The 56,027-nt window shown below is 73.3% G+C and carries 53 protein-coding genes, 1 other RNA gene and 1 pseudogene (2 of these 55 running past the window's edge); 25 read left to right on the top strand and 30 right to left on the bottom strand.

Annotation, left to right across the window (positions count from 1 at the left end; genetic code table 11):
- Positions 1-297, bottom strand: partial view of an O-methyltransferase gene (locus ABZ385_RS25320; RefSeq protein WP_358913292.1) — the start only. 396 nt of this gene lie to the left of the window's left edge; the window shows 297 of its 693 coding nt (coding positions 1-297); its start codon is at positions 295-297; the stop codon falls past the left edge of the window.
- A 115-nt stretch (positions 298-412) separates the two neighbouring features.
- Positions 413-1,843, bottom strand: coding sequence for a glycine betaine/L-proline transporter ProP (proP, locus tag ABZ385_RS25315; RefSeq protein WP_358913290.1), 1,431 nt, complete (start codon positions 1,841-1,843; stop codon positions 413-415).
- 448 nt (positions 1,844-2,291) lie between these two features.
- Between proP and ABZ385_RS25310 the strand changes: the two genes are divergently transcribed.
- Positions 2,292-4,313, top strand: a complete 2,022-nt coding sequence (locus tag ABZ385_RS25310; RefSeq protein ID WP_358913315.1) for a bifunctional glycosyltransferase 87/phosphatase PAP2 family protein — start codon at positions 2,292-2,294, stop codon at positions 4,311-4,313.
- Here the strand turns inward: ABZ385_RS25310 and ABZ385_RS25305 are convergent.
- Positions 4,267-5,889 (bottom strand): hypothetical protein, encoded by a 1,623-nt coding sequence (locus ABZ385_RS25305; RefSeq protein ID WP_358913288.1) that lies wholly within the window; start codon positions 5,887-5,889, stop codon positions 4,267-4,269. The two genes, ABZ385_RS25310 and ABZ385_RS25305, sit on opposite strands and share 47 nt — an antisense overlap.
- A 99-nt stretch (positions 5,890-5,988) precedes the next feature.
- Positions 5,989-7,233, bottom strand: a complete 1,245-nt coding sequence (locus tag ABZ385_RS25300) for a cytochrome P450 (protein ID WP_358698974.1) — start codon at positions 7,231-7,233, stop codon at positions 5,989-5,991.
- Positions 7,234-7,485: 252 nt separating this feature from the next.
- Between ABZ385_RS25300 and ABZ385_RS25295 the strand changes: the two genes are divergently transcribed.
- On the top strand, positions 7,486-8,655 hold the full coding sequence (locus tag ABZ385_RS25295) for a steroid 3-ketoacyl-CoA thiolase (protein ID WP_358579999.1): 1,170 nt from the start codon (positions 7,486-7,488) through the stop codon (positions 8,653-8,655).
- Between the two features lie 153 nt (positions 8,656-8,808).
- Here the strand turns inward: ABZ385_RS25295 and ABZ385_RS25290 are convergent, their stop codons facing one another.
- The 6 genes from ABZ385_RS25290 to ABZ385_RS25265 all read right to left on the bottom strand — a co-directional run bounded on the left by ABZ385_RS25290 (position 8,809) and on the right by ABZ385_RS25265 (position 15,352).
- Entirely contained in the window at positions 8,809-9,264 is a 456-nt protein-coding gene (locus ABZ385_RS25290; RefSeq protein WP_358698972.1) for a transglycosylase SLT domain-containing protein, read from the bottom strand.
- A 337-nt stretch (positions 9,265-9,601) separates the two neighbouring features.
- The gene (locus ABZ385_RS25285) at positions 9,602-10,408 is read right to left on the bottom strand and encodes an ECF transporter S component (protein WP_358913313.1); all 807 of its coding nucleotides are present in this window, start codon (positions 10,406-10,408) and stop codon (positions 9,602-9,604) included.
- A 74-nt stretch (positions 10,409-10,482) separates the two neighbouring features.
- Positions 10,483-12,162 (bottom strand): ATP-binding cassette domain-containing protein, encoded by a 1,680-nt coding sequence (locus ABZ385_RS25280; protein WP_358913286.1) that lies wholly within the window; start codon positions 12,160-12,162, stop codon positions 10,483-10,485.
- On the bottom strand, positions 12,159-13,382 hold the full coding sequence (locus ABZ385_RS25275; RefSeq protein WP_358913285.1) for an energy-coupling factor transporter transmembrane component T: 1,224 nt from the start codon (positions 13,380-13,382) through the stop codon (positions 12,159-12,161). The genes ABZ385_RS25280 and ABZ385_RS25275 overlap by 4 nt, the downstream gene beginning before the upstream one ends.
- Positions 13,383-13,424: 42 nt before the next feature.
- Positions 13,425-14,051 carry an SCO2322 family protein gene (locus ABZ385_RS25270; RefSeq protein ID WP_358580019.1) on the bottom strand — a complete coding sequence of 209 codons (627 nt, stop codon included), beginning with the start codon at positions 14,049-14,051 and terminating at the stop codon, positions 13,425-13,427.
- Between the two features lie 74 nt (positions 14,052-14,125).
- Positions 14,126-15,352 (bottom strand): prenyltransferase/squalene oxidase repeat-containing protein, encoded by a 1,227-nt coding sequence (locus ABZ385_RS25265; protein WP_358700441.1) that lies wholly within the window; start codon positions 15,350-15,352, stop codon positions 14,126-14,128.
- A gap of 365 nt (positions 15,353-15,717) precedes the next feature.
- Here ABZ385_RS25265 and ABZ385_RS25260 point away from each other — a divergent pair, with 365 nt between their 5' ends.
- From ABZ385_RS25260 to ABZ385_RS25250, 3 genes are all read left to right on the top strand, one after another.
- On the top strand, positions 15,718-15,999 hold the full coding sequence (locus ABZ385_RS25260; protein ID WP_358913283.1) for a hypothetical protein: 282 nt from the start codon (positions 15,718-15,720) through the stop codon (positions 15,997-15,999).
- On the top strand, positions 15,996-16,784 hold the full coding sequence (locus ABZ385_RS25255; RefSeq protein WP_358913281.1) for a sigma-70 family RNA polymerase sigma factor: 789 nt from the start codon (positions 15,996-15,998) through the stop codon (positions 16,782-16,784). Before ABZ385_RS25260 ends, ABZ385_RS25255 begins: the two co-directional genes overlap by 4 nt.
- Before the next feature lie 408 nt (positions 16,785-17,192).
- Complete coding sequence (locus tag ABZ385_RS25250; RefSeq protein ID WP_358913279.1) at positions 17,193-18,560, top strand: M48 family metalloprotease; 1,368 nt, start codon at positions 17,193-17,195, stop codon at positions 18,558-18,560.
- On the opposite strand, the gene ABZ385_RS25245 is transcribed toward ABZ385_RS25250, so the two are convergent.
- Positions 18,535-19,593 (bottom strand): MBL fold metallo-hydrolase, encoded by a 1,059-nt coding sequence (locus tag ABZ385_RS25245; RefSeq protein ID WP_358913277.1) that lies wholly within the window; start codon positions 19,591-19,593, stop codon positions 18,535-18,537. The two genes, ABZ385_RS25250 and ABZ385_RS25245, sit on opposite strands and share 26 nt — an antisense overlap.
- 190 nt (positions 19,594-19,783) lie before the next feature.
- On the opposite strand from ABZ385_RS25245, the gene ABZ385_RS25240 reads away from it, so the two are divergent.
- Together ABZ385_RS25240 and ABZ385_RS25235 are read left to right on the top strand one after the other, a co-directional pair.
- Positions 19,784-21,250: an aldehyde dehydrogenase gene (locus tag ABZ385_RS25240; RefSeq protein ID WP_358699672.1), complete on the top strand. Its 1,467-nt coding sequence runs from the start codon at positions 19,784-19,786 to the stop codon at positions 21,248-21,250.
- A complete protein-coding gene (locus ABZ385_RS25235) occupies positions 21,247-21,483 on the top strand; it encodes a ferredoxin (protein WP_358699671.1) in 237 nt (78 codons plus the stop codon). The genes ABZ385_RS25240 and ABZ385_RS25235 overlap by 4 nt, the downstream gene beginning before the upstream one ends.
- 37 nt (positions 21,484-21,520) lie before the next feature.
- Here the strand turns inward: ABZ385_RS25235 and ABZ385_RS25230 are convergent, their stop codons facing one another.
- Positions 21,521-22,141: a TetR family transcriptional regulator gene (locus ABZ385_RS25230; RefSeq protein WP_358579971.1), complete on the bottom strand. Its 621-nt coding sequence runs from the start codon at positions 22,139-22,141 to the stop codon at positions 21,521-21,523.
- A gap of 244 nt (positions 22,142-22,385) precedes the next feature.
- On the opposite strand from ABZ385_RS25230, the gene ABZ385_RS25225 reads away from it, so the two are divergent.
- From ABZ385_RS25225 to ABZ385_RS25215, 3 genes are read left to right on the top strand one after another with little or no spacing between them, the layout of a single operon-like run.
- On the top strand, positions 22,386-23,750 hold the full coding sequence (locus ABZ385_RS25225; RefSeq protein WP_358579969.1) for a glycosyltransferase family 4 protein: 1,365 nt from the start codon (positions 22,386-22,388) through the stop codon (positions 23,748-23,750).
- The gene (locus ABZ385_RS25220; protein WP_358579967.1) at positions 23,750-24,502 is read left to right on the top strand and encodes a class I SAM-dependent methyltransferase; all 753 of its coding nucleotides are present in this window, start codon (positions 23,750-23,752) and stop codon (positions 24,500-24,502) included. Before ABZ385_RS25225 ends, ABZ385_RS25220 begins: the two co-directional genes overlap by 1 nt.
- Entirely contained in the window at positions 24,499-25,572 is a 1,074-nt protein-coding gene (locus ABZ385_RS25215) for a prenyltransferase/squalene oxidase repeat-containing protein (protein WP_358913275.1), read from the top strand. Before ABZ385_RS25220 ends, ABZ385_RS25215 begins: the two co-directional genes overlap by 4 nt.
- A 19-nt stretch (positions 25,573-25,591) precedes the next feature.
- On the opposite strand, the gene ABZ385_RS25210 is transcribed toward ABZ385_RS25215, so the two are convergent.
- Positions 25,592-25,885, bottom strand: coding sequence for a hypothetical protein (locus ABZ385_RS25210; RefSeq protein WP_358579962.1), 294 nt, complete (start codon positions 25,883-25,885; stop codon positions 25,592-25,594).
- A gap of 117 nt (positions 25,886-26,002) precedes the next feature.
- Here ABZ385_RS25210 and ABZ385_RS25205 point away from each other — a divergent pair, with 117 nt between their 5' ends.
- On the top strand, positions 26,003-26,551 hold the full coding sequence (locus tag ABZ385_RS25205) for a hypothetical protein (protein WP_358700460.1): 549 nt from the start codon (positions 26,003-26,005) through the stop codon (positions 26,549-26,551).
- 7 nt (positions 26,552-26,558) lie between these two features.
- On the opposite strand, the gene ABZ385_RS25200 is transcribed toward ABZ385_RS25205, so the two are convergent.
- The 5 genes from ABZ385_RS25200 to ABZ385_RS25180 all read right to left on the bottom strand — a co-directional run bounded on the left by ABZ385_RS25200 (position 26,559) and on the right by ABZ385_RS25180 (position 32,239).
- Positions 26,559-27,569 carry an LLM class F420-dependent oxidoreductase gene (locus tag ABZ385_RS25200; protein WP_358913273.1) on the bottom strand — a complete coding sequence of 337 codons (1,011 nt, stop codon included), beginning with the start codon at positions 27,567-27,569 and terminating at the stop codon, positions 26,559-26,561.
- A gap of 115 nt (positions 27,570-27,684) precedes the next feature.
- Positions 27,685-28,539, bottom strand: coding sequence for a hypothetical protein (locus ABZ385_RS25195; RefSeq protein ID WP_358913272.1), 855 nt, complete (start codon positions 28,537-28,539; stop codon positions 27,685-27,687).
- 182 nt (positions 28,540-28,721) lie between these two features.
- Complete coding sequence (locus tag ABZ385_RS25190) at positions 28,722-29,723, bottom strand: N-acetylmuramoyl-L-alanine amidase (protein ID WP_358579953.1); 1,002 nt, start codon at positions 29,721-29,723, stop codon at positions 28,722-28,724.
- A 22-nt stretch (positions 29,724-29,745) separates the two neighbouring features.
- A complete protein-coding gene (locus ABZ385_RS25185) occupies positions 29,746-30,402 on the bottom strand; it encodes a class I SAM-dependent methyltransferase (RefSeq protein WP_358579950.1) in 657 nt (218 codons plus the stop codon).
- Positions 30,403-30,496: 94 nt separating this feature from the next.
- Positions 30,497-32,239 carry an MFS transporter gene (locus ABZ385_RS25180; protein ID WP_358579947.1) on the bottom strand — a complete coding sequence of 581 codons (1,743 nt, stop codon included), beginning with the start codon at positions 32,237-32,239 and terminating at the stop codon, positions 30,497-30,499.
- 267 nt (positions 32,240-32,506) lie between these two features.
- Between ABZ385_RS25180 and ABZ385_RS25175 the strand changes: the two genes are divergently transcribed.
- Both ABZ385_RS25175 and ABZ385_RS25170 read left to right on the top strand, forming a co-directional pair.
- Positions 32,507-33,691, top strand: a complete 1,185-nt coding sequence (locus ABZ385_RS25175; protein WP_358913270.1) for a lipid-transfer protein — start codon at positions 32,507-32,509, stop codon at positions 33,689-33,691.
- A 123-nt stretch (positions 33,692-33,814) separates the two neighbouring features.
- Positions 33,815-35,263 (top strand): MFS transporter, encoded by a 1,449-nt coding sequence (locus ABZ385_RS25170; protein WP_358913269.1) that lies wholly within the window; start codon positions 33,815-33,817, stop codon positions 35,261-35,263.
- 13 nt (positions 35,264-35,276) lie between these two features.
- Here the strand turns inward: ABZ385_RS25170 and ABZ385_RS25165 are convergent, their stop codons facing one another.
- Positions 35,277-35,909, bottom strand: a complete 633-nt coding sequence (locus ABZ385_RS25165; protein WP_358913311.1) for a response regulator transcription factor — start codon at positions 35,907-35,909, stop codon at positions 35,277-35,279.
- Positions 35,910-36,095: 186 nt separating this feature from the next.
- Between ABZ385_RS25165 and ABZ385_RS25160 the strand changes: the two genes are divergently transcribed.
- Positions 36,096-36,308, top strand: a complete 213-nt coding sequence (locus tag ABZ385_RS25160) for a hypothetical protein (protein ID WP_358698045.1) — start codon at positions 36,096-36,098, stop codon at positions 36,306-36,308.
- Here the strand turns inward: ABZ385_RS25160 and ABZ385_RS25155 are convergent.
- Positions 36,275-37,552, bottom strand: a complete 1,278-nt coding sequence (locus ABZ385_RS25155; protein WP_358913267.1) for a histidine kinase — start codon at positions 37,550-37,552, stop codon at positions 36,275-36,277. The two genes, ABZ385_RS25160 and ABZ385_RS25155, sit on opposite strands and share 34 nt — an antisense overlap.
- Before the next feature lie 282 nt (positions 37,553-37,834).
- Here ABZ385_RS25155 and ABZ385_RS25150 point away from each other — a divergent pair, with 282 nt between their 5' ends.
- The 3 genes from ABZ385_RS25150 to ABZ385_RS25140 all read left to right on the top strand — a co-directional run bounded on the left by ABZ385_RS25150 (position 37,835) and on the right by ABZ385_RS25140 (position 40,852).
- The gene (locus ABZ385_RS25150; protein ID WP_358913265.1) at positions 37,835-38,689 is read left to right on the top strand and encodes a MaoC/PaaZ C-terminal domain-containing protein; all 855 of its coding nucleotides are present in this window, start codon (positions 37,835-37,837) and stop codon (positions 38,687-38,689) included.
- A gap of 77 nt (positions 38,690-38,766) precedes the next feature.
- The gene (locus ABZ385_RS25145) at positions 38,767-39,843 is read left to right on the top strand and encodes a Zn-dependent alcohol dehydrogenase (protein ID WP_358913263.1); all 1,077 of its coding nucleotides are present in this window, start codon (positions 38,767-38,769) and stop codon (positions 39,841-39,843) included.
- A gap of 67 nt (positions 39,844-39,910) precedes the next feature.
- On the top strand, positions 39,911-40,852 hold the full coding sequence (locus tag ABZ385_RS25140) for a 3-oxoacyl-ACP reductase (protein ID WP_358699593.1): 942 nt from the start codon (positions 39,911-39,913) through the stop codon (positions 40,850-40,852).
- A gap of 114 nt (positions 40,853-40,966) precedes the next feature.
- Here the strand turns inward: ABZ385_RS25140 and ABZ385_RS25135 are convergent, their stop codons facing one another.
- Positions 40,967-41,155: a hypothetical protein gene (locus ABZ385_RS25135; RefSeq protein WP_358579930.1), complete on the bottom strand. Its 189-nt coding sequence runs from the start codon at positions 41,153-41,155 to the stop codon at positions 40,967-40,969.
- 34 nt (positions 41,156-41,189) lie between these two features.
- Complete coding sequence (locus ABZ385_RS25130; protein WP_358579927.1) at positions 41,190-42,248, bottom strand: hypothetical protein; 1,059 nt, start codon at positions 42,246-42,248, stop codon at positions 41,190-41,192.
- A 205-nt stretch (positions 42,249-42,453) separates the two neighbouring features.
- Between ABZ385_RS25130 and ABZ385_RS25125 the strand changes: the two genes are divergently transcribed.
- From ABZ385_RS25125 to ABZ385_RS25115, 3 genes are read left to right on the top strand one after another with little or no spacing between them, the layout of a single operon-like run.
- Positions 42,454-43,317 (top strand): Nif3-like dinuclear metal center hexameric protein, encoded by an 864-nt coding sequence (locus ABZ385_RS25125; protein ID WP_358579924.1) that lies wholly within the window; start codon positions 42,454-42,456, stop codon positions 43,315-43,317.
- Entirely contained in the window at positions 43,314-44,057 is a 744-nt protein-coding gene (locus tag ABZ385_RS25120; protein WP_358580013.1) for a C4-type zinc ribbon domain-containing protein, read from the top strand. Before ABZ385_RS25125 ends, ABZ385_RS25120 begins: the two co-directional genes overlap by 4 nt.
- 12 nt (positions 44,058-44,069) lie before the next feature.
- A complete protein-coding gene (locus tag ABZ385_RS25115; protein ID WP_358913262.1) occupies positions 44,070-45,674 on the top strand; it encodes a bifunctional RNase H/acid phosphatase in 1,605 nt (534 codons plus the stop codon).
- 15 nt (positions 45,675-45,689) lie between these two features.
- On the opposite strand, the gene eda is transcribed toward ABZ385_RS25115, so the two are convergent.
- Entirely contained in the window at positions 45,690-46,316 is a 627-nt protein-coding gene (gene eda / locus ABZ385_RS25110; RefSeq protein ID WP_358913260.1) for a bifunctional 4-hydroxy-2-oxoglutarate aldolase/2-dehydro-3-deoxy-phosphogluconate aldolase, read from the bottom strand.
- Positions 46,317-46,397: 81 nt separating this feature from the next.
- Positions 46,398-47,198, bottom strand: a complete 801-nt coding sequence (yaaA, locus tag ABZ385_RS25105) for a peroxide stress protein YaaA (RefSeq protein ID WP_358579917.1) — start codon at positions 47,196-47,198, stop codon at positions 46,398-46,400.
- A gap of 276 nt (positions 47,199-47,474) precedes the next feature.
- On the opposite strand from yaaA, the gene ABZ385_RS25100 reads away from it, so the two are divergent.
- The 5 genes and pseudogenes from ABZ385_RS25100 to ABZ385_RS25080 all read left to right on the top strand — a co-directional run bounded on the left by ABZ385_RS25100 (position 47,475) and on the right by ABZ385_RS25080 (position 51,706).
- A complete protein-coding gene (locus ABZ385_RS25100; RefSeq protein WP_358913258.1) occupies positions 47,475-48,917 on the top strand; it encodes an RNB domain-containing ribonuclease in 1,443 nt (480 codons plus the stop codon).
- 194 nt (positions 48,918-49,111) lie between these two features.
- Complete coding sequence (locus tag ABZ385_RS25095) at positions 49,112-50,005, top strand: AraC family transcriptional regulator (protein ID WP_358913256.1); 894 nt, start codon at positions 49,112-49,114, stop codon at positions 50,003-50,005.
- Positions 50,002-50,784, top strand: a pseudogene (locus ABZ385_RS25090) (DMT family transporter); the annotation flags it as partial. The gene ABZ385_RS25095 and the pseudogene ABZ385_RS25090, both read left to right, overlap by 4 nt.
- A gap of 118 nt (positions 50,785-50,902) precedes the next feature.
- An RNA gene (gene rnpB, locus ABZ385_RS25085) (RNase P RNA component class A) lies at positions 50,903-51,306 on the top strand.
- Positions 51,307-51,475: 169 nt separating this feature from the next.
- Positions 51,476-51,706, top strand: a complete 231-nt coding sequence (locus ABZ385_RS25080; protein WP_358913254.1) for a hypothetical protein — start codon at positions 51,476-51,478, stop codon at positions 51,704-51,706.
- Here ABZ385_RS25080 and ABZ385_RS25075 read toward each other — a convergent pair.
- The 6 genes from ABZ385_RS25075 to ABZ385_RS25050 form a co-directional block, all read right to left on the bottom strand.
- Positions 51,690-52,025: a DUF6087 family protein gene (locus ABZ385_RS25075; RefSeq protein WP_358913252.1), complete on the bottom strand. Its 336-nt coding sequence runs from the start codon at positions 52,023-52,025 to the stop codon at positions 51,690-51,692. The two genes, ABZ385_RS25080 and ABZ385_RS25075, sit on opposite strands and share 17 nt — an antisense overlap.
- A gap of 28 nt (positions 52,026-52,053) precedes the next feature.
- On the bottom strand, positions 52,054-53,226 hold the full coding sequence (tgmC, locus tag ABZ385_RS25070; RefSeq protein ID WP_358913250.1) for an ATP-grasp peptide maturase system methyltransferase: 1,173 nt from the start codon (positions 53,224-53,226) through the stop codon (positions 52,054-52,056).
- A complete protein-coding gene (gene tgmB / locus ABZ385_RS25065; RefSeq protein WP_358913248.1) occupies positions 53,223-54,188 on the bottom strand; it encodes an ATP-grasp ribosomal peptide maturase in 966 nt (321 codons plus the stop codon). Before tgmB ends, tgmC begins: the two co-directional genes overlap by 4 nt.
- On the bottom strand, positions 54,188-54,442 hold the full coding sequence (tgmA, locus tag ABZ385_RS25060) for a putative ATP-grasp-modified RiPP (protein ID WP_358913246.1): 255 nt from the start codon (positions 54,440-54,442) through the stop codon (positions 54,188-54,190). Before tgmA ends, tgmB begins: the two co-directional genes overlap by 1 nt.
- 130 nt (positions 54,443-54,572) lie before the next feature.
- The gene (locus ABZ385_RS25055) at positions 54,573-54,707 is read right to left on the bottom strand and encodes a hypothetical protein (protein WP_358913245.1); all 135 of its coding nucleotides are present in this window, start codon (positions 54,705-54,707) and stop codon (positions 54,573-54,575) included.
- Positions 54,708-55,586: 879 nt separating this feature from the next.
- Positions 55,587-56,027, bottom strand: partial view of a DUF6415 family natural product biosynthesis protein gene (locus tag ABZ385_RS25050; RefSeq protein ID WP_358913244.1) — the 3' portion only. Its footprint extends 117 nt past the window's final position; only the last 441 of its 558 coding nucleotides appear in the window; the start codon falls outside the window, past its right edge; its stop codon occupies positions 55,587-55,589.

The following is a 56,027-nucleotide window of genomic DNA, read 5'->3' as shown; positions in this document are numbered from 1 at the left end:
GTGCTCGGGCTTGTACTCCAGGGTGATCAGGCGGCCGTCGGCGGGCAGGGCGCGGGCCAGCCAGATGGTGCTGTAGCCGCCGAGGGTGCCGATCTCCAGGATGCGGCGGGCGCCCTGCGTCCGTGCCAGGAGGTGGAGCAGCTTGCCCTGGTTCGGGGTCACGTTGATCTGCGGCAGGCCCGCGGTGTCGCTGTCGCGGAGGGCGGCGGTGAGGGCCTCGTCTGGCGGGGCGAGGAGGTCGGAGAAGTAGTCGTCGACGGAGGTCCACGGCTGCGGGGGCGGGGGCTGGGGGCTCATGAGGGCGTACGTTCCCACCGGCCCCGCCGGTTAGTCCCGCGGCAGGGGGCGCCTTGCCCGATCGGTGTCGGCACCGTCCGTGCTCGGCCCGGCTGCCGGGGCTGCGCCCCGCTCCTCAAACGCCGGAGGGGCTGAAACCTGCCCGGTCACCGGGGCCTTCCACCGCCGGCGGGGAGCCCGGCAGGGGCTTGCCCGCTGATTCCGTCAGGTACCAGACGGCGATCCCGCCGATGACGGCCGCCGCCATCATGTAGTACGCGGGCATCATCGTGTCGCCCGTCGCTCCGATCAGTGCCGTCACCACCAGCGGCGTCGTGCCGCCGAAGACCGAGACGGAGATGTTGAAGCCGATGGAGAGCGAGCCGTAGCGGACCTTGGTGGGGAAGAGGGCCGGGAGCGTCGCGGGCATCGCGGCCGTGAAGCAGACGAGGAGCAGGCCGAGGGCGCCGAGGCCGAGGCCGATCGCCCACAGCGAGCCCTCGCGGATCAGCAGCAGCGCGGGGACGGAGAGCAGGAGGAAGCCCGCGCAGCCCGTGGCGATGATCGGGCGGCGGCCCACCCGGTCGCTCAGCGCGCCGACGAACGGCTGGGCGCACATCATCAGCGCCATGACGCCGAGGATGACCAGCAGCCCGTGCGTCTCGTCGTACTTCAGCTCGCTGGTCAGATAGCTCGGCATGTAGGAGAGCAGCATGTAGTCCGTGACGTTGAAGACCAGGACCAGGCCCATGCACAGCAGCAGGGCCTTCCACTGGCCCGTCACCATGTCGCGCAGCCGGACCTTCGCGCGGGCCTGCTCGTCCTTGTGGGCCTTCTCCAGCTCGGCGGCGAACGCCGGCGTCTCCTCCAGGCGCATCCGCAGGTAGAGGCCGATCAGGCCCATCGGGCCCGCGATCAGGAACGGGATGCGCCAGCCCCAGGCCAGCAGGTCCTGCGACGACATCAGCGCCGTCATCAGGGTGACCAGGCCGGCGCCGCCGATGTAGCCGGCGAGCGTGCCGAACTCCAGCCAGCTGCCGAGGAAGCCGCGCTTCTTGTCGGGGGAGTACTCCGCGATGAACGTGGAGGCACCCGCGTACTCGCCGCCCGTGGAGAAGCCCTGCACCAGCCGGGCGAGCAGGAGCAGCACCGGCGCCCAGACGCCGATGGTCGCGTAGGAGGGGATCAGGCCGATCGCGAACGTGCCCGCCGCCATCATGATCATGGTGAGGGCGAGGACCTTCTGGCGGCCCACCCGGTCGCCCAGCGGACCGAAGACCATGCCGCCGAGCGGCCGGATCAGGAAGGCCGCGGCGAACGCGCCGAAGGTGGAGAGCAGCTGGGCCGTGGGGTTGCCCGAGGGGAAGAAGACCTTGCCCAGCGTCACGGCGATGTAGCTGTAGACGCCGAAGTCGAACCACTCCATCGCGTTGCCGAGGGCGGCCGCCTTCACCGCGCGCCTGACCATCGCGGGGTCGGTGACGGTGACGCCGCCGGCGGCGGGCGGGGGGACGGTCCCCGGTGCGGACTCGGGCTTCCGGAGTGCGACGGGAGTGGCGCTCGGCAAGGGTTCGCTCGCCCGCTTTCGGTCGACGACAAGGACGGGGCCGCCCGCGCTTACCCGGGGCGACCCGAAAAGCGACCATAGGTGCATCAGCCATCATTACGGACGGCTGCCGGACGACCGCAGAGGGCGAGGAAAGGCCCCTTATGCAGGTCAAACACCGTTTCTACCGGGAGCGGGCGAGCGCCGATCTTGTGATCTATGTCGCTGCCCGGCCCGGAACCACGCCGCCGGAACCACAACGGAAGGTGGTTGGGAAAGACCGATAAATGCCGATAGAAAGCGGTGTGGCCGTCGGGTGAACGAGCGGTCGCACGCGTCCCGCGAGAGGGGACGCGGCTCTCCACGGACGGGGTCGCGGGCATGACGGATCGGACCGCAGGCAGGACGGACGGGGCGGAAGGGCCGACGGCGCGTGGCGAACGTTGAGCACGGCGGACCCGGAAACGCGGTGCGGACGGGGTCGGCCGGCGAGCCCGGCGCGCGGATCGGCGCGCTCCGCGCGGCCCTGTGGCTGATCGCCGCCGTCCTCGCGATCCGCCAGGTGGCCGATGTCCTGGGCACCCCGAGGGGTGAACGTCTCATCGACCTGGAGACCTGGCTGGGACCGGAGGGCGTCCTGCACGTCGCAGGCTCCCTCTACGACGCGGACCGGTTCACCGGCACCCCCTTCGCCGGGCTCGTCCTCAAACCGCTCGCCCGCCCGGGGGAGCAGGCGCTCGGCTGGGCCTGGACCTTCGGCACGCTCGGACTCGTCGTCGTCCTCGGTCTGGTCGCCGCCCGCGCACTGCCGCGGCCCGTCTCCCGGCGCACCTCGCTGCTCGCCGCCCCCGTGGCCATCAGCCTGCTGATCCTCTCCCTCCCCGTGCGCAACACCCTGCACCTGGGCCAGACGAGCATCCTGCCGGTCCTGCTGGTGCTGCTCGGCCTCTTCGCCGTGCGCGGCGAGCGGGCCGGCGGGGCCCTGATCGGCGCCGGCGCGGCGCTGCAGCCCACGGTGCTGCTCTTCGCCGTGCTGCTGTGGTGCACCGGCCGCGAGAAGGCCGCGGCCTCCACCGGCCTCACCTTCGCCGCCTGCACGGCCCTCGCGTGGGCGGCGATGCCGGCGGACTCATGGGCGTACTGGGTCCATCACCTCGCGGGAGCGGGCCTCGGCGCGAGCCCGGACGCGGGCACCAACCAGTCGCTGCACGGCATGCTGCTGCGCTTCGGCCTCCAAGGCCCCCTGGAGACAGGGCTCTTCCTGGCCCTGGGCGCGGCCGTCGCCCACCTCGGGCTGCGCCGCGCCGTGCGCTGTGCCGAGGACGGGCAGCTGCTCCTGGCCGTCGCCGTCACGGGCTGCGTGGTCGTCGCCGTGTCCCCGACGACCTGGCGCCACCAACTGCTGTGGGTGCTCCTCGCGGTGGTCGGCCGCGTCGGCAGCCGCCGCTGTGACCGGTACGTGTGGCCCGTGACCGTCGTGCTCGTCTCCACGCTGCCCGCCACGATGATGCTGCCGAACCTGCCGGTCACCCAGCCGATCCGCGACAACGTCGTGCTGCTCACGGCGCTCGCCGCCGCCACCGCCGTGCCGTTCCTGTCCCGCACGCACCCGCGCTACCGGGACCCGATCCCCACCGAGTACGCCGAACCGGTGCCCGCCCGCTGGAGCCGGGTGCCGCTGGTGCCGTTCTGGCGGCGCGTGGTGACCCGCCCGAACCTGCTCCTCGAACTGCTCCTGATCCGCGTCGGCTACTCCGCGTACCAGCAGGTCAGACTCGCCGCGACCGGGGGCACCATCTCCGGCGGCCGGGCCACCGCCGAACACCACGGCGAACAGGTCCACGCCATCGAGCGGTTCCTGTCCCTCGACGTCGAGCGCCGGTTCAACCACCTCACCGCCCGCACCGGGTGGCTGGAGGACTTCTTCGACTTCTACTACACGTCGCTCCACTTCGTGGTGCCGCTCGCCGTCCTCGCCGCGCTGTACGCGCGCCGCCCCGCCGCGTACCGCTGGGCGCGCTCGGCGCTCGGCTTCGCGACGGTCCTCGCGCTCATCGGCTTCTGGGCCTACCCGCTCGCCCCGCCGCGCCTGATGCCGGACCTCGGCTTCATCGACACCGTGCACGGCGTCCAGGACTTCACCAAGCCGAACTACGGCACGCTGACCGACCTCACCAACCAGTACGCGGCGATGCCCTCGATGCACTTCGGCTGGTCCCTGTGGTGCGGCCTGGTCGTCGTGGTCCTCGCGTCCAGGTGGTGGCTGAAGGCGCTCGGCCTGCTGCACCCCTTCCTCACGCTCTGCGCGATCGTGGGCACCGGCAACCACTGGGTGCTCGACGCGGTGGGCGGCGCGGCCGTGGTCGGCGCGGGCTTCGGCCTCACCCACCTCCTCTCGGGCCCCCGGGTGAGCCCGCCCCCGACGGCCCGCGCGGCGGCCCCGGTCAGCGGCACGCCGAGGGACGCGGCGAAGGACCGTAGCCCGAAGTGATCCGGTAGGTGCCCGGCGCGGGCACCGAGAGCCGGGTGAACTCACCCTGCCGCCGCAGGCAGGCGCCCCGCGCCCGCAGCCACGGCGAGTACACGAGCCGCACCGTCACCGAACCGCGCTCGGGGACCCGCACGACGACGTCCGAGCCCGTGGTGCGGACCACGGAGGCGGGCGCCGACACCAGGGGCACCGGCTCCCGCACCCGGAAGATCCGCCAGTGCCCGTCCCCCCACACCGGCTTCAGCCACGCGGGCCCGCTCGCCACCAGCTCCGCCTCCTGTTCGGCGAACCCGTCCGGCTTGCCCGCGGGCAGCACCACATAGCCGACGGCCCACCGGTCGAGCCACGCGCGGTAGGCGGCCGCCGAGAACGTCCCGTCGTAGAAGAGCCGGCCGCGCCGGATGTCCAGCTGGCGGTTCCAGCCGCGCGCCATGTTCACGTAGGGGGCGAGGGCGGTGGCCTCGCGGTGGTTGCGGGCGGGGACCACCTCCACGCGCGTCCGGTCGGCGCCCAGGCGCTCCAGCGCCCGCACGACACCCCGGGTGTCGGCCGCCCAGCCGGGCACCTTCGTGGACACCACCAGATCGTCGTACGTCTTCTGGACCAGCCAGCCCGAGCAGAGCACCAGCGCCACGGCCAGCGCGGCCCGCCGGAGCAGGTCGCGGCCCGGCACGAGCAGGGCCGCGAGCAGCACGGCGGGGCCGACCAGCTCCGCGAGGCGCTCCACGTTCGTGCCGATGGGCGAGGGGACGAGGTACGTGAGCACGGTCCCGGCCGCGTACACGCCCGCGCCCAGGCGCAGCACCCGCCACTCGCGGGGGGCCGCGAGGACCAGGGCCAGGCCGAACAGCACGGGCGGGAAGATCCGGTCGAAGGGCATCAGCTGTTCGCCGTCGAACGGGAAGAGCACAGTGGTGACCGTGACGACCGCCACCGGCGGCACGGCGAGCGCCGCGGCGCGCCCGACGTCGCGCACGAGCAGGTAGCCGGCGCCCGCGACCAGCAGGAACAGGCCCGCCACGGGTGAACCCATGGTGGCGAGCGCCGCGCAGACCGCGGCGAGAACCGCGCGCCGCTCCCGCACGAGCGCCAGGCAGGCCGCGAAGGCGAAGGCGGTGCCGAGGGCGAAGGTGGTGCGCCCCGAGGCGACGTTGCACCACACGCCGAGCGAGGCGAGGACCGCCGGCCACAGGGGGCTGCGGACGCCGGTGCGTTCGATGAGCGCGGCGACCAGCCACGCGCCGGCGATCCCGGAGAGCACCGTCACGGTCCGCACGCCGACGGCGGCCATGAGATAGGGCGAGATCAGGCTGTAGTTGGCGGTGTGCATGCCGCCGTACCAGAACAGGCTGTACGCGCTCGCGCCGTGCTCGGCGGCGAACCGCGCCCACGCCTGCTGGGCGGCGAGGTCGCCACCGCCCGTGGCCAGGAACGCCGCCCACACCGCGTACAGGGGAAGGGTGGGGGCGGTGGCGAGCAGCGGCACCCGGTACCGCCGCAGGAAGGTACGGAAGGCTGACTTCCGCTCGGTGGACGCGCTGCCGGGCGGGACGGTCGAGAAGTCGGCGAAGACCACGGCCACCGTTTCCGTTCGAAGTCCTGGAGAGGCAAGGTTCACCTCTCGGGACGCGGCCCGCAACGGAGACGTCGGCCCCGTCGGGCGAAACGGCGGCGGTCAGCCGGTGGTGACCCGAAGTTCCTTGACCCCGTTCAGCCAGGCCGAGCGCAGCCGGCGCGGGGCGGCGGCCAGCCGCAGGCCGGGCATGGCGTCGGCGATCGCGTCGAAGATGAGGTTGATCTCCAGGACCGCGAGCGACTTGCCGAGGCAGTAGTGCGGGCCGCCCCCGCCGAAGCCGAGGTGCGGGTTGGGGTCGCGGGTGATGTCGAACGCGCCGGGGTCCGCGAAGACGTCGGGGTCGTGGTTGGCGGAGGAGTAGAAGAGGCCGACGCGGTCGCCGCGCCTGATCGCGGCCCCGCCCAGCTCGGTGTCCTCGGTCGCGGTGCGCTGGAAGGCGACCACCGGCGTGGCCCAGCGCACGATCTCCTCGGCGGTGGTGGCGGGGCGTTCGCGGAGGAACAGCTCCCACTGGTCCGGGTGGGTGAGGAAGGCGTGCATGCCGTGGGTGATGGCGTTGCGGGTGGTCTCGTTGCCGGCCACCGCGAGCAGGATCACGAAGAAGCCGAACTCGTCGCCGGCGAGGTTCCCCTCGTCCTCCGCCGCCACCAACTGGGTGACGATGTCCTTGGCCGGGCATTCCTTGCGGGCCGCGGCGAGGTTCATCGCGTAGGAGACGATCTCCATCGCCGCCTCGGCGCCGATCTCCTCCGTGACGGCGTACTCCGGGTCGTCGTATCCCGCCATCTTGTTGGACCAGTCGAAGATCTTGGAGCGGTCCTCCTGGGGCACGCCGATCAGCTCGGCGATGGCCTGGAGCGGGAGTTCCACGGCGACGTTCGTCACGAAGTCGAAGGCGCCGTCGGGACCGGCGTTCTCCAGGGCCGCCGCCACGATGGAGGTGGCGCGCCGGCGCAGGGTGTCCTCCAGCGAGCGGATGGCGCGGGGCGTGAAGCCGCGCTGCACGATCTGCCGGACCCGGGTGTGCTCGGGCGGGTCCATGTTGAGCATGATCAACTTCTGGACGTCGATCTGGTCGCGGCTGATCGACTCGTTGAAGCGGATGACCGCGGTGTTCAGGGTCGAGGAGTACAACTCCGGATGGGTGGACACGTACTTGACGTCCTCGTGCCGCGTGACGGCCCAGTAGCCGGCGTCGTCGAACCCGGAGACGCGCGGGCGCTGGGCGATCCAGCGCACCGGTTCGCTCTGCCGCAGCCGGGCGAACTCCGGGAGGGGGACGCGCTCTTGCAGCAGATCGGGGTCGGTGAAGTCGAACCCGTCGGGCAGCGCTGGGCAGGGCATCGGCATCTCCCGGCATGGAATGGGTCTGACAGGCCATCAGGAGGCTTGCGCCGCAAGGTAATAACGGGTTCCACAAGTGGCAAGGCCCATGACGCGGCCGATTGTGCGCGCCCGCCGCGCAAGGTGGGTGCACGACCCTTGCGGGGCCGGGGTCCGGCTCAGCAGACTGCTGGAGAGAACTAGAACGCGTACTAGTTCCTCCCGCGAGGCGCCGGGACGGCTCGCGGGACATGGACGGAGAGGACCAGCCCCATGGCCGCGGAACCTGTCATCGTCGAAGCCGTACGCACCCCCATCGGCAAGCGCGCGGGCGCGCTCGCCAACCTCCACCCCGCCTATCTGCTCGGGGAGACCTATCGCGAACTCCTCGGGCGCACCGGCATCCACGCCGACTGCGTCGAGCAGATCGTCGGCGGCACGGTGACGCACGCCGGGGAGCAGTCCATGAACCCCGCGCGCACGGCCTGGCTCACCATGGGGCTTCCGTACGAGACGGCGGCGACGACGGTGGACTGCCAGTGCGGCTCCTCGCAGCAGGCGAGCCACCTGGTCGCCAACATGGTCGCCGCCGGGGTCATCGACGTCGGGATCAGCTGCGGGGTCGAGGCCATGTCGCGGGTGCCGCTCGGCTCCGGCTCCAAGCACGGTCCGGGCAAGCCGTTCCCCGACGAGTGGAACGTCGACCTGCCCAACCAGTTCGAGGCCGCCGAGCGCATCGCCCGCAAGCGCGGCCTCACCCGCGAGGACGTGGACCGTCTCGGCCTGCTCTCGCAGGAGCGGGCGGCCGCCGCCTGGGCCGAGGAGCGCTTCAAGCGCGAGACGTTCGCCGTCCAGGTGCCGACCACGGAGGAGGAGCAGGCCGCCGGGCAGGGCATGTGGCGGCTCGTCGACCGCGACGAGGGGCTGCGCGACACGACGACGGAGGCGCTCGCGGGCCTCAAGCCGATCATGCCGACCGCCGTGCACACGGCCGGCAACTCCTCGCAGATCTCCGACGGCGCGGCGGCCCTCATGTGGGCGTCCAAGCGGATGGCCCGCGCCCTGAAGCTCCGGCCGCGGGCCCGGATCGTCGCCCAGGCGCTGGTCGGCGCCGACCCGCACCTCCACCTGGACGGCCCCATCGACGCGACGCGCGCGGTGCTCGGCAAGGCGGGGATGTCCCTGAAGGACATCGACCTGGTGGAGATCAACGAGGCGTTCGCCTCCGTGGTGCTCAGCTGGGCGCGGGTCTTCGACCAGGACCTGGAGAAGGTCAACGTCAACGGCGGCGCGATCGCGCTGGGCCACCCCGTGGGAGCGACGGGAGCGCGGCTCATCACGACGGCCCTGCACGAACTGGAGCGCCGCGACAAGGAGTTCGCCCTGATCACCATGTGCGCGGGCGGCGCCCTGGCCACGGCGACCATCATTCAACGCCTGTAGAAGATCCGAGAAACGGCAGACGCCGGACGGGCTGGAGATATCCAACCCGCCCGGCGCGAACATCCAGCCCGTCCGGCGTTTGAGGACGAACCCGGCGAAAGCCGGTGACCGACGGCACGTCCAGGGACCGCAGCTGAAGGCGCCCCGCCAGACTCAGTACCAGCCGTTGGCCTGCCAGTGGCTCCACGCGCCGACGGGGCTGCCGTAGCGGTCGTTCATGTAGTTCAGACCCCACTTGATCTGGGTCTCGGGGTTGGTCTTCCAGTCCGCGCCCGCCGAGGCCATCTTCGAGGCGGGCAGCGCCTGGACCAGACCGTAGGCGCCGGAGGAGGAGTTCGTCGCGCTGACGTTCCAGCCGCTCTCGTGCGAGACGATCTTGTCGAACGCGGCGAACTGCGCGGGGTCCGAGATCAGCTTCTGGGCGATGGCCTTGGCGGACGTCGGGGCGGCGGCGGGAGCGGCGGCCGGGGCGGCGGCCTTCGCGGTGGTCGGGGTGGCTGCCTGGGCCGGTGCCGCGGCGAAGACCATGCCGGTGGCGGCGGCGGCGACGATGCCGCCGGTGAGGGCCTTCTTCGGGGAAGCGATGCGGCGGATGAGCGAGGCGGACACAGAGGACCTTCCGGTGGGGGACGGGAGCGTCGCGCCGCACGCCGTGAAACGTGGGGGACATGCGGAGGCGCCGCGTCCCCGGGGGGTCGTCGGCGCCGTGCGACTCCTCCAGAGAAACAGGCCCGGGACGCCGCCGCAATGACCCCTGTTACTAGTGGACGTCGCATCCCGGCCGAATGTCCCCTCTGTGACGTGGCTCTCAATCCGCAGGTCAGACCCCCTATTGATGCGTGTACATCAAGAGGCGGTGGCTACTGGGCGACCTAGTGGAGGACCAAAGTCCTGTGGGCCGCCTCACGGGTTCGCGCCCCCGATGTCACGGAGAGCAGAAGAACCCTCACGACTTCGGGGCCTCGAATGTGACCGGCGCCTCGAAAGCCGCCCGCCGCGTGGCCCGGCGCAGCGCCCGCAGGATCGCGGGCCCGAGCGCGAGGCCGAGCAGGACCGTGACGAAGGCCCGCGACAGGTCCCAGCCGAGCGAGGTCGCCAGGCAGTACGCGACGAAGTGGCCGAGGTTCTCCCCGAGGGGAGCCCTCGGGTCGTAGGAGACACCGGTGGCCATCCCGCCGAGCAGGGTCCAGCCCTGGAGGTTCATCGCCGTGCCGTAGAAGAGGGCGGAGACGGCACCGTAGACCGCGAGCATCCACAGCTCGCCGCGCCCCCGCAGCGTGTGCGCCCCGGGCAGCAGCCCCGCGCCCATGCACACCCAGCCCATCGACAGCATCTGGAACGGCATCCACGGCCCGACGCCCCCGGTGAGCAGCGCCGACGCGAACATCGACACCGCCCCGAGCACGAACCCGAAGCCGGGGCCGAGCACCCGCCCGCTCAACACCATCAGGAAGAACATCGGCTCGATGCCCGCCGTGCCCGCGCCCAGCGGCCGCAGCGCGGCACCCGCGGCGGCCAGCACCCCGAGCATGGCGATGGCCTTCGCGTCCAGGCCGACGTCCGCGATGGTCGCCACGACCACGGCGAGCAGCAGCGGCAGCAACGCCGCGAACAGCCACGGGGCGTCCTGCGCGTGCTCGGTGAACCCCGACTCGGCGCCCGCGAGCAGCGGCCACCCGACGGCGACCACGCCCACCGCGCTGACCAGCACGAGCGCGGCGACGGACTGGGGACCGAGCCGGATGGGCCGCACCTGAGGGGCGCCACCGCGCCGCCCCTCGCGCCCCGCGCCGTCCGCACTCCGCCGCCCCTCGCGCCCCGCGCCGCTCACGACGCGTCCTCCGTCGCCGCGAGGGCCCGGCGCACCTGCGTCACCGTCAGCCACTCGCACGGCGCGAGGATCTTCGTGACCTGCGGCGCGAAGGCGGGCGACGCCACCACCACCTGCGGGGTCGGGCCGTCCGCGACGACCTCGCCGTCCGCGAGGATCACCACGCGGTGGGCGATCTCGGCGGCCAGCTCCACGTCGTGCGTGGCCAGCACGATCGCGTGCCCCTCGGCCGCGAGGTCCCGCAGGATCGTGACCAGGCGGGCCTTGGCCGCGTAGTCCAGGCCCCGGGTCGGCTCGTCCAGCAGGAGCAGGGGAGGGCGCGAGGTCAGCACGACCGCCAGGGCGAGCGCCAGCCGCTGGCCCTCGGAGAGGTCCCGGGGGTGCGTGTCGTCCGCGATGCCGGGCAGCAGCTCGCTCACCAGGGCCCGGCAGGTGCCGGGGTCCGCGTCCGCGTCCCGGTCGGCGGCGGCGCACTCCCCGGCCACGGTGTCCGCGTACAGCAGGTCGCGCGGCTCCTGCGGGACCAGGCCCACGTGCCGGATCAGCTGCCGCGGTGCGGTGCGGTGGGGGACGCGCCCGCCGACGCGGACGGTGCCCGAAGTGGGTTCCAGGAGGCCGACCAGGGTGGCCAGCAGGGTGGACTTGCCGGCGCCGTTGCGGCCCATGAGCGCGACGGTCTCGCCCGGCAGGACGCTGAGGTCGACGCGGCGCAGCGCCTCGACGCGCCCGCGCCGCATGGCCAGCCGCTCGACGGCCGCCGCGGGCTCCTCGCCGGGCGTACGTTCCCTGCGCAGCCGGGGCCACCGGCTCGCCGGCCGCTCCTCGGGCCGCCCGGCCGCCGTCTCCTGGCGGGGCCCCGACCCGGCGAGCCGCTCCCGCAGCGCGCCCGCCGCGCGTCGCGCGTCCCGCACGGTCAGCGGCAGCGGCGACCAGCCCGCGAGGCGGCCGAGCGCGACCACCGGCGGATGGACGGGGGAGCGGGCCATCAGCGTGGCCGGGTCGCCGAGCACCGGCGGCTCGCCCGGCGCCGCGAGCAGCAGCACCTGGTCCGCGTACTGCACGACCCGCTCCAGGCGGTGCTCGGCCATCAGGACGGTCGTGCCGAGGTCGTGGACGAGCCGCTGGAGCACGGCCAGCACCTCCTCGGCGGCGGCCGGGTCGAGCGCGGAGGTCGGCTCGTCCAGGACGAGGACGCGGGGGTGCGGGGTGAGGACCGAGCCGATGGCGACGCGCTGGCGCTGCCCTCCGGAGAGCGTGGCGATGGGCCGGTCGCGCAGCCCGGCGAGGCCGAGCAGGTCCAGGGTCTCCTCGACGCGCCTGCGCATCACGTCGGGGGCGAGGCCGAGCGACTCCATGCCGTAGGCCAGCTCGTCCTCGACCGTGTCCGTCACGAAGTGCGCGAGCGGGTCCTGGCCCACCGTGCCGACGACGTCGGCGAGTTCGCGGGGCTTGTGCGTACGGGTGTCCCGGCCCGCCACGGTGACCCGGCCGCGCAGGGTGCCGCCGGTGAAGTGCGGCACCAGGCCGCTGACCGTGCCGAGCAGCGTCGACTTGCCGACGCCCGACGGGCCGACGAGCAGCACCAACTCGCCCTCCGGGACGGTGAGGTCGACGCCCCGGACGGTGGGCCCCGCGCTGCCCTCGTACGTCACGGAGACGTCCTCGAAGCGGATCACGGCGTCTCCTCCACGGATTTCACGGATTTCTCGGGCGGCACGGACCTCTCGGGCCGCACGGGGTTCTGGGGCGGCACGGGCTTCCCGGTGTTCGAGGACTCGGCGGGGACGGGCGCCACGACCGCCGGCAGCAGCCCGATCAGGGCCGCCGCCGCGGGCCACAGCGGCAGCGTCGGCGCGACCAGCGGTACGACACCGGGGTGCAGGGCGGCGGCATCGTAGGACGCGGCCCAGATCGTCAGGGCCGCGACGGCGAGGCCCGACCCGGCGACCAGCCAGGCCCGCACGCCCCACGAGTCGGGCCGGTAGCGGGTGCGCACCGCGCGGCGCCCGCCGAGCCGCAGCCCCGCGAGCGCGGCCAGCAGCCCCGCGCCGAGGGCGGGCAGACCGTAGGAGACGCCCCGCGCGGTCAGCAGCCCGTACACGCCGACGCACACGCCCATCAGCCCGCCCAGCGTCAGCACGGCGGTGAGCGCCCGCACCCGGGCCGGCACGGGTGCGCTGCGCCCGAAGCCGCGCGCGTCCATCGCGGCGGCCAGCGCGACGGACCGCTCCAGCGCCCCTTCCAGTACCGGCAGGCCCACCTGGAGCAGCCCGCGCATCCCCTTGTCCGACCGCCCGCGCAGCCGCCGCGCGGCCCGCAGCCGCCGCACGTCCGCGATGAGGTTCGGCGCGAAGGTCATCGCCACGACGACGGCCACCCCCACCTCGTACAGCGCGCCCGGCAGCGACTTCAGCAGCCGGGACGGGCTCGCGAGGGCGTTCGCGGCGCCGACGCAGATCAGCAGACCGGCCAGCTTGACCCCGTCGTAGAGCGCGAAGACCATGCCCTCCGCGGTGACCCGGCCGCCGATCCGCACGCCCTTGGCCCACTCGGGCAGCGGGACCTCGGGCAGGGTCACGAGGGTGTGCGTGCCCGGGATCGGGGAGCCGAGCACGAAGGCGAAGACCAGCCGGACGGCGATGACGAGCAGCCCCAGCTTCACGAACGCGCCGTAGGACCTCGCCCACGGAGCGGACGTCCGCCGCGCCGCCACGACATGGCCCGCGACGCCGATCAGCAGCCCGATGAGCAGCGGGTTCGTCGTGCGGGACGCCGCGGTGCCGAGGCCGAGCGCCCACACCCACCAGGCGCCCGGGTGCAGGGCGTTGCCCCGGTGCGCCAGCGGCGCCGGGCGGCGCCTCAGGCGACTGGGCGCGCCGCTGCCGTGCTGCGTCATCGTGCTGTCCGTCTCCGTGTCCGCGTCCGTGTTCGGGGCCGGTCAGCCGCGACGGCGCCGGGCCTGCCAGAACGCGGCGCCGCCGACCAGCGCGACCGCGACCGCCCCCGCGATCAGGCCCACGGAGGGACCGCGCTCCCCCTCGACCCTGCCCCCGGCGTCCGTGCCCTTCCCGTCCTTGCCGGGGCGGGTGCGCGCCGAGTCGTCGCCGGAGACCTGCTCGCCGCAGCCCGACTTCGGGTAGCCCGCGATGGCGCACAGCAGCGCCTTGCTGTCGTAGCGCAGCGGCTCGGCGACCGAGGCGAGGGCGTCCGCAGTAGTGGCGTCCTTCGCGACCCGCGCGCAGGCCTCGCGCGGGGCGGGCGGCGCCTCGCCCTCGGGCGCGTCCTCGGGCAGGCCGAAGTCGATGACCAGCGCGACCCGCTTGCGGCCGTCCTCGGCGGGGGTGCCGGCGCAGATGTCCCGGAAGTCCGCGGAGCCGCGCGGCCGCGCGGAGTCCTTCGAGTCCTCGGAGACCGAGAAGCGGAAGCCCTGTACGTCGCCGTCCTCGGGCCGGTCGGTGCCGGGCCCCTGACTCGCGTACGTCCAGGTGTCGCCGGCGCGCTCCCAGAACGACCAGTAGCGGTACCCGGCGGCCTGCGCGGGCGCGGCCGCGAGCAGGCAGAGCAGCGCGGCGACGAGCGCGCCGAGGGCCCCGCGCCCGCGCCGGGCGCGGCCCGGCGCCGGCCGCGTCCGGCGGCGCGTCACGGCTGCTGCTTCCTGCGGTTGGCGCTGTAGAGGAAGCCGATGCCGATGCCGGCGACCATGCCGACGCCGACGATCCACCAGATGTTGACGCCCTCGTCCTTCTTCTCGTCCCGGTCCGCGTCCGCGGCGGAGGAGTCGGAGGCGGTCGCGGCCGGCGGGCCCTGGGCGCCGAGCTGCTTCACGAGGTCGGCGCCGCCGAAGTCGCGCGGGTCCATGCCCGTCGCGTGGGCGGCGAAGATCAGCTGGGCGTAGGCGGCGGGGCCCGAGTCCTTCGCCCACTTCGCGGAGTTCCCGGCGAGCCAGCGGGCGGACTTCTCCGCCTGCTCGCGCTGCCCCGCGGCGGCGAGGGCGACCACGGAGTCGGCGGTGTTGCCGACGTCGGGCACGTCGCCGGCGCCGGTGAGGTGGTCGTCCCCGGCCTTGAGCGTCTTCAGGAGATAGCCCGCTCCGTTGCTCGCGGCCTGCGAGGCGGTGTCCGGCTTCGCGCACTTGGGCGCGGAGTCGTCCGCCTTGGGGGCGGGGGACACGACGAGGCCCTTGCCGAGGCTGCCGAGCACGCCGGCGGCGGTGGCGTCCGCGTTCGGGGAGAGCTTCTTGGTCTTGGCGTCGGCGAGGCCGAAGGCGCCGCCGTTCTTGCCGCAGTCCAGGGCCAGCTTCGGCAGCGCGTCGTAGGCGGACCTGCCCTTCTGGGACTTCAACCGCGCGGGGTTCTCGCCGGCGGCGACGAGCGCGCCGACCACCAGGCCGGTGGAGTTGGCGTCGGAGGGCTGGCCCGGGTTGTAGCCCCAGCCGCCGTCCTGGTTCTGCACGGACTTGAGCCAGTCGACACTCCTGTCGACCGCCTTGGCCAGGCTCTTGTCGTCGTCGCCGAGCGCGGCGAGCGCCTGCGCGGCGGCGGCCGTGGAGTTGCTGTCGACCGGCGTCTTGGAGTCGCACGGCTCGCTCGCGTCGGCGCGGTAGGGCGCGAAGCCGCCGCTCGCGCACTGCTGTCCGGTCAGCCAGTGCACGGCCTTGGCCGCGGGCTTCACGCCGACGGTGTCCTGGGCGAGCAGGGCGTACGACTGCCGGAAGACGCCGTCGAACTTCGGGTCGGACGTGCCGTACAGGCCCGAGGGGAGGGCGGCGGGCGACGGCGAGGTGTCATCCGCGAAGGCGGCCGGTGCGGCGGCCGGGCCGAACACGGCGACGGCGGCCAGGACCGCTGCGCTGCGGCGAACGTTCATGATGCGGCGGGTTGCCTCTCCCTGCGGGGAGCGGGGCGGCACGGCCCGTGCGAGCACGGGTTCCGGGCGGCTCCGGCTCCGTGTACCTCGACGGTGCCGCTCATCGGGGGCCCCGATGAAGCGAGCCGGTCACGGTTCCGCGCCGGGCAATCCGGCTCACCGACCGAGCGGCCGGTACACGGCGGACGTGAGGACGACCCGCCCACTCTACCGGCCCGTATCGGTGGCCGGGATTCCGCGGCGGGGACGCCGGAGGGGCGGTGGGGGTGGGGAGCGCGGGGGAAAGAACAAAGGTGCGGGGGGCGCTAAACACATCGGCCGCCGCGGGGTGCTCAAGGGTGTCGTCACCGATTCCAGGAGGCAAGATGCCGACCTTCGTACGGGACCCCGCCGTCCTCACCGCGGCCCTGAGCGCCGTCGCCGCGCTGGGGAACCTGCTCCGGGCGTGGCTGGAGGGCCCGGGGGGCAACCGCCGCGCCGTCACCCGCGCCCTGCGCGTCCACGGCCGCGCAACCGCGTGGGAGTACACCTCGTCCCCCGCAGACAAAGGCGACCGGACAGGCCGGCCGGACCGAGCGAGCGACATGGACCGAGCGAACAAGACCGACCGGACGGACCACGCGACGACGACGGGAGAGCAGCGGTGAGCCACGGCGACCGCACCCACGACCGCCACGCGGACCCCGCGGACCCCGCGGACCCCGCGGACCACGAGGACTTCGACACGTTCTACCGCCGCACCTACCCCCGCACCCTCGCGCGGGCGCTCATGGAGTGGCGCGACCTGGGGGAGGCGGAGGATGCGGTACAGGACGCGTACGTCGCACTGCTGCGCCACTGGGACAAGGTGCGCACCTACAACAGCCCCGAAGCGTGGGTGTATCTGGTGATGAGGCGACGGCAGCACAGGGCGTTCAAGCGGTGGTCGCGGCGGCGGGAGCTGGAGATCGCCCCGCCGCCCACCGCCCGCGTCGAGGACACCGCGGAGGTCAGGGCGGTCCTGGACGCCATGCCGAGGCTGCCCCCGCGGCAGCGCGAGGTCATGGTCCTGTACTGCCTGGAGGGCATGGGGCAGAAGGAGATCGCCGAGGCCCTGGGCATCAGCCGGGGCACGGTCGCCGCGAGCCTGCACCAGGCCCGCCGCCGGCTGGCGCGCGCGCTCGACCTCGACCTCGCCCCCGTCGGCGAGGGCGGCGGCGACGCGCTGCTGCCCGCGCCCGTGTGCGCGGTGGGCCCGGCGGCCCGGGCACCGTACACGCCCTCCGCGCAGGGCGACCCGGTCGCCGACGCCGTGCGGCACGCCGAGGAGTGGCTCACCGCCGCCTGCGCGGCACGGGCCCATCCCGTACGGACGAATTCCCGGCTCACGGAGGTGTACCGGCGCGCGGCGGCGGACAATGGCGTCAACGGACACGAGGGGGGCGGTAGTTGATCCGTGACCGATGGTCCCGCGGGCTGGCCGCGGGGCTCGTCCTGACCCTTCTGGCGCTGCTCTATGTGCTGGCCGCCGTCGTCGTGGTCGGGTCGATCGCCGTCCTCGCGCTGGCCGCTGTCCTGCTGATCACGATGTCGCCGCTGTTCGTGATCGGCAAGGCCGCCGTCCTGCCCGTCGTGAAGACCGTGTTCGGCGCCGTGCGCGGCGGCGTCGGGCGCGGTGAGCCCGGCGCGCGGCGCGTGTCCGGGCTCGACGCGCCGGACCTGTGGAGGTTCGTCGAGGAACTCGCCCACCGGGCGGGCACGCCCGTCCCCCACCCACCTGTGGCTCACCGCGGGCGCCAACGCGAAGGTGCGGCTGACGGGCCTGACCCGCCGTCGCCGCAGGCGCTCCCTCTACATTGGCGTGCCGCTGCTCCTCACCCTGGACACCGACGAACTGCGCGCCGTCCTCGCCCACGAACTGGGGCACTACGCACGCCGCGACCCGTGGTTCTCCGCCCTGGTCCACCGGGGCGCCGCCAAGCTGCGGGACATCGACGCGGGGCTCAGCCGCCCCGCGCTCCCGATGACCGATGTCCGGCTCGCCAACACGCTGTTGAAGGGGTACGCGTCCGTGCTGCGTGGCCTCTTCGGCGGCTTCGCGTACCTCTACGCCGGCGTCACCTCGCCCGTCCTGCGCCGCCAGGAGCACGCGGCGGACGCCTTCGCCGCCCGGGTGGTCCCGCCCGCCGTTCTCGCCCGCGCGCTGGGGTCGGCGGAGGCGGTCCACCGCGACTGGGGGACGTTCCGGGGCGGCGTCCTCACCCTGCTCCACCACCGCGCACGGATGCCCGACGACCCCTTCGCGGCCTTCCTCGCCGTGCGCCGGGACCCGGAGCTGCGCACCCTCGTGGCGGCCCACGCGCCGCACCCGCCCCGGCAGCGGCGCCACCCCGGCACCCACCCGACGATGCCCGCGCGCCTGACGGCCCTCACCGGGGCGCCGGGGCCCCGGGAGCACGCCGTCGGCGCCTGGTCCGAGGGCCCCGGCCTGGCGGCGGTCCTGGCCAAGGCGCTCCCCGCCGAGGTGGGGGCGCGGATGTTCGGCTGCGAGTGCGCCGGCGACGTCCTGCCCGTCGCGGACTGGCTGACGGAGGTACGGCGCCTGGAGGCGGTGCGGGCCGAGGAGCGGCTGCACCGCCTGTACGACCTGTACTGGCGCGCGGGCGCCTACCGGGTCCCCGAGCGCCCGACCCTGCGGGGCATGCGGACGCTGCTGTACACGGAGGCGGGCACCGACCGGGCCGCCCGGCTGCGCGCGGCCGAGCGGCGGGGCGGACTGACGCACGCGCAGTGGAAGGGGCTGCTCGACCTGGCCGTGGCGCGGGAGCGGGCGGGTGCGGGCGACCTGGACCGCCGGCTCGCACCGCTGCCGGCGCCCCACCGGTGTGTCGCGGCGGCCGTCCGCACGCCGGCCACGCGCACGCTGCGGTTGACGCGCGCGATGGCGGTGTCCGTCGTCCTGATCGTGGCCGCGGCGGTGCCGGACTACGGCTCGGGGGACGACCCGGCACCGTCGTACCGGACGCCCCTGCCCGCGCGGACGGACTACGGCGGACACGAGCCGCCGAACTACGCGGTGCCCGACCATCTGCCCGACTACGACCACCGCCTGCCCGACTACGACCACCGCCTGCCCGACTACGACCGCCGTTTGGACCTGCCGTCCCGCATTCCCCTGCCGAGTCGCGTCCCCCCGCTGGAGCTCAGCGTCCCACCGCGACGAACGTGACCGGGTCGCTGCCGGCCACCGCCGCCGCCCGCCCGAGCTTCACCAGGCGCCGCACATGGGCCTCGGCCTCCGAGACCGCGATGGTGCGCGAGCCGTGCGGGATCTCGGCCCAGGGACGGTTCCACTCCATGCGCTCGGCGAGCCCCCAGGGGGTGCGGGGCTCGGCGAGCAGCCCGAGCAGCCCGGCCAGACGCTCCTCGTGGTGGGCGATCAGCGCGCGGACGCGGGCGCCGGCGCCGGTGAACGCGTGCTGGTGCGCGGGCAGCACCTCGGCCGGGCCCAGACGGGCGACGCGCTCCAAGGAGTCGAGGTAGTCGCCCAGGGGATCGGTGACCGTGGCATCGTCCGGGTCCTCATACAGGCCGATGTGCGGAGTGATGCCGGGCAGCAGGTGGTCGCCGGAGAAGAGCCGGCCGGTGCCCGGCAGGCCGGCGGGGTGGGCCTCCTCCAGGTGCAGGCAGACGTGCCCGGGGGTGTGGCCGGGCGTCCAGACGGCGCGCAGCCGGCGCCCCGGCAGGCCGAGCAGCTCGCCGGGGGTGATGCCGAGGTCGGGCAGCGCGGGCCGCGGGCCGGGCAGCCCGCGGGGGCGGTCCGCGTCGCGTGCGCGGAGCAGCGGGGCGACGTGCTCGGCGGGGGCGCCCGCGGCGGCCAGCTTCGCGGCCAGGTAGCCGTACCAGCGCTTCGGCGGGTTGGCGCGGGTGCGGCGCACCACGGCCGCGTCCGCCTCGTGCATCGCGAGCCACGCCCCGGACGCCTCGCGCACCCGCGCGGACAGGCCGTGGTGGTCGGGGTGGTGGTGCGTGAGGACCACGCCGTGCACCTCCTCGACCGAGGTCCCGCAGGCGGCGAGCCCGGCGGTGAGTGCGGCCCAGGAGGTCGGGTCGTCCCAGCCGGTGTCGACGAGGACGGGCCCGGCGTCGGTGTCCAGGAGGTGGACGAGGGTGCAGCCGAGGGGGTTGTCGGGGATCGGGACCCGCAGGCTCCAGACGCCTCCGCCGTGCTCGATCACCGGTGGTTCGCTCACCTGGGCCATGGGCGCCTCGTCTCCCGCCGACGCCGCTCGCCGACCGACGCCCCCACTATAACTAGAACCCGTTCCAATGGCCCCCGAAGTCGACCTGCTCAAACGTGAGTTGGCCGTCCGGTGCGTGGACTCCGCCAAGTGGAACTGGTATCAGTTCTGACACCAGGTCAGAAAACGCCCCCGCAGGAGGCAGTCAGCCATGACGGAGCTCGTGGAACACGGACAGCTGTTGATCGGCGGGAAGTTGGTGGACCCGCTCGGCCGGGACGTCATCGACGTCGTCTCCCCGCACACCGGCGAGGTCTTCGCCCGCGTGCCGCACGCGGGCACCGCCGACGTGGACCGCGCCGTCGCATGCGCCCGCAAGGCGTTCGACGAGGGCCCCTGGCCGCGGCTGACCGTGGACGAGCGGATCGAGGTCGTCACCAGGATCAAGGACGGTTTCGCGGTGCGCCACGAGGAGATCGCCCGCGTCATCAGCTCCGAGAACGGCACGCCGTACACCTCCGGCGTGATGGTGCAGGCCCTCGCCGCGATGATGGTGTGGGACGCGGCGATCACCGTCGCCCGCGACTTCCCGTACGAGGAGCCCCGCGACGGCGTCCTCGGGAAGCTGCTCGTGCGCCGCGAGCCGATGGGCGTCGTCGCGGCCGTCGTGCCCTGGAACGTCCCGCAGTTCACCGCCGCCGCCAAGCTCGCCCCCGCGCTGCTCGCGGGCTGCCCGGTGATCCTGAAGACCTCGCCCGAGGCACCCCTGGACGCCTACATCCTCGCGGAGATCGCCGCCGAGGCGGGCCTGCCGGAGGGCGTGCTCTCGATCCTGTGCGCCGACCGCGAGGTCAGCGAGTACCTCGTCGGGCACCCGGACGTCGACAAGGTGTCCTTCACCGGGTCCGTCGCCGCGGGCAGGCGCGTCATGGAGGTCGCCGCCCGCAACCTCACCCGCGTCACCCTGGAGCTGGGCGGCAAGTCCGCCGCGGTGATCCTGCCCGACGCCGACGCGGCGAGCGCGGTCGCCGGCATCGTGCCGTTCGCCTGGATGATCAACGGCCAGGCGTGCGTGGCCCAGACCCGCGTCCTCGTGCCGCGCACCCGCTACGACGAGTTCGCCGACGCCTTCGCCGCCGCCGCGTCCGCGCTCAAGGTCGGCGACCCCCTCGACCCCGCCACCGAACTCGGCCCGCTGGTCGCCGAACGCCAGCAGCGCCGCTCCCTGGACTACATCCGCATCGGCCAGGAGGAGGGCGCCAAGATCCTCGCGGGCGGCGGCCGTCCCCCCGGGTTCGACCGGGGCTGGTACGTGGAGCCGACCCTCTTCGGCGGCGTCGACAACTCCATGCGCGTCGCCCGCGAGGAGATCTTCGGGCCCGTCGTCTGCCTGCTGCCGTACGGCGACGAGGACGAGGCGGTGCGGATCGCCGACGACTCCGAGTACGGCCTCAGCGGCAGCGTCTGGACCGCCGACGTCGAGCGCGGCATCGACGTCGCCCGCCGGGTGCGCACCGGCACGTACTCCGTGAACACCTTCAGCCTCGACATGCTCGGACCCTTCGGCGGCTACAAGAACTCCGGCCTGGGCCGGGAGTTCGGGCCCGAGGGGTACGGCGAGTACTTCGAGCACAAGATGATCCACCTGCCCGCCGGCCACGAGGGGAGCGGCGCGTGAGGGGCGACCGCTGGCGCGTGGAGGTCGACAGGTCGCTCTGCGTCGGCTCGGGCATGTGCGTGGTCACCGCGCCCGGCGGCTTCGCGCTGGACACCGCCCGGCAATCCCGCCCCGCCACCCCCGAGGGCGACGCCGACGAGCGCGTCCTGGAGGCCGCCGAGGGCTGCCCCGTGGAGGCGATCACCATCACCCTGGCCGACACCGGGGAGGTGGTCTTCCCCCCGGAGGACTGACGGGCCCGCCGGAGGTCCGAGGCGCCCCACCGCGATCTCACGTACCGGGTTCGGCCGTGAGGTCGATGAGGCGGCAGACGGTCTCGATGTCGATCTTCACCTGGGCGATCGAGGCCCGCCCCGAGAGCCAGGTGATCAGCGCCGAGTGCCAGGTGTGCTCGATGACCCGCACCGCCGAAAGCTGCCGGGCGCTCGGCGGCTCGGTCAGGCCCATGGCCTCCAGGATGATCGCCGTCGTCAGCCGCGAGACCGTGTCGACCTCGGGGCTCACCGAGCGGTCGGCGAAGGTCAGGGCCCGCACCATCGCGTCCGCCAGGTGCGGCTCGCGCTGGAGGGCGCGGAAGGCCCGCATCAGCGTCTCCGCGACCCGCTCCGCGGGCGTTCGCCCGGCCGGCGGGCGTTTGCGGATCGTCGTGTGCATGTGCTGGAGCTGGTCCTGCATGGTGGCGACCAGCAGATGCACCTTGGAGGGGAAGTAGCGGTAGAGCGTGCCGAGGGCCACGCCCGCGGCCTCGGCCACCTCGCGCATCTGCACCGCGTCGAAACCGCCCCGGCTGGCCAGTTGGGCGCTGGCGTGCAGGATGCGGCGGCGGCGCGCCTCCTGACGCTCGGTGAGGGGCGGCGTCGCAGGGCTCGCCGCCTTGGCTTCCGCTGTCATGTGGGCCCCTCCGAAACGCCTCGCGAGATCGCACAGCATGGCAGGGAGCCCGTCGTGGCGCGAATCACCTGATCCGGGCCGTACACCTCGCCTACCTGCCGGTAGATTCAAAGCTCGTTCAGCGATCATCCACCGATCACCCGGCGATCCGCCAGAGATCACCCGGGGATCGAGTCTGAAACTTGTTCTAGATTAGCGTCCCGGCGTAACCTCGCGGACAACTGCACGGAGAAGGGGGCCGAGAGTGACCGCTGAGGCCATGGAAGCGGGCCCCCGCAAGGGCACCGACGCCGACGGCGACCGCCCGCTGCGCATCGCCCTCCTCACCTACAAGGGGAACCCGTTCTGCGGGGGCCAGGGCGTGTACGTACGTCATCTCTCGCGCGAGCTGGCACGGCTCGGCCACAGCGTCGAGGTCATCGGCGCGCAGCCCTACCCCGTCCTCGACGAGGGCCAGGGCCTCGAACGCCTCCGGCTCACCGAGCTGCCGAGCCTCGACCTGTACCGCTCGCCGGACCCCTTCCGCACCCCGGGCCGCGACGAGTACCGCGACTGGATCGACGCCCTCGAAGTGGCGACCATGTGGACCGGCGGCTTCCCGGAGCCCGTCACCTTCAGCCTGCGGGCCCGGCGCCATCTGCGCGCCCGGCGCGGCGAGTTCGACGTCGTGCACGACAACCAGACCCTCGGCTACGGCCTCCTCGGCGACCTCGGCGCGCCCCTGGTCACCACCATCCACCACCCCATCACCGTCGACCGGCGACTGGAGCTGGACGCCGCCCCCGACCTCAGGCGCCGGCTCTCCGTGCGCCGCTGGTACGCCTTCACGCGCATGCAGAAGCGCGTCGCGCGCCGCCTCCCGTCGGTCCTCACCGTCTCCGGCACCTCCCGCCAGGAGATCGTCGACCACCTCGGGGTCCGCGAGGACCGCATCGACGTCGTCCACATCGGCGCCGACACCGGCCTCTTCTCCCCGGACCCGGCCGTGCCCGAGGTGCCCGGCAGGATCGTCACGACCTCCAGCGCCGACGTCCCGCTCAAGGGCCTGGTCCACCTCGTGGAGGCGCTCGCCGAGGTGCGCGGCGAGCACCCCGGCGCCCACCTCGTCGTCGTCGGCAAGCGCGCCGAGGACGGGCCCGTCGCCCGCGCCATCGAACGCCACGGCCTCGCGGGGAGCATCGAGTTCGTCAAGGGCATCACCGACGCCGAACTGGTCGACCTCGTCCGCTCGGCGCAGGTCGCCTGCGTCCCCTCGCTGTACGAGGGGTTCTCCCTGCCCGCGGCGGAGGCGATGGCCACCGGCACGCCGCTCCTCGCGACCACCGGCGGCGCGATCCCCGAGGTCGCGGGCCCCGACGGCGAGACGTGCCTCGCCGTGCCGCCCGGCGACGCGGGAGCGCTCGCGCTCGGCCTCAAGCGGCTGCTCGGCGACCCCGAACTGCGCACCCGCCTCGGCCGCGCGGGCCGCGAGCGGGTCCTGCGGAAGTTCACCTGGGCGCAGGCCGCCAAGGGCACCGCCGAACGCTACCGCGAGGCCATGAGCCGCTCCGCCGCCACGAACCCCGGCCGCGCCGCGGCCACCCCGACGCACTCCGGGAGCCATCGCTGATGCTGACCGTCGACTTCACCCGCTTCCCGCTCGCCGCGGGCGACCGCGTCCTGGACCTGGGCTGCGGCGCGGGCCGGCACGCCTTCGAGTGCTACCGGCGCGGCGCTCGGGTGGTGGCCCTCGACCAGAACGCCGAGGAGATCCGCGAGGTCGCCAAGTGGTTCGCCGCGATGAAGGAGGCGGGCGAGGCCCCGGCGGGCGCCACGGCCACCGCCATGGAGGGCGACGCCCTCAACCTCCCCTTCCCCGACGCGTCGTTCGACGTCGTGATCATCTCCGAGGTCATGGAGCACATCCCCGACGACAAGGGCGTCCTCGCCGAGATGGTGCGCGTCCTCAAGCCGGGCGGCCGCATCGCCGTGACGGTCCCGCGCTACGGCCCCGAGAAGGTCTGCTGGGCGCTGTCCGACGCCTACCACGAGGTCGAGGGCGGCCACATCCGCATCTACAAGGCCGACGAACTCCTCGCCAGGATGCGCGAGGCGGGCCTCAAGCCGTACGGCACCCACCACGCCCACGCGCTGCACGCCCCGTACTGGTGGCTCAAGTGCGCGTTCGGCGTCGACAACGACAAGGCGCTGCCCGTGCGGGCGTACCACAAGCTGCTCGTGTGGGACATCATGAAGAAGCCCCTCGCCACGCGCGTCGCCGAGCAGCTGCTCAACCCGGTCGTCGGCAAGAGCTTCGTGGCCTACGCCACCAAACCGCACCTGCCGCGCGCGGCGGCCGACGCCGCGGTGGCCGCCAAGTGACGAGCCCCGAGCGCACCGAACACCTCGTCCTGCCCGGCGTCCTGACGGCCGATCAGGCGGCGGCGACGGTCCGCGGCATCCTCGCCGGCCAGCGCGCGGACGGCGCCATCCCGTGGTTCCGCGGGCACCACCTCGACCCCTGGGACCACACCGAGGCCGCCATGGCCCTGGACGCGGCGGGCGAGCACGCGGCCGCCGAGCGGGCCTACGACTGGCTGGCCCGCCACCAGAACCCCGACGGCTCCTGGTACGCGGCCTACGTCGACGGGGACCCGCACGACGTCACCGACCGCAGCCGCGAGACCAACTTCTGCGCCTACATCGCGGTCGGCGTCTGGCACCACTACCTCGCCACCGGCGATGAGGCGTTCCTGGACCGCATGTGGCCCTCCGTGGTCGCCGCCGTCGAGTTCGTCCTGGCCCTCCAGCAGCCCGGCGGGCAGATCGGCTGGAAGCGGGAGCCCGACGGCACGCCCGTCACCGACGCGCTGCTCACCGGCTCCTCCTCGATCCACCAGGCCCTGCGCTGCGCCCTCGCCGTCGCCGACCAGCGCGGAGAGCCGCAGCCCGACTGGGAGCTGGCCGCCGGGGCCCTCGCCCACGCCGTACGACGCCACCCCGAGCGCTTCCTCGACAAGGACCGCTACTCCATGGACTGGTACTACCCGGTCCTCGGCGGCGCCCTGACCGGCGAGGAGGCCAAGGCCCGCATCGAGCGGGGCTGGGACCGCTTCGTGGTGCCCGGCCTCGGCGTGCGCTGCGTCGACCCGAACCCGTGGGTCACCGGCGGCGAGAGCGCCGAACTCGCCCTCGCCCTGTGGGTGGTGGGCGAATCCGACCGCGCCCTGGAGATCCTCCAGTCCATCCAGCACCTGCGCGACGACGCGAGCGGCCTGTACTGGACGGGCTACGTCTTCGACGACAAGGCCGTCTGGCCCGAGGAGCTGACCACCTGGACGGCGGGCTCCCTGCTGCTGGCCGTGGCGGCGCTCGGCGGCGACGAGGCGACGTGCGCGGTCTTCTCCGGCGAGCGCCTGCCGCGGGGACTCGACCCGGGGTGCTGCGGCTGACGCCCGCGCGGGTCCGGGCTCAGTACCGGCGCAGGCGGCCCGCGACGGCGTGGCCGACCAGCAGGTAGACCACCGCCGCGAGGCCGTAGCCCGCGACGACCCTGGCCCAGGTCTCGTCGAAGGTGAACAGATCGTGCGACCAGCCGGCGAGCCAGCGGGCCACGTCGTGGACGACCTGGACGAGGTCGTTGGCGCGGTTCGCGTCCAGCAGGTACATCAGGATCCACAGGCCGAGGATGCCGGCCATGACGTCGGCGACGAGCGCGATGACCCGTGCCGCTGTGCTGCCGTGGGAGTGCCGCGTGGGAGACATGGGCTCCGCGTACCCGGACGGGCCCTGTTCGAACCCGTTCGGGTCCGCCCCGCTGGCGGCACGCAGCGCCGGGGGTGAGGCTGCGGTGAGGACCGCTCACCCCTGGAGGCCGCTGCCGTGCCCAGCCCCGTATCCGTCCGCCGTGCCGGAGTCTCCCTCACCCTGTGCTGCACCCTGCTCGTCGGCGCGACGGCCTGCGGCGGCGACGACAAGGACGCCGAGGCCGCCGCCCCCTCGGTCAGCAGCAGCGCCGAGAAGCAGAAGTTCGCCAAAACGCGGTTCGTCGCCAACGCGGGCCTCGCGGCGGGGGCGACCTACCAGTGGATCGTGAAACCGTTTCGCGCGGGCAAGTTCAAGAAGGGCGCCGACGGCCGGCGGATCGCCCTGGTCAAGGCGGGCCTCGCGGGCGCGTTCACGTACAACAGGCTGAAGGCGGCGACCAAGAACGCGCAGGGTGACCCGGCCCTCGCCAAGGCCGTGGCACCGCTCACCGCCGGCATCGACGCGCTGAAGGACCTGCCGTCCAAACTCCGCAAGGGCGAGTCCACGGACTCGATCGTCAACTCCTTCGACGGCGTCATCAACTCCGTGAAGGACGCGGGCAAGGGCGCGGGCGCGGAGGTCAAGGACAAGGTGCCCTCGGCGGGCGAGCTGAGCAAGGGCTAGCCGACTGCTAGGAGTTGAGGTCGGCCAGTACGCGCAGGGTGTGCGGGTCCGGGGCGAGGAGCAGCAGGTCGGTGACCGGGCCCGCGCGCCACAGCCGAAGGCGTTCCGCGATCCGTTCGCGGGGGCCGACCAGGGAGATCTCGTCCGCGAAGGCGTCCGGTACGGCCAGCACGGCCTCCTGCCTGCGCCCCGCCGAGAACAGCTCCTGGACGCGCCGGGCCTCCTGGGCGTACCCCATCCGCGCCATCAGGTCGGCGTGGAAGTTGCGGGCCGCGTGCCCCATGCCGCCGATGTAGAAGCCCAGCATGGCCTTGACGGGAAGCAGGCCCTCGGCGACGTCGTCGCACACCTCGGCCCGCGCCATCGGGGCGATCGTGAAGCCCTCCCGCAGCCCGCTCAGCGAGGCCTCGTACACCTCGGGGCGCGTCGGCGACCAGTACAGCGGCAGCCAGCCGTCCGCGATCCGCGTCGTCTGCGCGATGTTCTTGGGCCCCTCGGCGCCGAGCAGCACGGGCAGGTCGGCCCGCAGCGGATGGGTGATCGGCTTGAGCGCCTTGCCGAGGCCGGTGCCGTCCGCGCTCCGGTAGGGGTGGGCGTGGAACCGCCCGGCCAGCTCCACCGGTCCCTCGCGGCGCAGCACTTGGCGGACCACCTCGACGTACTCGCGCGTCGCGGTCAGCGGCGACTTCGGGAACGGCCGCCCGTACCAGCCCTCCACCACCTGCGGCCCGGAAAGACCGAGCCCCAGCAGCATCCGGCCCCCGGACAGATGGTCGAGCGTGAGGGCGTGCATGGCCGTGGTGACGGGGGAGCGCGCCGCCATCTGCGCGACGGCCGTGCCCAGCCGGATCCGCGAGGTCCGGGCCGCGATCCAGGTCAGCGGCGTGAAGGCGTCCGAGCCCCAGGCCTCGGCCGTCCACACCGAGTCGTAGCCGAGCCGCTCGGCCTCCTGGGCGAGGGCGACATGGCGAGGGTCGGGGCCGCGCCCCCAGTAGCCGAGTGCGAGCCCGAGCCGCATACGCCCTCCCGGTCACCGTTGACACCTGACGAAGCGTCAGGCTGCTGTGAAGGGGCGACTGTACGACAACGGCCCCCCGCCCGGAAGGGCGAGGGGCCGCGAGGCGCCGAGGGGGTCAGCCGCGCTGGATCCCCGTGGTGTCCTGCAGGACACCGCGACGGCCGTCCTGAGTCTGGGCCACCAGACCGGGGCCGCGCTGCTCCACGGCCAAGTACCAGGTGCCGGGCGCCAGTTCGGCGATCGGCGTGGACGAGCCGTCCTCCGCGTACAGCGGACGCGGCACCGGCACGGCGAACCAGAACGGCGAGAAGTCGCCGGAGGCCTGCGCCTGCGCGGGCGGCGGGGTCTGCCCGGCCTGCGGCTGCGGCTGACCGCCGAAGGACTGGCCCTGCGGCTGGCCGGGCTGCCCGTAGGGGGCGGCCGCCTGCGGCTGGCCCGCGCCCGGGTAGCCGTAGCCACCCTGCGGCTGACCGCCGTAGGGGCCGGGGGCGGCCGGTCGCGGGGCACCCATGAGGGGGGCCTTCAGGGCCGGGACGACCAGCGTCGCGACCGCGCCGGCGGCGAGGACGAGAGCGGCGATCAGGCCGAGGATGAGGCCGACACCGGCGTCGGGGGAGTCGCCTCGACCGATGCCGCTGTCGAAGAAGAAGTTGTAGGACTGGTCGGTGTCGAAGATCGCGCCGAGGGAGCTCCAGGCGGCCGCGATGGCGAAGGCCACACCGAGCTGGCCGAGGTCCAGGCCCGCGACCTTGCGCTGCTGCGGCAGCGCGCGGCCCAGGACGATGAGCACCGCACCGATGATGCCGAGCAGGTACACGCTCAGCAGCAGGTTGCCGTTGTCCCAGGCGTTGGGCAGCTTGTCGCTGTCGCCGCCGTCGGCGTCAAAGGTGTCGAGGAACGAGGCAATGAAGAGCAACACCGCTGCTCCGATCACCACGCCGTCGCCTCGAGTGAGGGAGCGGAAATTCACTTCAGGTCCTTCGTCAGTCGTCTCGTCAGTGGAGGCGTCGCTGTCGCCGTAGTCGCGTTCGTGCCGCGGTGCGCGAAGCGCGGGGGTGGCCCCTCATCGTAGGGAGGACAATATCGTCCGTACACAGGGGGTGTCTGCTCGGGATAAAGACGTGCGCGTATTGATACGCGGACGTCTCCGAGCTACCGCCGCAGGAATCCGCCGATTCCCTCGGAAATGCCCTGCGCCGCCTTCTGCCGCCACTCGCCGCTCTTCAGGAGCGCCGCGTCCTGCGGGTCCCGCATGTTGCCGCACTCGATGAACACCTTCGGCACGGTCGACAGGTTGAGGCCCCCGAGGTCGCTGCGGACGTCGAGGCCGGTGCCGCCGCCGACGTAGTTGGAGGGGGCGCTGCCGGTCGCGGCGACGAACTTCCCCGCGACGCGCTCGCCCAACTCCTTGGAGGGGGCGACGATCGCGGAGGTGTCGGCCGCGCCGCCCTTCACCTTCGCGGGCAGGATCACGTGGAAGCCGCGGTTGCCCACGCCCGAGCCGTCGGCGTGCAGGGAGATCACCGCGTCCGCGCGGGCCTCGTTGCCGATCCGGGCGCGCTCGTCGACGCAGGGGCCCCAGGGGCGGTCGCCGTCCTGGGTGAACGTGACGGTGGCGCCCTGCTCCTGGAGCAGGGTCCGCAGGCGGCGGGCCACGTCCAGGGTGAACTTCGCCTCGGTGTAACCGTCGTTCGTGGACGTGCCCGTGGTGTCGCACTCCTTGCGGTTGGTGCCGATGTCGACCTGGCGGTTGATCTCGGCGGTGTGCCGGAAGTTGCCCTCGTTGTGGCCGGGGTCGACGACGACGACCTTCCCCTTGAGGGGGCCGTTGGGGGCCGGGGCGTGCGTGGACGGCTTCGTGGTCGAATCGTTGCCGTCGCCCTTGCCGTCCTTGTCCTTTTCCTTCCCCTTGCCGGATTTCGACGGGGCGGGGGAGTCGCCGCCGTGGGGCAGGGAGCGGTCGGCGGAGGCGGTGGCGCTCGGGGACGCCGGCAGTGCTCGCGCGGGACCGCCGCCGTCACCGCCGGTCGCCTGATAGACCAGCCATCCGGCCAGGCAGGTGGGCACCAGCGCGGCCACCGCCACGGTCAGCGGGTGGCCGAGGCGGCGCCTGGGCGGCTGGGACGGATCGAATTCCGGACCTACGTACGACACGAGGGCGAGCCTAGTCGCGCGGTCACATCCCCGCTCCCGTTCGCCGCAGCACGCGCAGCGAGTCCGTGGCCGAGACCTCCGTGAACGCGCCGGACGCCAGAGCCCGCAGATAGACCCGGTAGGGGGCCTGGCCGGTCATGATGTCGACGGGGTCGGGGAACACGTCGTGGATGGCGAGCAGGCCGCCCTCGGCGAGGTGCGGCGCCCAGCCCTCGTAGTCCGCGGTGGCGTGCTCGTCGGTGTGGCCGCCGTCGATGAAGACCAGGCCGAGCGCCCCGCCCCACACCTGCGCCACCTGCGGCGAGCGGCCGACGACGGCGATGACGTGCTCCTCCAGGCCCGCCCGGTGCAGCGTGCGCCGGAAGGTGGGCAGCGTGTCCATCAGGCCGACCTCGGGATCGACCGTTCGGGGGTCGTGGTACTCCCAGCCCGGCTGCTGCTCCTCGCTGCCGCGGTGATGGTCCACGGTGACCGCGCTCACCCCGGCCCGCCGGGCCGCGTCGGCGAGCAGGATCGTGGAGCGCCCGCAGTACGTGCCGACCTCCAGGAGCGGGAGCCCGAGCGCGCCGGCCCGGACGGCGGCCGCGTACAGGGCGAGCCCCTCGCCGCGCGGCATGAAGCCCTTGGCGGCCTCGAACGCGGCGAGGATCTCCGGCGTGGGCTCGGGCTCGGCGGCCATGGGGTTCCTCCAGGTCGTACGCGGGTCTGGCCGCCCATGATGCACGGCGCCCCCGCCATCCGGGTGACGGGGGTGCGTGCGTACGCCTATCGGGTCAGGCGGGCAGTGCGTCGGAATCGGCGGAGCCGGACAGGGCCAGGTCGACCCGCACCGGCTGCTCGCCCCCGTCGTGGGCGGCCGCCGAGGCGCGCGGCGCGTGGCCGGCGGCGGTGGCCGCGAGGACGTAGGAGCCGTCGGCGGGGACGGCCAGGGCGTAGTTGCCCTCGGCGTCGGTGAGGGCGGCGCCCGCCTGCTTGCCGCGGCGGTCGATCAGCGTCACCTTCGCGCGGGCCAGCGGGGTGCCGTCCGCGCTGTGCACCCGGCCCCGGAAGCCCGTGAGGGCCTCGGTCGCGCGCTCCAGGTTGGCGTCCTCCTCGCTGCTGGCGCGCAGCTGCGTGGTGGTGGGGCGGCGCGCGGAGGGCAGCAGCAGGGCGAAGAGCAGGCCGATGACGACCGCGCCCGTCGCGATCAGGAAGGAGACGCGGAAGCCGTGCATGGTGGGCACGGCGACGCCGCCGACGTGGTCCGCGGTGTTGGCGAGGACCATGCCGATCACGGCGGAGGACACCGAGGTGCCGATCGAGCGCATCAGGGTGTTGAGGCCGTTGGCCGCGCCCGTCTCGGACGGGTCGACGGAGCCGATGATGAGCGCGGGCAGCGAGGAGTAGGCGAGGCCGATGCCCGCGCCGAGGACCACCGCGATGACGATCGTCTGCCAGGCGGCGCTCATCAGGCCGAGGCCCGCGCCGTAGCCGACCGCGATGATCAGCATGCCGAGGATGAGGGTCGTCTTCGGGCCGTACCTCGCCGAGAGGCGGGCGTAGAGCGGCGCGGTGAACATCATCGTCAGGCCGAGCGGCATCACGCACAGACCCGCGACGACCATCGACTGCCCGAGGCCGTAACCGGTGGCGGCGGGCAGCTGGAGCAGCTGCGGCAGGACGAGCGAGACGGCGTAGAAGGCGACGCCGACCATGATCGAGGCGAGGTTGGTGAAGAGCACCGAGCGGCGGGCGGTGGTGCGCAGGTCCACCAGCGGCGCCGTGACGCGCAGCTCCATCACGCCCCACAGGAGCAGGACGACGGCCGCGGCGGCGAACAGGCCGAGCGTGGTGCCCGAGGTCCAGCCCCAGTCGCTGCCCTTGGTGATGGGCAGCAGGAAGAGCACGAGCCCCGCCGAGAGGCCGATCGCGCCCAGCACGTCGAAGGTGCCCTCGGCCCGCATCGGGCTCTCCGGCACGAAGACGACGGTCAGCAGCATCGCGAGGACGCCGAGGCCGGCGGCGCCGAAGAACAGGGCGTGCCAGTCGGCGTGCTGCGCGGTGAGCGCGGCGAGCGGCAGCGCGAGGCCGCCGCCGACGCCGATGGAGGAGCTCATCAGGGCCATCGCGGAGCCGAGCTTCTCGCGGGGCAGCTGGTCGCGCATCAGGCCGATGCCGAGCGGGATGGCGCCCATGGCGAAGCCCTGGAGCGCGCGGCCGACGATCATCACGAGCAGATCGTCGGTGACACCGCAGACCAGCGAGCCGACGACCATCACGGCGAGGCTGGCGAGCAGCATCCTGCGCTTGCCGAAGAGGTCGCCGAGGCGCCCCATGATCGGGGTGGCGACGGCGCCCGCGAGGAGCGTGGCCGTCATGACCCAGGTGGCGTTCGAGGGGGCGGTGTCCAGCAGGGCCGGCAGGTCCTTGATCACCGGCACGAGCAGGGTCTGCATCACCGCGACGACGATGCCGGAGAAGGCGAGTACGGGGACGACTCCGCGTGTGCCGCGTGGGTGGGTCGTCGTCATCGACATTGCGTGGGGCCTCCGAGGCGGAAGTCGGACCCGGCGGGGGTCGGTCGGGCAGGAGATACGTGTAGCTCGAACTTGTTTCCCCGGGCGACTATTCCGATGAATGTCGTACGAGGGGAACTCTTGACCTTCTGTTGACCGGCCCCTCGTCCGCTTGCTCCGGGAGGCCGCGGATCCCCGGACGCTCCGGATCGGCGGAGCCTCTGACCTTCCGTCACAATGGAACGTGTTCTACTCTGTCGCGCTCCCGTGACCGAAGGAGAGCGCTTCGTGAAGAGCTATGTCGTCGGCGTCGGAATGACCCGGTTCGAGAAGCCCGGGGCGCGCGAATGGCAGTACTGGGACATGGCGAAGGAAGCCGGCACCAAGGCCCTCGGGGACGCCGGCCTCGCCTACGACGCCATCGGGCAGGCCTGCGTCGGCCACTGCTTCCAGCCCTCGACCGCCGCGCAGCGCGCCGTCTACGAACTGGGTCTGACCGGCATCCCCGTCTACAACGTGAACAACAACTGCGCCACCGGGTCCACCGCGCTGATGATGGCCCGGCAGTTCGTCGAGGGCGGTCTGGAGGACTGCGTACTGGCGCTCGGCTTCGAGAAGATGGCGCGCGGCCCGCTCGGGGGCGGCGGCGAGGGCGACTTCAAGACGTCCCCGGTCGCCCGCCACTACGGGATCATGGCCGCCCGGCACGGCTTCGACCCGACCCCGCCCACCGCGCAGATCTTCGGCGACGCGGCCCGCGAGCACATGGAGAGGTACGGCACGACCGAGGCGCAGCTGGCCGCGGTCGGCGCCAAGAACCACCGGCACTCGGCGAACAACCCGTACGCCCAGTTCCAGGACGTGTACAGCGTGGACGAGGTCCTCGCGGCCAAGACCGTCCACCGGCCGCTCACCCGGCTCCAGTGCTCCCCGACCTCGGACGGCGCGGCCGCCGCGGTCGTCGCCTCCGAACGGTTCGTGGAGCGCCGCGGCCTGGCGGAGCGGGCCGTGGAGATCACGGCCCAGGCGATGACCACCGACACCGCGGAGTCCTTCGCCTCCGGCTCCTGCGTCGACGTGGTCGGGCAGCCGATGTCGCGGGAGGCGGCGCGGCGGGCCCACGAGCGGGCGGGGTTCGGCATCGAGGACGTGGACGTCGTCGAGCTGCACGACTGCTTCTCCGTCAACGAACTCCTGACGTACGAGGCGCTCGGCATGTGCGCCCCCGGCGAGTCGGGCGAGCTGGTGGAGAGCGGGGCGACGACCTACGGCGGACGCTGGGTCGTGAACCCCTCCGGCGGCCTGATCTCCAAGGGGCACCCGCTCGGCGCGACGGGCATCGCGCAGATCGCGGAGCTGACCTGGCAACTGCGCGGCGAGGCCGGGGCCCGGCAGGTCACCGGCGCCCGGGTGGGCCTCGCGCACAACATCGGCCTCGGCGGCGCGGCGGTGGTGACGCTGCTGCGGCGGTAGTCGGGAATCGTCAGACGGGCCGCCCCAGGGGCCTCGGACCCCTCGGACCTAGGCCCTTCGGCCCGGACGCGTGCAGCCAATTTCCGATGCGGTCCGCTTCCGGGGCTTGAGAGGATGGGTGACATGGTCCCGACGCCTTCCGCCGCTTACACCACCGCACCCGCCACCGCCCCGCCCAAGAGGCCGGTGCCGGTGTGGGCGGTCCTGCTCACCGCCTGCGCCGGCCAGTTCCTGGTCGTCCTCGACGTGTCGGTGGTCAACACCGCGCTGCCCTCGATGCGGGCCGACCTCGGCATGAGCGCCATCGGACTCCAGTGGGTCGTCAACGCCTACTCCATCGCCTTCGCGGGCTTCATGCTGCTCGGCGGACGGGCCGGCGACCTCTTCGGGCGCAAGCGGATGTTCCTGCTCGGCCTCGGCCTGTTCACCGCCGCCTCGCTCGGCGGCGGGCTCGCGCAGGCCGACTGGCAGCTCCTCGTGGCGCGGGCCGTGCAGGGACTCGGTGCCGCGGTCCTCGCGCCCTCGACGCTGACGATCCTGACCTCCGCGGTGCCCGAGGGCCCGGCCCGGATACGGGCGATCGGCGTCTGGTCCGCGGTCGGCGCGGGCGGCGGCGCGGCCGGCGGCCTGGTCGGCGGGGTCCTGACCGGCCTGCTCTCCTGGCGCTGGGTGCTCCTGATCAACGTACCGATCGGCGCACTGGTGATCGTCGCGGGCCTGGCCTGGCTCACCGAGAGCAGGGCGGGACAGGCCCGCCGCCTCGACGTGCCGGGCGCGGTGCTCGTCACCGCCGGGCTCGCCACCCTCGCGTACGGCATCGTGCAGACCGAGGAGAAGGGCTGGACGGCGGCCGCGACGCTGGTGCCGCTCGCGGCCGGGCTCGCGCTGCTCGGCGCCTTCCTCGTGGTGGAGGCGCGCACCAAGGTGCCGCTGATGCCGCTGAAGCTGTTCCGGGTGCGCTCGGTGTCGGCGGCGAACGCCGCGATGTTCGTGTGCGGCGCCGGAATGTTCGCCATGTGGATGTTCATGACGCTGTACGCCCAGAACGTCCTCGGCTACTCCCCGCTGAAGGCCGGCCTCGCCCTCATCCCGTCCTCCCTGACCATCGTCCTCGGCTCGATGCTGGCGCCCCGCGTGATGCCGGTGCTCGGCGCGAAGAACGTCTCCGTGCTCGGCATCGTGGTGGCCGCCGCCGGCTTCGGCTGGCAGTCGACGATGACCGTCGACGGGTCGTACGTCACCTCGATCATGCTGCCCGGCATCGTGATGATGTTCGGCGCGGGCCTGGCCACGACCCCGCTCGCCTCGCTGGCCACCTCGGGGGCGGCGCCCGGTGACGCCGGACTCGTCTCGGGCCTGGTCAACACCTCCCGCACGATGGGCGGCGCGCTCGGCCTCGCGGTGCTCTCCACGGTGGCCGCCGCCCGGATGGACGGCTCGACCTCGCGCCAGGCCCTGACGGACGGCTACGCCATGGCGTTCCGCACGAGCGGGTTCATCCTGCTGGCGGGCGTGATGGTCCTGCTGCTGTGGATGCCGGGGACGAAGCGGGCGGCCCGGGCCGTCGAGTAGCGCCCGCGCCCGGCTAGAGCCAGCCGCGCTGCCGGGCCTCCCGTACCGCCTCCATGCGGTTGCGGGTGCCCGTCTTGCCGATGGCCGCGGAGAGGTAGTTCCGCACGGTCGACTCCGACAGGCACAGCTCACCCGCGATGTCGGCGACCGTGGCGCCGTCCACCGACGCCTTGAGCACGTCGCTCTCCCGGCCGGTCAGCGGGCTGGGACCGGCGCTCAGCGCGGCCGCGGCGAGCCCCGGGTCGACGACGGTCTCGCCCCGCAGCGCCCGGCGGATCGCCTCGGCCAGCTCCTCGACGGGCCCGTCCTTGACGAGGAAGCCGACGGCGCCCGCCTCCATGGCGCGGCGCAGATACCCGGGCCTGCCGAACGTGGTGAGGATCAGGACCCGGCAGTCGGGGCACTCCTCGCGCAGGTCGGCGGCGGCGTCCAGCCCGCTGCGGCCCGGCAGCTCGATGTCCAGCAGCGCCACGTCGGGGCGGGCGGTCAGGGCCGCGTCCACGATGAGGTCGCCCGCGCCGACCTGGGCGACGACCTCGATGTCCTCCTCCATGCCCAGCAGCAGCGCGAGCGCGCCGCGCATCATGCCCTGGTCCTCGGCGAGCAGGACTCTCACGGATTTCGCCGGGCGGTGGTCCCGGGGCATCTCTGTCACGGGAAGAGAATAGGACGGGCGGCGGGGCGGGCGGGCGACGGGAGAGGGGCCGCGCCGGGGTCACTCGGGTGAGACGCGCGGGGCGATCGGGTGACCCCCCGTGTGCCCGAGGCCCGCGGGCCGCGCCGACGGCCAGGGTGCTGGGTGACCTTTCCCTTGCTTCCCACTGGAGGAATCATGCGTGCACGGACCGCACTCGCCGCCCTGGCACTGGCCGCCACCTCCCTGCTCGGCGGCGCGGCCACCGCGGTCGCCGACGCCGGCTACCCGCAGGAGAGGCAGGACCGGCCCAAGTACGTCGTCAGCGCCGTCAACTCCCTGGGCGAGCGCGACCTGCCGCCCTGCTACCGGGACCTCTACGCCACCCCGTCCGCCACGATCTGCTTCTGACGGACGGTTCCGGTGGCCGGATCCGGCTCGGTGACCGGCAGCACGGCCGTCACCCGGAAGCCTGATCCGGCCACCGGGCCCGAGGTGAGGGAGCCGCCCGCCGCCGCGAGCCGTTCGGCCAGGCCCTGCAGCCCGCTGCCGGGCGGCCCCGCCCCCTCGCCGCGCCCGTCGTCGGCGATCACCAGACGGGCCTGCCCGGCGCCGCCGGAGACCTCGATCTCGCAGCGGGAGGCCCCGGCGTGCCGTACGACGTTGGTGGCGCACTCGCGCACCACCCAGCCGAGCAGCGCCGCCGTCGGCGGGGCGAGCGGCGGCCCCGACCGGCGGACGGCCGCCTCGACACCGGCGGCCTCCAGGAGGTCGCGGGCACGGTCGAGTTCGGTGGCCAGGCTGCCCTCGCGGTAGCCGGTGACGGCCTCGCGGATCTCGGTGAGCGCCTGCCGCCCGACGGCCTCGATGTCGGTGACCTGGCCGAGCGCCGCGCCCAGGTCGCGGGGGGCCAGGCGCCGGGTGGCCTCCGCCTTGACGACGATCACCGAGAGCGTGTGCCCGAGCAGGTCGTGCAGGTCGCGGGAGAAGCGCAGGCGTTCCTTCTCGACGGCGGCGCGGGCCAGCTCCTCGCGGGCGGCGCGCAGGTCCTTGACGGTCTCCGACAGGGCGAGGATCGCCGCCGTCACCATGACGGACAGGAACGTGCCGTACGCGATGCCGGTCGCCTCCCAGCCCTCACGCACCCCGCCGACGACCGCCGCGGCGACGCTCAGCCCGAAGGCCGCCGGGGCGAGCTGCCGGCCCCGCAGCACCGAGCCGGTGGCCAGGCCCAGCAGGGGGAAGAACATCAGCCAGCTCCCGCCGTAACCGAGGGCGAGGCCCAGGGTGATCGCGGCGAGCCCGGCCAGCAGCCACCGCGTCCGCCTGGCCTGCCGCGCCTCCTTGACGAAGGCCCGGAAGACGACGGTGATGTACAGGGAGTTGAAGGCGAGCAGGCCGAGGCCGCCGATCCAGGGGTTCGGGGGCCTGCCCTGGAGGAGGTTGGAGAAGGAGCCCATGCCCATCAGGAGCCAGGGCAGCATCGCGAAGCCGTTGGGCGGCCCCAGCTCCTCGGGCCCCGTGCGGCCGCACCCCTTTCGGGCGCGGGCATGGGCGCGGACCCGGGCGAGCCGGTTCCCCGCGCCGGCCCCCCGGCCGGGGAACCGCCGGGTGCGATCGGGCCGGGCGGGCGTGTCCTGGGATGTCGTTCTCATGGTGACGACGGTACGGAGCCGGGCGCGGCGGCGGCAGATGCGGTTGTCCCGAGCCGGCCGGTACGCCTGTGCCGGCCCGGCCGGGACAAAAGTCACCGTGCCCGCCTCACCTGACGTCCTGTCAGTGGCCTTCCCAACTCCCCGCGCCTCGGCTATACATGGGATGCCGGACTGGAACGCGTTCTAGAACGGCCCGGTTGCGGCCGCGGTGCGGTCGACGGTGCGGACGGTCGCACCGAGGTCTTCCGCCGTCGCCCCAGGAGCCCAAGGAGTCGCCACCCCATGCCCATTGACGCCGCGAAGGCCGTGGCCGCCGAACCCCGGACGACCGAGATCGCCTGGGACCACAAGGACGTCCAGCTCTACCACCTGGGTCTCGGCGCGGGCCTGCCCGCCACCGACCCCGCCGAACTGCGCTACACCCTGGAGTCCCGGCTGCACGTCCTGCCCAGCTTCGCCACCGTCGCCGGCGCCGGCATGGGCGTGGTCGGCGGGCTCTTTGCGCCCGGCGTCGAGGTGGACCTGGCCGCGGTGCTGCACGGCGGCCAGGCCCTCACCCTGCACCGCCCCCTGCCCGTCCGGGGCGAGGCGCTCTCCACGTCCCGGGTCGCCGCGGTGTACGACAAGGGCAAGGCCGCCGTCCTCGTCCTGCGCACCGAGGTCGCCGACACCGAGGGCCCGCTGTGGACGAGCGACGCGCAGATCTACGTACGCGGCGAAGGCGGCTTCGGCGGCGACCGCGGCCCCGCCGACCGGCCGCCCGCCCCCGAGGGCGAGCCCGACCTGGAGGTGGAGCGGCCCGTCCGCGAAGACCAGGCGCTGCTCTACCGCCTCTCCGGCGACTGGAACCCCCTGCACGCCGACCCCGAGTTCGCGCGGCTCGCCGGATTCGACAGGCCGATCCTGCACGGCCTGTGCACCTACGGCATGACGCTCAAGGCCGTCGTCGACACCCTGCTCGGCGGCGACGTGTCCCGGGTGCGCGGGTACGGCACGCGCTTCACCGGGATCGTCTTCCCCGGCGAGACCCTGCGGATCCGCATGTGGCGGGGCGAGGGCCGCGTGGCGGCGGCGGTCACGGCGGTCGAGCGGGACGACGCGCCGGTCCTCGCCGACACCGTCGTCGAGTACACCTGACCCCACCCGGCACGCCACCGGCATCAACGGCTGTACCGGCTTCACCGAGTCTTCTTCGTACGAGAGGAGGCCGCGCCATGCGCGCAGCCGTACTGCACGAGACAGGCCAGGACAAGCTGGAGGTCCTCGACGACGTCGAGGCGCTGGGCTTTGGCCCCGGCAAGGTGCGCATCCGGGTCCGGGCCACCGGCCTGTGCCACTCGGATGTCTCCGCGATGAGCGGCGTGCTGCCGCAGCCCGCGCCCTTCGTCCCCGGCCACGAGGGCGCCGGCGAGATCATCGAGGTGGGCGACGGCGTGCGGGGCCTCGCGCCGGGCGACCGGGCCCTGATCTGCTGGCTGCCCGCGTGCGGCACCTGCCCCGCCTGCAGGCGCGGCGAGACCCATCTGTGCCTCGCCGGTTTCCTGAACGCGGGCACCCCCAACTTCAGGCGCCCCGGGGGAGACGTCTTCGGCTTCGCGGGCACCGGCACGTTCACCGAGGAGGTCGTGGTGGACGCCGGGTGCGCCGTGCCGATCCCCGACGACGTGCCCTTCGACGTCGCGGCCCTCATCGGCTGCGGGGTGACCACGGGGCTCGGCGCGGCCATCAACACCGCCGACGTGGCCGCCGGTTCCTCCGTCGCCGTCATCGGCTGCGGCGGCGTCGGCGTCTCCGCGATCCAGGGCGCCCGGCTCAAGGGCGCGGCCCAGATCGTCGCGGTCGACCCGGTCGCCGCGCGCCGCGAGGCCGCCCTCGGGTTCGGCGCGACGGAGGCCGTCGCCCCCGAGGAGCTGACGGACGCCAAGCAGCGGATCACCGGCGGCGAGGGCTTCGACTACGTCTTCGAGGTCGTCGGCAGGTCCGCCACGGCCCGCACGGCGTACGAGGCGACGCGGCGCGGCGGCACGCTGTGCGTCGTCGGCGCCGGGGCCATGGACGACCACCTGCGGCTCAACATGTTCGAGCTGTTCTTCGACGAGAAGCGGATCCTGCCCTCCCTGTACGGCGGGGGCGACGTCCTGCGCTCGTACGAGCGGGCCATCGCGCTGTGGCGGGCGGGCCGCATCGACCTGGAGCGCATGATCACCCACCGCGTGCGGCTCGGCGAGATCAACGAGGCCCTGGAGCAGATGCGCACCGGGACCGCCCTGCGCACGTGCATCGAGATCTGAGGGGCCGTCCGGGATCCGAGAGGCCGCAGGGGATCTGAGGGACCGCAGTAGATCCGGGAGGACAAAGATGTCACTGCCACTTGAGGGCCTGGCCGCGATCGTCACCGGCGCCGGCCGCGGGCTCGGGCGCGCCGAGGCCCTGGAACTGGCCCGGCTCGGCGCGAGCGTCGTCGTCAACGACTTCGGGCGGCCGGGCCGCGACGGCTCCGGCGAGGCGTCGGCGGCGCCCGCCGAGGAGGTCGTCGAGGAGATCCGGGCCGCGGGCGGGCACGCCGTCGCCCACACCGGCGACGTCGCCGACCACGAACAGGCGCACGCCCTGATCGAGCTGGCGATCGAGACGTACGGGAAGCTGGACATCCTCGTCAACAACGCGGGCATCCTGCGGGACCGGATGATCTTCTCGATGAGCGAGGACGAGTGGGACTCAGTCGTCCGTGTCCACCTCAAGGGTCACTTCAACACCACCCGCTTCGCGTCCGCCCACTGGCGCGAGCGCTCCAAGGCGGCGGGCGGGCCGGTGTACGGGCGGATCGTCAACACCTCATCGGAGGCCTTCCTCGCCGGATCGGCGGGCCAGCCCAACTACGCGGCGGCGAAGGGCGGCATCGTCGGTCTGACGACGTCGACGGCGCTGGCGCTCGCCAAGTACGGCGTGACGGCCAACGCGATCTGCCCCCGGGCGCGCACCCGCATGACCGAGGACGTCTTCCAGGGCTTCCAGGAACCGTCCGACGGCCGCCTCGACCCGCTCTCCCCCGAGCACGTCCCGCCCCTGGTGGGCTACCTGGCCTCGCCCGCCGCCGCCAAGGTCAACGGCCAGCTGCTCGTCGTGCACGGCGGCATGGTCGCGGTCGTCGAACGCCCCAAGGTGGCGGCGAAGTTCGACGCGGCGAAGGAGGTGTTCACGTACGACGAGCTGGACGAGCTGCTCACGCCGTACTACGCGGACCGCCCGCCGAACGAGACGTTCGCGGCCGCCGAGGTCCTCGGGCTCAAAAGGAGCTGACAGGGCGAGGGAAGGGGGGGCGGCGACGGGAAAGTCCCGCCCCCGCGCCGCTCGTGGCGGCAGGGGAGCGGGACTTCTGTGCGAGGCGCCGCGGGTCACGGCGCGACGCGTCGCTCAGGAATCCGACGGCTGCCTGCGGTGGCGGCCCCGCGGCGCCGTGGCCTCGTCGTGCTCGGCCACCGGGCCCCGGTGCCTACCGGCGCCGGAGTGGGCGCCGGCCTGCGCGGCGGCGTGCGCCCCTTGCCACCGCTCGGTGTCCCACTGCGTCTCCGTACTGGTCTCGGTCGACATCTCGTTACTCACCCCGTAAGAAGATCCTTCGTACAACCGAGCGAGTCTAACCGGCCGCCACCCGGCCGGTCAGGGGTGCCTGCTGCAACGGGACGGGCCGGGTCGGGGCGGGCGGTGCCGGCTCGATCCGCACCGTCGCGGGAGGGTCCTGCGCGGGCGCGGGAAGCCGCGCGACACCGCAGGGCACCGCACGCGTCACAAAGGGAAGGTGCAGCTCGCCGTCCTTCGTCCAGCGCCCCGAACCGGCCAACCACCCCTCGGGGGCGCGCAGTTGACGCAGGCGCCGTTCGGCGGGCCGCCAGACGCCGAGCCAGGTGCCCGCCGCGCCGTCGATCCGCAGCGCCACCGCGCAGCCCTCGGGCAGGAGCGTCTGCCCCGGCTGGATCGCGAACGGCGTCACCGCGCAGTCCGCCAGCCGCAGCGACTCCGGGAAGCGCACCGGCAGGGCGCTGCCCAGCACGCCCCAGCCGAGCCGGTCGTGGCCCGGCGCGTTCGAGCGGATGAGGAGCAGGCCGCTGTCGGCGTCGGCGAGCAGCAGCCGGTCGTCGCTCTCCTCGGTGATCTGGAGCAGCGGCGAGACCTCGCCGCCGCGCTCCAGGTCGACCGCCACCGTCTTGACGTTGCCGCCGAACTCCCGGTCCAGGGCGAGCAGCCGCCCCACGCGGTCCAGCCAGACCCCGCCCGAGCAGCGCCCCGGCACCTCGGCGACATGCTCGGGCCCGAACGAGCCGCCCGCCACCAGCCAGACGTCCGTCGAGCGGGCGCCGACCGCGAGGGCGTAGGCGCGGGTCCCGCAGGGGGCGGGCGGCAGCAGCCGCAGGGTGCCCTCGCACTCCACGGAGCCGAGCGGCACCTCACCGGTCTCCGGGCCCGTCGGGTAGAGCAGCGCGAAGGCGTGCCGTCCGGCCACGAGCCGGTGGATGAGGACGCGGCCGTCGGACATCGGCAGCACCTCGGTGCCGGGCTCCTCGGGCTGGTGGCCGGCCAGCGGCACCACGTAGGGCTCGGGGGAGTCGAGCGTCCAGCGCTCGGGGAACCACGCTTCGCCCCGCCGGGCGAGCCGCGCCGCGTAGGAACCGTCCACCGTGATCGTTGCCGCTGTCATCGTTTCGGTGCCACCTCCGGCCCTGAAGCTAGTTTCGTCCGCACTGGCGTGGCATGGGTGGCCGTCCGCTTCACACGGATGGGTGGAGATGTCCCGGTTCGCCTGAGAAGCGGGGGGAGGTTGTGCACTCCACCCCTCCGTGGGTGCCCGGGCACGGTCCGTCACGGGAGACCTGCCGGTCACGGCGGGAAGGTAGCCTTTCCCCGTGCCCCGTCTGTCTGAAGTCATCGCCTCCCTCGACGCCCTGTGGCCCGCCGATCTGGCCGAGAGCTGGGACGCGGTCGGCACGGTCTGCGGAGACCCCGACGCGGAGGTCTCCCGGGTCCTCTTCGCCGTCGACCCGGTCCAGGAGATCGCCGACGAGGCGGTGCGCCTGGGCGCCCAGCTCCTGGTCACCCACCACCCGCTCTACCTGCGCGGCACGACGACGGTCGCGGCGTCCACCTTCAAGGGCCGCGTCGTCCACGACCTCATCAGGCACGACATCGCCCTGCACGTCGCGCACACCAACGCCGACCGCGCCGACCCCGGCGTCTCCGACGCGCTCGCGGGCGCCCTCGACCTGCGGGTCGTACGCCCCCTCGTGCCGGACCCCGCCGACCGGCATGGCCGCCGCGGACTCGGCAGGATCTGCGAGCTCGACCACCCGCTGACCCTCGCCGAACTCGCCGCGCACGCGGCCGGGCGGCTGCCCGCCACCGCGCAGGGCATCCGCGTCGCGGGCGACCCGGACGCGCCGATCAGGACCATCGCGGTCAGCGGCGGCTCCGGCGACAGCCTCTTCGACGACGTACGCGCCGCGGGCGTGGACGCCTTCCTCACCGCCGACCTGCGCCACCATCCGGCGTCCGAGGCCCGCGAGCGTACACCGCTCGCGCTGCTCGACGCCGCCCACTGGGCCACCGAGTGGCCCTGGTGCGAGCTGGCCGCAGCCCAGCTCGACGAGATCTCCGACCGGAACGGATGGGGACTTCGCGTCCACGTCTCGCACACGGTCACCGACCCCTGGACCGCCCACGCGGCGTCCACCCACTCTCCCACCTCTCGATCCACAGGAGCCCCCAACTGAACGCCGCGCCCGCCGACCAGATCCGCCTTCTCGACCTCCAGACCCTGGACACGCGTCTCCAGCAGCTCGCGCACAAGAAGAGGTCGCTGCCCGAGCACGACGAGATCGACTCGCTGACCAAGGACCTGACGCAGCTGCGCGACCTGCTCGTCGCCGCGACGACCGAGGAGAGCGACTGCGCCCGCGAGCAGACCAAGGCGGAGCAGGACGTCGACCAGGTCCGCCAGCGCGCCAACCGCGACCAGCAGCGCCTGGACTCCGGCGCGGTCACCTCCCCCAAGGACCTGGAGAACCTCCAGAAGGAGATCGTCTCCCTCGCCAAGCGCCAGGGTGACCTGGAGGACGTCGTCCTGGAGGTCATGGAGCGCCGCGAGTCCGCGCAGGAGCGGGTCGCCGAGCTGACCGGCCGGGTCTCCTCCGTCCAGTCGAAGATCGACGACGCGACGGGCCGCAGGGACGCCGCGTTCAAGGAGCTGGACGGCGAGGCCGCGACGGTCACCAAGGAGCGCGAGGTCGTGGCGGGTTCGATCCCGGCCGACCTGCTCAAGCTCTACGACAAGCTCCGCGGGCAGCAGGGCGGCGTCGGCGCGGCCAAGCTCTACCAGCGGCGCTGCGAGGGCTGCCGCCTGGAGCTCAACATCACCGAGGTCAACGAAGTGAAGGCGGCCTCCCCGGACACCGTCCTGCGCTGCGAGAACTGCCGCCGCATCCTGATCCGCACGTCCGAGTCCGGCCTGTAGGGACCGCCGGCCGTGCGCGAGTTCATCGTCGAGGCCGACGGCGGCTCCCGGGGCAACCCGGGGCCCGCCGGCTACGGCTCCGTGGTCATCGACGCGGCCACGGGGGAGACCCTGATGGAGGCCGCCGAGTACATCGGCGTCGCGACGAACAACGTCGCGGAGTACAAGGGCCTGGTGGCCGGCCTGAAGGCGGCCCGCCGGCTGGACCCGGCGGCCTCGGTGCGGGTCCGCATGGACTCCAAGCTCGTCGTCGAGCAGATGTCGGGCCGCTGGAAGATCAAGCACCCCGCCATGAAACCGCTCGCCGCCGAGGCCGCGCGGGTCTTCCCGCCGTCCCAGGTGACGTACGAGTGGATCCCGCGCGAGCGCAACAAGCACGCGGACCGGCTCGCGAACGAGGCGATGGACGCGGGCAAGGGGGGCGAGCGGTGGTCGCCGTCGGCGTCCACGGCGGACCTCGACGCCGGCGCCGCGCGAACGGCGGCGACGTCCGGGCCGGCGGACCCCCCAGGGGACGCGGCAGCGGGCGCGGCCAAGGCGCGGGCGGCCCTCGCGGAGGCCTTGGGCGCGGGAACGTCGGGCCCCGACGCCTCGGCCCCGTCCGCCTCCGGTATGGGCGGGTCGCAGACGTGGCCCGCCGCGTCGGGCACGGCCGATGTGAGGGGCGGGACCAGCGGGGCCGGTGGGTCTGACGGGCCTGGGGGGTCTGACGGGACCAGCGTGGCTGGCACGACCGACGTGGCCGGTGCGGGCGGTGCGACCGACGTGGCTGATGCGAGCGACGTGGCCGATGCGGCTGACGCGACCGTCGTAACCGACGCGGCTGGCGCGAGCGACGTGGCCGGTGCGGCTGACGCGACCGACGCAGCCGACGTGACCGCTGCGGCCGACGCCTCCGCGGCGACCGCTGTCGGCGGCGCGGAGAGGGGCGATCGGCGGGCGGCGGGGAGTGTCGCGCGGACGCCGTCCGTCGGCTGGGGGGCGTCCGCCGATCTCGGGGCGCCCGCCACCTTCGTACTGCTGCGGCACGGCGAGACCGCGCTCACGCCCCAGAAGAGGTTCTCCGGGAGTGGCGGCTCCGACCCGTCCCTGTCGGACGTGGGGCGCGAGCAGGCGCGCCGCGCCGCGGCCGCCTTCGCCGCGCGCGGCACCATCCAGGCCATCGTCTCCTCGCCGCTCAGGCGCTGCCGGGAGACCGCCCACGCCGTCGCCGCCCGCCTCGGACTCGACGTCGGCGTCGAAGAGGGCTTGCGCGAGACGGACTTCGGCGCCTGGGAGGGGCTGACCTTCGGCGAGGTGCGCGAGCGCCACCCCGAGCAGCTGACCGCCTGGCTGGCCTCACCGGAGGCGGCGCCGCCGGGCGGCGAGTCGTTCGCGGCGGTCGCCCACCGGGTCGCGGCCGCCCGCGACCGGCTGACCAAGGCGTACGCGGGCCGCACGGTCCTGCTCGTCACGCACGTCACGCCCATCAAGACGCTGGTGCGCCTCGCGCTCGGCGCCCCGCCGGAGTCCCTGTTCCGCATGGAACTCGCGGCGGCCTCGGTCTCCGCGGTGGCGTACTACGCCGACGGCAACGCCTCGCTGCGCCTCCTGAACGACACCTCGCACCTGCGCTAGCCCCGCCGGCCGGGCTCAGCGCAGGGCGGCCGCCTCGCGTGTCAGGGACGCGACGCGGGCCCAGTCCCGCGCGGCGACGGCGTCGGCGGGCAGCATCCAACTGCCGCCCACGCAGCCGACGTTGCCCAGCGCGAGGTACGAGGGCGCGGTGCCGGCCGTGATGCCGCCGGTCGGGCAGAAGCGGGCCTGGGGGAGCGGGCCGCCGAGGGACTTCAGATAGGCGGTGCCGCCGGCCGCCGCCGCGGGGAAGAACTTCATCTCCGTGACGCCGCGTTCGAGCAGCGCCACGACCTCCGAGGTCGTGGAGACCCCGGGCAGGAACGGCACCGCCGACCCCCGCATGGCCTCCAGCAGCGTGTCCGTCCAACCCGGACTGACGAGGAAGCGGGCGCCGGCCGCCGTGGCGTCGGCCACGTTCCGCGCGCTGATCACGGTCCCCGCGCCGACGACCGCCTCCGGCACCTCGGCGGCGATGGCCCGGATCGCGTCGAGCGCGACGGGCGTCCGCAGCGTCACCTCGATCGCGGGCAGCCCGCCGGCCACCAGGGCCCGTGCCAGCGGCACGGCGTCATTGAGGTCGTCGACGACGACCACGGGCACGACGGGAGCGAGATCGAGGACAGAGGGCTTCGCAGACGGCATGCCGGAATCCTGCCCCGGTCCCACAGCATGCGCAAAGGCCGTTGCGCATGTTGCAACACCCCCGGGCGCTCGGGGCCGGCCTCAGTGGATGTCCCGCACCACCACATCCAACGCCCAGGGCTTCCCCGCCCTCGCCGGCGCCTGCGCCTCCACCACGTGCCCCAGCTCCCGCAGCACCTCGACCAGCTCGGCCGGGTCCTTCGGCTGCGCGCCGGTCGCCAGCAGAGACCGTACGATCCGGCCCTTCGTGGCCTTGTTGAAGTGGGAGACCACGGACCGCTTCTCCACCCCGTCGACCAGCTGCGCGTGCAGCACCCGCACGGTCGCCGTCCGCCCGGCCACCTCGCCCTTCGGCTTCCACGCCGCCGCGTACGCCGACGACCGCAGGTCCAGGACGAGCCCGTCGCCCGCCGCCTCGGGCATGACGTCGGCCATCGGCGTGCGCCAGTACGCGCCGAGGGCGCCGAGGCCCGGCAGCTTCACGCCCATCGAGCAGCGGTAGGAGGGGATCTTGTCGCTGACGCCGACGGCACCCCACAGCCCCGAGAAGACGAGCAGGGAGCGGGCGGCGCGGCGCCTGGCGGCGGCGTCCAGAGAGGCGAGGTCCAGCGCGTCGTACAGCACGCCGGTGTAGATCTCCCCGGCGGGACGTGCGCCCGCGGTGCGCAGCCCGGCGTTCTTGGCGACCTCGCCCCGCAGCCCCTCGCTCAGCCCGAGCACGTCCCGCGCCTTCTCCTCGTCGGCGGCGCACAGCTCGACCAGCTCGTCGAACACCGCCCGACGCGCCTCCGCCAGCCCCGGCAACGACAGGGCCTCGAACTTGAGCGGGGCGCCCCGCCCCGAAGAGGCCTTGCCTTCGGACGGCGGCAGCAGGACGAGCACGATCGGACTCCTTGAGCGGTACGAGGGTGACGGGGGACGCGTAAAAGGTTACGGGGGCGCGAGCACCGGCCGGGTCCGCGCGGGCGGGGGCCTCGCGGGGGCGCGTAAGCCGGGGCGCCTGCCCACCCTAGGCAAGCCGGGACACCCGCCCACCCGCCCCGCAAGCCGGGGCACCCGCCCACCCCCCCCCGCAAACCGGAGCCCCCGCCCACCCCCCACAAACCGGACCGCCCGCACAGGGTGCCGAGCCGTCCCCGGCGCCCTACGCTCGGGGGCATGCCCCGCCGCCAGCTCCATGTGACCGGCGCAGCGGAGGCTCCGTTGCGGGCCGCGCTGCGCGAACTGCGTACGGCACTCGACGTGCCCGACGCCTTCCCGGCCGACGTCCTCGCCGAGGCGGAACAGGCCGCCGCCGCACCCCGGCTCCCGGACCACGACGCCACGGACATCCCCCTGTTCACCATCGACCCGCCCGCCTCCGTCGACCTGGACCAGGCCATGCACCTCGCGCGGCGCGGCAGCGGCGGCTTCCGGGTGCGGTACGCGATCGCCGACGTCGCCGCCTACGTCACACCCGGCGGCCCGACCGACGCCGAGGCGCACCGCCGCGTCACGACGCTCTACTTCCCCGACGAGAAGGTCCCGCTGCACCCCGCGGCCCTCAGCGAGGGCGCCGCCAGCCTGCTGCCCGGCCAGACCTGCCCGGCCGTCCTGTGGACGATCGACCTCGACGCGGACGGCCGCGCCACCCACACCGACGTACGCCGTGCCCTCGTACGCAGCCGGGCGAAACTGGACTACGCGGGCGTGCAGCGGGCCATCGACGACGGCACCGCGGAGGAGCCGCTCGCCCTGCTGCGGGACATCGGGACCCTGCGCGAGCACCTGGAGGTCGAGCGCGGCGGCATCTCCCTCAACGTGCCCGAACAGGAGATCGTCGAGCGCGCCGGCACGTACGAACTCGCCTACCGCGCCCCGCTGCCCGCCGACGGCTGGAACGCCCAGATCTCCCTGCTCACCGGCATGGCCGCCGCCCAGCTGATGATCGACTCCGGTACGGGCATCCTGCGCACCCTGCCCACCGCCCCCGACGGCGCCGTCGGGCGTCTGCGCCGCACCGCCAAGGCCCTGCGCATCGACTGGCCGCACCACGTCCCCTACGCGGAACTCGTCCGCTCCCTCGACCCCCGGCACCCCCACCACGCCGCGTTCCTCCAGGAGTGCACGACGCTGCTGCGCGGCGCGGGCTACACCGCGTTCAGCGGCGGCGCGCTCCCCGAACACACCCTGCACGCCGCCGTCGCCGCCCCCTACACGCACTGCACGGCCCCGCTGCGCCGCCTGGTGGACCGCTACGCCTCCGAGCTGTGCCTCGCGGCCTGCGCGGACGCGGGGGTCCCGCAGTGGGTGCTCGCCGCCCTGGACGAGCTGCCCAAGGAGATGGCGGACGGCGCCCGCCGCGGCAACACCGTGGAGCGCGAGTGCGTGGACATCGTGGAGGCCGCGCTGCTCAGGGACCGGGTGGGGGAGGTCTTCGACGCGGTGGTGGTGGACGTCAAGGAGCACCAGCCGGCCGTCGGCACCGTGCAGCTGACCGATCCGGCGATCGTGGCCCGCGTCGAGGGCGGCCCCACGGAACTCCCCCTGGGCGAGCATCTGCGCGTACGCCTCACCCAGGCCGACCCGGAGACGTCGAAGGTCCGGTTCACCCCGGCCTGACGCGGGAGGGACCCGCCGCGCCCGGAGAGACGGCGTTCACGAACGTCCTGGATGTCCCGGACATCCCGGTCCGAGGGTGCGGCCCCGGCCGGCGCGGCATGGAAGCAGGACGTGCGGGCGTTGCCCCTCGTACAGGAAGGTCGAGGTCCCGCGGGCGCCGGCCCGCGCGGAGCGGCACGGGGGAGCGGCGGCACATGAGCGAGCGGACGACGACGGCACGGGCGGGCCGCCCACGCGAACAGGCGCAGTGGGCCAGAGCGCCCCTCGGACCGGGCGGCGAGAGCCTCGACCTGCTGACCGCGCGCTTCGACCGGCACCGGTACGCCCCGCACTACCACGCGGAGTTCACCGTCGGCGTCTGCGTCGGCGGTACCGAGATCATCGACTACCGGGGCGGACAGCTGCACGTCGGACCTGGCACCGTCGTCGTCCTCGCCCCCGGCGAGGTGCACACCGGCGGCCCCGGCGCGAGCGGCGGCTACGCCTACCGGGCCATGTACCCCGCCCCGTCCCTCCTCACCGAGGGCACCGCGACCACGCCGCACTTCCCCGAGCCGGTCATGGACGACCCCGAACTGGCGGCGGCCCTGCGCGCGGCGCACACCGAACTGGGCGGCCACGGCGACCCGTTGGAGGCGGAATCCCGGCTCTCCTGGCTGCTCACCGCCCTCGCCCGCAGACACGGCGCCGCCCGCCCCCTCGCCGACCGCGTACCGGGCGCCGACCACCTCACCCGCGCCGTCCGCGACCGCCTCGCCGACGAACTCCTCGCCCCGCCCACCCTCGCCGAACTCGCCGCCCCGCTCGGCCTGTCCCGCTACCAACTCCTGCGCGCCTTCCGTACGTCGACGGGGATGCCGCCCTACGCCTGGCTCGCCCAGCACCGCGTGACACTGGCCCGCACGCACCTGGAGGCGGGCCTGCGCCCGGCGGAGGCGGCCGCCCTGGTGGGCTTCGCGGACCAGGCGCATCTCACGCGCTGGTTCCGCAGGGTGCTCGGGGTGACCCCGGCGGCGTACCGCGACAGCGTCGGACCGCAACAGCGTTCAAGACGGGGAGCGCCGACGCGGCCGAGACTGCCCGCATGACGGCACGCGGCTGGTTCCTCTTCTCACTCATGGGAGTCCTCTGGGGCATCCCCTACTTCATGATCAAAGTGGCGGTGGACAGCGACCTGTCCCCCTCGTTCGTGGTCTTCGCCCGCTGTGCGCTGGGCGCGGCGCTCCTGCTGCCCTTCGCCGTACGACAGGGCGGGCTGCCCCGCGTACTGAGGACGCACTGGCGCCCCATGCTGGCCTTCGCCGGTGTGGAGATCCTCGGCCCGTGGTGGACCCTGACCGACGCCGAACGCCGCATCTCCAGCTCCACGGCGGGGCTGCTCATCGCCGCCGTGCCGATCATCGGCGCCCTGCTGGCCCGCTTCTTCGGCGACACGGAACGCCTCGGCCCGCGCCGCCTGACCGGCCTGGGCCTCGGCCTCGCGGGCGTCGCGGTGCTGACCGTGCCGCATCTCGGGGGCGGCGACGCGTGGTCCCTGACCGAGGTCATGCTCACCGCGCTGGGCTACGCGGTGGCCCCGCTCATCGCGGCCCGCCACCTCCGCGAGGTCCCCACCCTCCAGCTGATCGCGCCCTGCCTGGTCCTCGCGGCCCTGGTCTACGCCCCCGCGGCGGCGGCCACCTGGCCGGGGACGTTGCCCGACGCCCCGACGCTGGCGTCCCTGGCGGGCCTCGGCGTGATCTGCACGGCGCTGGCGTTCGTCGTCTTCCTGGAGCTGATCCGGGAGGCAGGCCCGACCCGGGCGGTCGTCTTCACGTACGTCAATCCGGCGGTGGCGGTGGCGGCCGGCGTCACCTTCCTGTCCGAGCCGCTGACGGCGGACGTCGTGGCGGCCTTCACGCTGATTTTGGCGGGCTCCTTCCTGGCGACGGCGGCCACGGCGCCGAGCCCGGGGGCCCGGCGGGTAACATGGTCGGCACGGCAGACGAGCCGGGCGGACGGCCGCGTGAAGACCCCTTCGGGGGACCTTCCCGAGGAACGTCCGGGCTCCACAGGGCAAGGTGATGGCTAACGGCCACCCGGGGTGACCCGCGGGACAGTGCCACAGAAAACAGACCGCCCGGCGCTTCGGTGCCGGGTAAGGGTGAAACGGTGGTGTAAGAGACCACCAGTGCCCAGGGTGACCTGGGCAGCTAGGTAAACCCCACCTGGAGCAAGGTCAAAAGGAGACGCCCCGGCGTCTCTGCGCGGACGACCGAGGGCTGCCCGCCCGAGTCCGCGGGTAGACCGCACGAGGCCGGCAGCAATGCCGGCCCTAGATGGATGGCCGTCACCGCGACGTCCGCGAGGACCCGCGGCACAGAACCCGGCGTACAGCCCGACTCGTCTGCCGCCCCCATAGGGGGAGGCCCCTGATCTGGCATTTTGCCTGGTCAGGGGCCTTTTTCCTTCTCCAGGGCCGAGCTGTCGTTGCTCACTCTTTGTAGCTGATTACGGGTGTTTCTCAGTGCTGTGTGGCGATCCTGTGGCGGCGTGAGCGCCGCTAAGGCTCACCGCTCATGAGCCACCCGGAGACCGGCGTCGTGTCGTCGGAGAGTATGGCGGTCGTGCACGACCCAGATGACGTTCCGCGAGTGGCCGTGAACGAGGCTGTTGACGCGGTTCTAGAGGCCAGCGATGGGACACGCGCCGAGGAGAAGGCGGTCCGAGAGGCCGTCGAAGACCTCGCGGACGCCCACGACCTCAAGTTCTACGCGCTGAGAGAGCCCCGACTCATTCGCCTTCGGTGAGGGAACGAGCCGGGGCCTTGAGGCGCCTACGGCTTCGGTGTCTGCCCCTGCCTGGGGCGAGCGGCTGCCTAGCAGGTCCGGGCGAGCTGGCGGCGGCAGTATTGGCCTCGGGGAAGAGGACGCGCTTGGTCTCGGCGAGGCTTGTGGCGAACCCGTACGGCTCCCATGCATACCCGTTCCACCGCTCGATGGCGCGTGGTGCGTCAGGGCTCACGTGTGAACCCTTGGGGCTGTTGCCCGACACGATCGGGACCGCCCGTAGCTGGCCGACCTTCGCGTCCCGCCGCTCTGCCCACTCCGACAGAGGTTCCTCGTCCATGCGTCAACCCTAGCGTCGCTTCACAGACTCAGTAGGCAGCGTTGAGGCGATGCTCCCAGCGCAGTTCTGGGTGATCGCCGATCCAGTACGTATGGGACTGCTCCGTAATCCGGAGCTGTACTGCGGAGATGTCAGGTTTCCCTGCGGCGTGCCAGGCGATGAGGGTCCGCTCAACCTTGTCCCACAGAGCCACGGGACCACCTTGCCGGACGACCCAGCCATCACCGTCCTCAATGAAGTGCGCGAAGGACTCGCGCTCAGCATCGAAGAGGTAGAGCAGTCGGGCACCGTCGCTTGTGGCAGCACGGACGAAATGGGCGCCGGGAATGGAAAGCTGCGCGAGGAAGGCGGGTACCCATTCCTCCAGCCGGAGTGGCGACAACCTTGCCTCTCGCTTGCTGTTGGCATACGCGGTACGGGCCGACAGGTCACCGGCCACGGGGGTGACTGCCTGGGCGCGGGCCTGCATGAACGAGGAGCGCCCGATAATCGAACCCTCGGCGGTGCCGTTGTCATTGACGGTGACCTTCGCAAGGCCGGTTCCCCAGGGCCACGAGCCCACGGTGCTGAGGACGATGCCGTCGGGCCTCGTCTGCCTGACCCAGGTGTACGGGATGCGGCGGACGGCACAGGTAGCGATCACCCGGTCGTAGGGCGCTCGGCGCGGGTGGCCAAGAAGTCCATCGCCGGTCACGGTCCAAGTCGAGTAGCCGACTGTCTCCAGGGCAGCATCAGCGCGCGTTGCCACCTGCGGGTCGACCTCGATCGTGGTGACGTTGTCCTCGCCGAGGTAGTGGCACATCAGGGCCGTGGAGTAGCCGGTGCCAGTACCGATCTCCAGGACGCGGTGTTCCGCCTGGAGGTCCAAGGCCTCGATCATGCCCACGACTGTGGTCGGGTCGGTTGAGGAGGACGTCGGTACGCCCGAGACGGGCTCGCTCACTTGATCAGCGGTGAGGTGGCCGTCGAGCTGGGTGGTCAGGGTGTCGACGCTGTAGGCGATCTTCAGCCACTCGTCCGGGTCCGTCCCAAGAGCTGTCAGGGGTCGCCACGTCCGCCCCTCGTCGAGGAAGACCCCGGGGTGGAGGAATTGCTCGCGCGGCACGCTCTCCACCGCCCCGCGCAGCCAGGGAAGTGTCAGGACGCCCTTGTTCATGAGCGCGGCGGCCATGCGACGCCGCTCGGACGCGGAGTCTGTCATCGGCTGTCTCCTTGCGTGAGTAGGTCGGCAAAGGCTGCGGACATCGGGAGGCCGGTCTCAGTCTCCAGCCACCCCCATTGGCCGTTGGGGTTCAGCTCCAGCCACCAGTAATCCCCTGCGCGATCCACCGCGAAATCGAAGCTCCCTGATACCAGCTCCAGGCGGTCCAGGTAGGCGTGCAGTGCTTTGTCCACCCAGTCGGGGAGGTACTCAACGGTGTAGGTCAGGGCGCTGTAGTCCTTGCGCCAGTCCAGCAGTTCGGAGTCGATGCGCACGGCGAACGTGTGCCGGCCGACGATCAGGACCCGGAGGTCGGCGACCTTGTCCACCCGAGCCTGGAACAGATGAGGGGTGACGCGAATGGTCTCGTCGATCTCGTCGGAACTGACGGGGTCAGCCCACCCGGTGACCGGTACCCCGTCACGTGTGTACGGGGTCCATCTCAGTGTCTTGTAGATCGCGTCACCCTGGTCGCGAATGAACTCGCGGGCCTCGTCGGGGTCGTTGGTGACCAGGGTGGGTGGGACGGCGAAGCCGAGGCGCTGGGCGAGAGCGAGCTGAGCAGGTTTGTAGTCGGCCGCAGCGATTCGTAACGGGTGGTTGACCCAGAGCGGGCCGCCTAGGGCGTAGAGGGTGCCACCGAGCCCGTAGCGGACTTGCGCTGCCGCAAAGCGGGAGTCATCGGGTGACAGGTGAGGGAACGAGGGCCACTCGGGGCGGCGCCAGTACACCGACCGGATTTGGGTCAGGTCAGCGATTCTCGACGGGGTACGCACCTGCCCGACCACGGGGGCCGGGCAGGTGCCGAACCGAGCCGAGACCGCGAGGTCCCCGCCGATGTCAGCGGGATTGAACCGGACCACCGGCACGTCGAGCCGGTTGATTTCAGTGATGACCATGTCGGCGGTGATGTCGTCCGCCTCCGTGGCCACCAGGACCGGCCTCTTCTCGGCTTTCGTCATCAGTCCTGGTTGCTGTCCTGGTCGTGGCCCTGGTCGTTCTTGGAGTCGGAGTTCGTGGTCGTGGACGTCTCGGTGCCGGAACTCGTGCCGTGCTTGCCCATCTCGACCACGAGGCCAGCGCGGTCGCGGAACACGCCGAGCTGGGTGGCGGGGTCAATGGCGATCGTGGCGTGCGGGCGGTGGGTGGTGGTCGGGTACGGTGCCAGGCGGCCGATTCCCCACGGACGGGCGGTGGTCGGCGTAGTGGTCGTCACGAAGACTCCTCGGATGAGTGGATGGACTGTTGGGTGGCGCGGCCGACCTCGGGGGGAAGACGACCGCGCCGGGCCGCCCGGCTCGACCTGTCGAGAGTGGCGCCGGGCGGAGCGTGTGGACGGTGCCGCGTCAGACCGCGAGCACGTCGTATGCGGCGAGCGGCTCGGCCGCGTCGGGGTCGTCCCCATCGTCTTCGGTGGCAACCTCGGTGTCGCTTTCGACGACCTCGGCCTCGTCGGGCTCGGTCTCGGTGATAGCAGGCATAGTGCGCTCTCCTTCTCTCGTCGTCCCCGGACCCTCTGGGCGCGGGAGGTGCCCGTCCGTCGCCACGGCCTGGGCTCCGCCATCGGTTAAACAGCCGGCCGTGATGGAGCACCGGCGCCTCGGGTGGTCCCCACCGATGGCGGAAGTCCGTTAAGAGCCACCCCGCTCGCCGGGTCCCGGAAGGGGCCCGTGCGTAGAGGTCGCTTCGCTCTGCTGCCACCTGTTGAAATCCGCCGCGAGACGCTGGAGCGAGCGCTCGGTGAACTCCGGCGCGTCCCACTCCGGCGGGCGTGCCGCCCCAACCAGTAGGCGTGCTCCGTCCAGCCGCCGATGCAATTCACGCTGCGTCACGTGCCGGCACCACTGCCTTTGCAGCCACCAGCAGGCGCCCCAGAACTGATCGCGGAGAGTCGGCTTGGGAGGATGCATAATCCGCTGCATGTTGCGCTCGTAGTTTGAGAGCACCGGCCTGCGGCGGAACGCGCCCCTCATCGGCCCGTTACCTCGGGGAGGAACGAGGCGAGGGCCAGGGCAACGAGCACACCCATCCCGGCCAGGTACGTATACAGCGCGTGAATCGCGACCGGGTGTTTCTGGTGGATCACCTTCAGAGCGGCGAACCCCGTCTTGCCCCCCCGCCGACGCCCGGAACTTGAAGGCGGAGATCGTCAGGTACGAGCCTTCGGACGGCATGTCCGCGCCGCCCACCTCCTCAACCATGGCGTCGACGGCGTTGTAGGGCTCGAAGCGCCTCTGCACGGCCAGGTAGGTGCGGATGCGGCGCAGGCTCCAGAATTCCGGCATAACTAGCTCTTCCTGTTTCCTTGGGGGTGCGGGGATCTTGTGCGGAGGGCCCAGGACAAGTCGATGACCCGCCTCTTAGGAGTGGGCTGGCTCCCTCGTCTCTGCCGTCGAGGTGCCCCAGCCCTCACGGGTCAATAGGGCCAAGAGATCGCGTGTCGTCTGGGCGGCGCTCCTGGCGCTCTTCCGGGACGGTCGGCACTCCTCGCTGGCCACGGCTCGCGCGCGGGTGACCATCTCGCGAACCACGATTCGCCCCATGTCCAACTGCGTCTCGGCCTCCTGGGCGAGGGCCGAGAGGTACCCCTGAAGCGTGAGGATGGTGGCGTCAAGTTCACCGTCCTCGGCCTGGTCCAAATAGGTGCTGAGCACGTAATCCGCGGTCTGCTGGATGGCCTCGACCGTGATGTGGACAGGTCCATCCCCGGACTCCTCGACTTGCTGCCTTCGCATGGCAGCGAGTAACCGTTCAAGGAGGTCCGTTTCTGGTCCGACGCCCTCGGATGCGGCGAATCCCCG

Origin of the sequence: Streptomyces sp. NPDC005898 (genome assembly GCF_040629635.1) — a bacterium.
Taxonomy (GTDB): Bacteria; Actinomycetota; Actinomycetes; order Streptomycetales; family Streptomycetaceae; genus Streptomyces.
Note: the sequence above shows the minus strand (reverse complement) of the source record. Positions and strands in the feature narration are given on the sequence as shown.

Excerpts from the sequence above, each read along its gene's own strand:
- ABZ385_RS25095 (WP_358913256.1), top strand. The coding sequence starts at position 49,112 with ATGAGCGAGCGGACGACGACGGCACGGGCGGGCCGCCCACGCGAACAG.
- ABZ385_RS25145 (WP_358913263.1), top strand. The coding sequence starts at position 38,767 with ATGCGCGCAGCCGTACTGCACGAGACAGGCCAGGACAAGCTGGAGGTC.
- ABZ385_RS25300 (WP_358698974.1), bottom strand. The coding sequence starts at position 7,233 with ATGCCCTGCCCAGCGCTGCCCGACGGGTTCGACTTCACCGACCCCGAT.
- ABZ385_RS25055 (WP_358913245.1), bottom strand. The coding sequence starts at position 54,707 with ATGCCTGCTATCACCGAGACCGAGCCCGACGAGGCCGAGGTCGTCGAA.
- ABZ385_RS25260 (WP_358913283.1), top strand. The coding sequence starts at position 15,718 with ATGCCGACCTTCGTACGGGACCCCGCCGTCCTCACCGCGGCCCTGAGC.
- ABZ385_RS25265 (WP_358700441.1), bottom strand. The coding sequence starts at position 15,352 with ATGAACGTTCGCCGCAGCGCAGCGGTCCTGGCCGCCGTCGCCGTGTTC.
- ABZ385_RS25140 (WP_358699593.1), top strand. The coding sequence starts at position 39,911 with ATGTCACTGCCACTTGAGGGCCTGGCCGCGATCGTCACCGGCGCCGGC.
- ABZ385_RS25245 (WP_358913277.1), bottom strand. The coding sequence starts at position 19,593 with ATGGCCCAGGTGAGCGAACCACCGGTGATCGAGCACGGCGGAGGCGTC.
- ABZ385_RS25180 (WP_358579947.1), bottom strand. The coding sequence starts at position 32,239 with ATGTCGATGACGACGACCCACCCACGCGGCACACGCGGAGTCGTCCCC.
- ABZ385_RS25165 (WP_358913311.1), bottom strand. The coding sequence starts at position 35,909 with ATGCCCCGGGACCACCGCCCGGCGAAATCCGTGAGAGTCCTGCTCGCC.
- ABZ385_RS25130 (WP_358579927.1), bottom strand. The coding sequence starts at position 42,248 with ATGACAGCGGCAACGATCACGGTGGACGGTTCCTACGCGGCGCGGCTC.
- ABZ385_RS25160 (WP_358698045.1), top strand. The coding sequence starts at position 36,096 with ATGCGTGCACGGACCGCACTCGCCGCCCTGGCACTGGCCGCCACCTCC.
- ABZ385_RS25155 (WP_358913267.1), bottom strand. The coding sequence starts at position 37,552 with ATGAGAACGACATCCCAGGACACGCCCGCCCGGCCCGATCGCACCCGG.
- ABZ385_RS25275 (WP_358913285.1), bottom strand. The coding sequence starts at position 13,382 with ATGACGCAGCACGGCAGCGGCGCGCCCAGTCGCCTGAGGCGCCGCCCG.
- ABZ385_RS25295 (WP_358579999.1), top strand. The coding sequence starts at position 7,486 with ATGGCCGCGGAACCTGTCATCGTCGAAGCCGTACGCACCCCCATCGGC.
- ABZ385_RS25075 (WP_358913252.1), bottom strand. The coding sequence starts at position 52,025 with ATGGACGAGGAACCTCTGTCGGAGTGGGCAGAGCGGCGGGACGCGAAG.
- ABZ385_RS25240 (WP_358699672.1), top strand. The coding sequence starts at position 19,784 with ATGACGGAGCTCGTGGAACACGGACAGCTGTTGATCGGCGGGAAGTTG.
- ABZ385_RS25170 (WP_358913269.1), top strand. The coding sequence starts at position 33,815 with ATGGTCCCGACGCCTTCCGCCGCTTACACCACCGCACCCGCCACCGCC.
- tgmC (WP_358913250.1), bottom strand. The coding sequence starts at position 53,226 with ATGACAGACTCCGCGTCCGAGCGGCGTCGCATGGCCGCCGCGCTCATG.
- ABZ385_RS25210 (WP_358579962.1), bottom strand. The coding sequence starts at position 25,885 with ATGTCTCCCACGCGGCACTCCCACGGCAGCACAGCGGCACGGGTCATC.
- tgmB (WP_358913248.1), bottom strand. The coding sequence starts at position 54,188 with ATGACGAAAGCCGAGAAGAGGCCGGTCCTGGTGGCCACGGAGGCGGAC.
- eda (WP_358913260.1), bottom strand. The coding sequence starts at position 46,316 with ATGCCGTCTGCGAAGCCCTCTGTCCTCGATCTCGCTCCCGTCGTGCCC.
- ABZ385_RS25185 (WP_358579950.1), bottom strand. The coding sequence starts at position 30,402 with ATGGCCGCCGAGCCCGAGCCCACGCCGGAGATCCTCGCCGCGTTCGAG.
- ABZ385_RS25150 (WP_358913265.1), top strand. The coding sequence starts at position 37,835 with ATGCCCATTGACGCCGCGAAGGCCGTGGCCGCCGAACCCCGGACGACC.
- ABZ385_RS25080 (WP_358913254.1), top strand. The coding sequence starts at position 51,476 with ATGAGCCACCCGGAGACCGGCGTCGTGTCGTCGGAGAGTATGGCGGTC.
- ABZ385_RS25100 (WP_358913258.1), top strand. The coding sequence starts at position 47,475 with ATGCCCCGCCGCCAGCTCCATGTGACCGGCGCAGCGGAGGCTCCGTTG.
- ABZ385_RS25220 (WP_358579967.1), top strand. The coding sequence starts at position 23,750 with ATGCTGACCGTCGACTTCACCCGCTTCCCGCTCGCCGCGGGCGACCGC.
- ABZ385_RS25230 (WP_358579971.1), bottom strand. The coding sequence starts at position 22,141 with ATGACAGCGGAAGCCAAGGCGGCGAGCCCTGCGACGCCGCCCCTCACC.
- ABZ385_RS25200 (WP_358913273.1), bottom strand. The coding sequence starts at position 27,569 with ATGCGGCTCGGGCTCGCACTCGGCTACTGGGGGCGCGGCCCCGACCCT.